The sequence below is a fragment of the Pseudomonas sp. FG98 genome (genome assembly GCF_057808595.1).
Genome location: NZ_JBMDIJ010000009.1, coordinates 1 through 54,524 on the forward strand (window position 1 = coordinate 1; position 54,524 = coordinate 54,524).

A 54,524-nucleotide genomic window follows, 5' to 3' on the forward strand; every position below is an offset into this window, starting at 1 on the left:
TCGCGACCCCGACCTTGGCAAGGTCGTGCTCTACCAACTGAGCTATTCCCGCATTGGCGTCCCCTAGGGGACTCGAACCCCTGTTACCGCCGTGAAAGGGCGGTGTCCTAGGCCACTAGACGAAGGGGACACGCTACAACTTTTCACTCCCTGCCGCGTTTCGCTGTGTGCTTTACGCTGCAAGTGGCGCGCATTCTAGGGATGCTTCGGAGGATCGTCAACCCCCAATTAGAAATTTATTTAAATCAATGACTTCGGGGCGTTTTAAGACCTACCCAGAGTCCCGCCCTCTTGTTTCCAACGGCACTGCCGACACAGAAAATACAGAGGAAAGAATTGTCCGACTGTGACCCAGGGCAAATTGCCATCAATCCCCTGCGGGCTTCTGCCAAACTGCTCTATCCGGGCAAATGGGAAGCCACTACACTCAATCGGTATACCTGACTGACGAGGCGTGAACGGTGACACCACTAATGATTACCCTGCTTATAGTGGCGGGTATCGCCTTACTGATCGTGATCGGCTACCTGAACAATGTAGTCGAGAACAACAAGCTGGAGCGCGCACGACTCAAAGTCGAGCTGGCCGACCGCTTGCGTCGCATAGGCGAAATCACCGAAACCTTCCCCGGCCAGTTGATGAGCCCGCCGCTCAAGCTGCTGCTGACCCGCCTCGAACTCAACCTCAACCAGCGCCAACTGGCCCTGGACAAGACCAGCGACGCCATTCGCGCGCGCATCGGCGAGCTGGATACGCTGATCGCCCAGGGTGAATCGCTGCCGGTGACCAACCCGCCCTCGCCAATCCAGACCGAGGCCAAGGCCAAGGACATCCGCTTCCTGCTGGAGGCACTGCACAGTCAGGTCGTGCGCGCCTGCCAGGAAGGCTTCCTGGCCACCAACGAAGCCAAGTACTGGGTCAAGGAAATCCGCCATATCCTGGTAGTGCTGCATATCGAGTTCTTCAACAACCTTGGCCAGGCCGCCCTGCAGCAGAACCAGCCAGGGCACGCCCGCCTCGCCTTCGAGCGCGGCGTCCAGTATCTGCGCAAGCAGCCGGAGCCCGCGCAGTACCGCGAGCAACTGGAGTACATGGAGAAAATGCTCAACCGGGCCAACGCCATGGTTCTGGACACCATCGAGCCGACCGCCGACGACGTCAACGCCCTGACCGAGGGCTTGAAGACCGACGAAGAAGAGAACTGGAAGAAGAAAGTCATCTACGACTGAGACGACCAGAAAAAGACAGAGGGGCCGCAAGGGCCCCTCTTTCATTCATGCCGATCAGCAATCGGTCGCCTGCAGGAAAATCGCCGCCAGGCGCTCCAGCCCCGCCTGGTCCTCGACAGCAAAACGCGCCAGTCGCGGACTGTCCAGGTCCAGCACGCCAATCAGCCGACCGTCCTTGACCAGCGGAATCACCAGTTCGCTGTTGGATGCACTGTCGCAGGCGATATGCCCGGGGAACGCATGCACATCCTCGACCCGCTGGGTTTCCAGGCTAGCGGCTGCCGCCCCGCATACACCACGACCAAAGGGGATTCGCACGCAGGCGACCTGCCCCTGAAACGGGCCCAGCACCAGTTCGCCATCGCGATTGAGGTAGAACCCCGCCCAGTTCAGGTCGTCGACCTGGCTATAAAGAAAGGCGGAAAACTGCGCGGCGTTGGCAATGAAATCCCGCTCGCCACTGAGCAGGGCCTCCAGTTGTGCAGCCAGCAGTGCATAACCACCCAGGCCGGCACCCGCCGCATTCAAATCGATCATCTGTGTTGCTCCAGCAGTTTGAGTCCGACCCAATAACGGGCGAACTGATAGGCACAACGGCCATTACGGTTACCGCGGCCGGTTGCCCAGCGAATCGCGGCCTTGTCCAGTTCTTCGTCACGCACCCAGACCAGGCCGGGCCCCTTGGCCAACTGGCCGATCCAGTGCTCGACGACATTGAGGAAATGCTCCTGGCTGAACGGGTAGAACGACAGCCACAGGCCGAAGCGGTCGGACAAGGCGATCTTGTCCTCCACCGCCTCATTGGGATGCAGCTCGCCGTCGACCATCTTCCAGTTCTCGTTGTCGCTCTGTTTTTCCGGTACCAGGTGACGGCGGTTCGAGGTGGCGTACAGCAGCACATTGTCCGGCGCCTGCTCCAGAGAACCGTCGAGCACGCTCTTCAGTACCCGGTAATCGCCCTCCCCGGCTTCGAACGACAGATCGTCGCAGAACAGCACGAAGCGTTGCGGCAACTTCTGCAGCTGCTCCACCACCCGCGGCAAGTCGGCAAGATGATCGCGCTCGATCTCGATCAGACGCAGGCCGGCGCCAGCGTACTCGGCCAGCAGCGCACGAACCAGCGAGGACTTGCCGGTCCCGCGCGAACCCCACAGCAGCGCGTGGTTGGCCGGCATGCCATCGAGGAACTGGCGGGTGTTGCGCCCCAGCTGGTCACGCTGCAAATCGACACCGATCAGGTCGGACAAGCGAATGTCCAGGCTCACTTCCAGCGGCAGGAGAAAACCGCTGCGTCCGTCACGCTGCCAGCGTGCCGCCAGGCAAGTGCTCCAATCGACATCCGGCCGGGGCATCGGCAACAGGGGTTCGAGACGCGCCAGCACGCTTTCGGCGCGATCGAGAAAAGCATTCAAACGAGAGTCCACGGGAAATTCCTCGGTCAGTTCCAGTCAATAACGAGCGAACTGAATGTGTGACAGTACATGCCAGTAGCCGGGGTTGATCGGCTATGCTTGCGCAGCGCATGGAATGTGGAACTGGCTCGGGACCATGGATATCAAGTTCACCAATCGCCTGTCGTACAAGCAAGCCCGGCTGACCGTCCTCGTCGGCTTCATCCTGGGAACCTTGCTCAGTCTCATCCAGATAGGGATCGATTATGCCAGCGAAGACGCGTCCATCAACCGCGAGATGCAGGCCCTGCTGGACATCAGTCACAACACCGCATCGCGCATCGCCTACAACATCGACGCCGAACTGGCCCAGGAACTGACCCTCGGCCTGCTGCAATCCCCCGCCATCGTCCGCGCCCGCCTGATCGACAACAACGACACCGTCCTCGCCGACATGCAACGTCCACGCGAGGAAAGCGCCTACCGGGTCATCAGCGATTTCCTGTTCGGCAACAACCGGGAATTCCGCAATCGCCTGTTTCTCAGCCACATGCCCGACGAGTACCTGGGCACCCTGTACCTCGACGTCGACACCTTTGCCTTCGGCAGCCGCTTCCTCAAGCGCGCCGAAGTCACCCTGCTCAACGGTTTCGTGCGCAGCCTGGTGCTGACCGGCATCCTCCTGGCGCTGTTCTACATGATGTTGACCAAGCCGCTGGTGCGGGTGATCAGCGCCTTGAGCAACCGCGACCCGCAGGACGGCGCGCAAGGCAAGCTGCCCTTCCCGGTCGGTCATGAACACGACGAAATCGGCGTCCTGGTAAAAGTCGCCAACCAGCAGTTCGTGACCATGGCCACCGAGATCCAGCAACGGCGCAATGCCGAAAATCGCCTGACCGATTACCTCAGCCAGCTTGAGAACATCGTTTCGGCGCGCACCAACGAGCTCAAGGCCAGCAACAACCGCCTCAGCCAGTCCAACCTGGAACTGGAAGATGCCCGCCGCCGCGCCCTCGACATGGCCCAGGCCCGTGCCGCGTTCCTGGCCAACATGAGCCACGAGATCCGCACCCCGCTCAACGGTCTGCTGGGCATGATCGCGCTGTCCCTGGACAGCCCGCTGAACACCGAACAGCGCCAGCAACTGTCGATCGCCCATGACTCGGGCAAGGTGCTGGTGGAACTGCTCAACGATATCCTCGACCTGTCCAAGTTCGATGCCGGCCAACTGGAGCTGGAGCGCATCCCGTTCGACCTCGGCACCCTGGTTGAAGACACGGCCAACCTGCTGTCGCAGAACACCGCGCCGAACGTGGAACTGACCTGCCTGATCGATCCGAAATTTCCCTCGCAGGTCCTCGGCGACCCGACCCGGGTCCGGCAGATCGTCAGCAACCTGCTGTCCAATGCCCTCAAGTTCACCCGCTTCGGTCGCGTCGATGTACGCCTGAGCGCCCAGGGTGGCGGCGTACGCATCGATGTCTGCGACACCGGCATCGGCATCGCCGCGGAAGCCCAGACCCGGATCTTCCAGCCCTTTACCCAGGCCGCTGCCGGAATTACCCGGCAATACGGCGGCACCGGCCTGGGCCTGACCCTGACCAACAACCTCTGCGAAGCCATGCAGGGACGCCTGAGCATCAGCTCGGAAACGGGCTTTGGCAGCCAGTTCAGCGCCGAACTGCCACTGCCCAGCCATACCGCAGCGATCTCGCTCGAACCGCTGCGCGGGCATGTGGTTGCCATCAGCAATGCCAAGAGCGGCCTGGCCGAACTCCTGCAAACCCTGCTGCCGCGCTGGGGCGTGCACTACGAGCGCCTCGACAGTCTCGCCGGCCTCGGTGACAAGACTCCCGACCTGCTGATCACCGACGACCTGGACTGCGTGCTGACCCTGCGTCCGGCGAGCAAGGCACCGATCCTGCTGATCACGGCCTACGGCAACTTCCTTCCCGGCGAACAGGCAGCGAGCCTTGCTCCCCTGCAACAACAGGCCCGCCCGCTGGCCCGCGGCGCGCTGTACCAGGCGTTGCGCCGGGTACTGATGCGGATCGACGAAGGCACTGCGGTACAGCAGACGGCAAAACCGGCCAGCACCCAACGCGGCCGCATCCTGCTGGTGGAGGACAACCCGGTCAATCAACTGGTTGCCAAAGGCATGCTGGCCAAGCTCGGTTGCGAGGTCGCTATCGCCGCCCATGGCGCCGAAGCGCTGGAGCAACTGGAGGAAGGCCATTTCGATCTGGTGCTGATGGACTGCAACATGCCGGTGATGGACGGCTATGAGGCCAGTCGGCGCATCCGCCAGAGCGGACGCTGGCCGAACCTGCCAATCGTCGCCCTGACGGCCAACGCCATGCCCGAGGAGCGAGAACGCTGCCGCGCCGCGGGTATGAACGATTACCTGGCCAAGCCGTTTCGTCGCGAAGAACTGGAGGCCCTGATCGACCACTGGGCCCCACCGCCGGTCACTTGAGCAATGCCTCGATGTCCGCGCCGAGGGCATCCGGCTTGGTGGTCGGAGCGTAGCGGCTGACCTTTCCGGTCGTCGGATCCAGCAGGAACTTGGTGAAGTTCCACTTGATGCCCTGGGAACCAAGCAGGCCGGGCGCGCGCTTTTTCAGCTCGACGAACAGCGGATGCGCCCCGGGACCGTTGACGTCGATCTTGCGGAACAGCGGAAAACTGACCCCGAAATTCAGCTCGCAGAACTGCGAAATCGCCGTTTCATCGCCTGGTTCCTGCTTGCCGAACTGGTTGCAGGGAAAGCCGAGGACCACCAGGCCACGCTCGCGATAGGTCTGCCAGAGCGCTTCGAGCCCCTTGTACTGAGGGGTGAAGCCGCACTGGCTGGCGGTGTTGACGATCAGTACGGCCTTGGCCGGAAAGTCCGCCAGGGTCTTCTGCTCGCCCTTGATCGTGGTGCAGGGAATATCCAGCAAAGCCATGAGCCACTCCTTTTGCTATCGAGAAAGCGCCGTTCAGCGCGGTTCGAGTTCCAGACACACGGAATTGATGCAATAACGCAGGCCGGTCGGTGGCGGCCCGTCGGGGAAAACGTGACCCAAGTGCGCATCGCAGCGCGAACAGGTGACTTCGGTACGGATCATGCCGTGGGAGGTGTCGCGGATCTCGATCATCGCGCTGTCCTCGATCGGCTCGTAGAAGCTCGGCCAGCCACAGCCGGAATCGAACTTGGCACGGGAATCGAACAGCGGCGCCTGGCAGCAGATGCAATGGTAGATGCCATCGGTCTTGGTCGAGTTGTACTTTCCGCTGAACGGGCGCTCGGTGCCTTTCAGGCGACACACCTGGTACTGCGCGGGATCGAGCATCGCGCGCCATTCTTCAAGGGTTTTCTCAATCTTTTCCATGGGCAGGCCTCGGCAAATAAAAAGCCCGTGCTGCTTCTTTTCGTCGGCACGGGCGAGACGTATTATTGCGCCTCAATTCAGACATCAGTCTGGCACCCGGATTACCCGCATTTCAAACCTTTTCACGGCGCGGTAGGGTTAGTACGAAGGCATTTTCCGTACAAAGCCCAGGCGGCGATCTTTTCTTATCGGGATCACATCATGCAGGTCAGCAAATCGAACAAGCTCGCCAATGTCTGCTATGACATTCGCGGCCCGGTGCTCAAGCACGCCAAGCGTCTGGAAGAGGAAGGCCATCGCATCCTCAAGCTGAACATCGGCAACCCGGCGCCCTTTGGTTTCGAAGCGCCGGAAGAAATTCTCCAGGACGTGATCCGCAACCTGCCGACCGCCCAGGGCTACAGCGACTCCAAGGGCCTGTTCAGCGCGCGCAAGGCAGTGATGCAGTACTGCCAGCAAAAGCAGATCGAAGGTGTCGGCATCGAAGACATCTACCTGGGTAACGGCGTCTCCGAGCTGATCGTGATGTCGATGCAGGCCCTGCTCAACAACGGCGACGAAGTGCTGATCCCGGCACCGGACTACCCGCTGTGGACCGCCGCGGTAAGCCTGGCCGGCGGCCGTCCGGTGCACTACCTGTGCGACGAGGGCGCCGACTGGTTCCCCGACCTGGAAGACATCAAGGCCAAGATCACCCCGAACACCAAGGCCCTGGTGATCATCAACCCGAACAACCCGACCGGTGCGGTGTATTCCCGCGAAGTCCTGCTGGGCATGCTCGAGTTGGCGCGCCAGCACAACCTGGTGGTGTTCTCCGACGAGATCTACGACAAGATCCTCTACGACGAAGCCGTCCACGTCAGCACCGCCTCGCTGGCCCCGGACCTGCTCTGCCTGACCTTCAACGGCCTGTCCAAGTCCTACCGGGTCGCCGGCTTCCGCTCCGGCTGGCTGATCATCTCCGGCCCCAAACAGCACGCCCAGAGCTACATCGAAGGCCTGGATATCCTGGCCAACATGCGCCTGTGCGCCAACGTGCCGTCGCAGCACGCGATCCAGACCGCGCTTGGCGGGTACCAGAGCATCAACGACCTGGTCCTGCCTCCTGGCCGCCTGCTGGAGCAGCGCAACCGTACCTGGGAACTGCTCAACGACATTCCCGGCGTCAGCTGCGTCAAGCCGATGGGCGCACTCTATGCCTTCCCGCGGATCGATCCGAAGGTCTGCCCGATCTTCAACGACGAGAAGTTCGTCCTTGACCTGCTGCTCTCGGAAAAACTGCTGGTGGTCCAGGGCACTGCCTTCAACTGGCCAAACCCGGACCACTTCCGCGTGGTGACCCTGCCACGGGTCGACGATCTCGAGCAGGCCATCGGACGTATCGGAAATTTCCTGAAGTCCTACCGCCAGTAACCTACAGTCATACCTGTGTAGGAAAAGACGCAGGTATCGACACTCCTCACGTCAGAATTTTCAACCTGCGGCTCTGGGCCGCGGGTTGGATTGACGCACCTGTCTGTCAGGCACGTACACAGTTTGAAATAGTCGATCGGTTGAATCGCCAGGACGCGCACCTTATATAGCCGCATACGCTACATATCTATCCGTCTGGAGAACGTAACAACCATGATGCGCATTTTGCTGTTCGTAGCCACCAACCTTGCGGTAGTGCTGGTCGCCAGCATCACCCTGAATCTGCTTGGCTTCAACGGGATCATGGCGGCTAACGGGTCCGACCTGAAACTCGACTCCCTGCTGATGTTCTGTGCCGTGTTCGGTTTCGCCGGCTCGCTGATCTCGCTGTTCATTTCCAAGTGGATGGCGAAGATGAGCACCGGTACCCAGATCATCACCCAGCCACGCACCCGCCATGAGCAGTGGCTGCTGCAGACCGTCGAGGAGCTGTCCCGCGAAGCCGGCATCAAGATGCCTGAGGTGGGCATCTTCCCCGCCTACGAGGCCAACGCCTTCGCCACCGGCTGGAACCGCAACGACGCGCTGGTCGCTGTCAGCCAGGGCCTGCTGGAGCGCTTCTCGCCCGATGAGGTGCGTGCGGTACTGGCCCACGAGATCGGCCACGTGGCCAACGGCGACATGGTGACCCTGGCCCTGGTCCAGGGCGTGGTGAACACCTTCGTGATGTTCTTCGCGCGGATCATCGGCAACTTCGTCGACAAGGTGATCTTCAAGAACGAAGAAGGCCAGGGCATGGCCTACTACATCGCGACCATCGTCGCCGAGCTGATCCTGGGCATCCTGGCCAGCATCATCGTCATGTGGTTCTCGCGCAAACGCGAATTCCGTGCCGACGACGCCGGTGCCCGCCTGGCCGGTACCGGGGCGATGATCAGCGCGCTGCAGCGCCTGCGCTCGGAACAGGGCGTGCCGGTACAGATGCCCAGCACCATGAGCGCTTTCGGCATCAATGGCGGCCTGAAGCAGGGCCTGGCTGGCCTGCTGATGAGCCACCCGCCGCTGGAAGACCGCATCGAAGCGCTGCGCCGCCGCGGCTAAGCGCCAATCGCTACGAAAAAGCCCGCTTCGGCGGGCTTTTTCATGGCTGATATCCCTGGGAGCGAACTCAGCTTCGGAGGGTGTAGGCTCGCTCAACCAGGCGATCGACACCCGCCTGCACAAACTTCCAGCTCTCGCCAAGAATGTCCTGCACCGCCTCCTCGCTGACTTGCCAGCGTCCGGCGAACAAGGCCTGGACTTCGTCATCCGCCACCGAGAACGGCGGCCCGTCCAACTTTGACTGGTCGTAATCCATGGTCACCAGCACACCGCGACAACCCTTGGGCAAGATCACATTCAGGTGCGCGGCATAGCGCTGACGCATCTCCGGCGGCAAGGCGATCAGCGCTGCGCGGTCATACAGGCCGGCGCAGTCAGCCACATCCCCGGCGGTCAACTGGAAGAAATCCCCGCACCAGATCTCCACGCCTTCGCTGCGATAACAGGTAAAGGCACCGTGCTCATAACGCTCGGGCTGCAACTGCTGTTCGGCGAAGAAATCCTCGACCGCCCGCTGCGACAGCTCCACACCCAGCACCCGCAGTCCCTGCCCCGCCAGCCAGGCCAGGTCGAGGCTCTTGCCGCACAGGGGCACCAGCACCCGACTGCCGGCCTCGATGCCCAGGCCTGGCCAATACCGGGCCAGGTAAGGATTGACCTGGTCCTGATGGAAACCGATCTGATTGCGCTCCCAGCGCTTGTGCCAAAAATCTGCCTGCATGCCAACCTCGAAGATTTCGATCAAATACTGCGAAAACTTATATTGGAATTAGATCAATGATCTGCCTGAAGATGGTGGCCATCATAACCTTCAGGACGTTCACGATGCTTCCCAGCCTGTTCATCTCCCACGGTTCGCCCATGCTCGCCCTGGAACCGGGTGAAAGCGGCCCGGCCCTGGCCCGCCTGGCGGCGAGCCTGCCACGGCCGAAAGCCATAGTCCTGGTCTCGGCGCACTGGGAAAGCCATGACCTGTGGGTCGCCAGCGCCCCGCGCCCGGCTACCTGGCATGACTTCGGTGGCTTTCCGCCGGCGCTGTTCGCCGTGCAGTATCCGGCGCCCGGCGAGCCGGCCCTCGCCGAGCGTGTCGCCGGATTGCTCAGCGCCGCCGGAATGCCCGCCGGGCTGGACCCGAAGCGGCCATTCGACCATGGCGCCTGGGTGCCTCTGTCACTGATGTATCCACAGGCGGATATCCCCGTGGTCCAGGTCTCCCTGCCCAGTCTGCTCGGCCCGGCGTTCCAGCAACAGGTAGGCGCTGCCCTCGCCGCACTGCGGACGGAAGGCATCCTGCTGATCGGCTCCGGCAGCATCACCCACAATCTCGGCGAACTGGACTGGCGCGCCACTGGTAATGGCTCGACACCCTGGGCCCTGGCCTTCCGCGACTGGATGGTCGAGAAGCTCGCGGCCGACGATAGCGAAGCACTGCTCGACTACCGTCGCCAGGCACCCTTCGCGGTGCGCAACCATCCCAGCGACGAACACCTGTTGCCGTTGTACTTCGCACGAGGTGCGGGCGAGCGGTTCGGGATCGAATACCAGGGCTTTACCCTCGGCGCGCTGGGCATGGATATCTACAGGTTCGACTGAGGTGTTGCCCTCAAGAACCTGATCGCTGGCAAGCCAGCTCCCACAGGTTTCTGTGTCGAGCCTGAGTCATGCAGCCAGCCCGAAACCCGTGGGAGCCGGCGTTGCCGGCGATGAGGCCTTCAGCCTCAACATCAATCTTGATGGTCTGGTTGCTCTTACGGGCCTCATTGCTGGCAATGCCAGCTTCCACAGGCACTGCATGCACCGCACCTGTGGGAGCTGCTTGCCAGCGATGGCGTCCGGACAGGCAAAAAAAATCCCCGAACCAGTCGGGGATTTTTCATTTCACTCGAGGATCAATCCTCGCGATAACGGCGCAGTTTCAGCTGCTTGCCGGCAACGCGGGTGTCCTTGAGCTTGGCCAGCAGACGGTCCAGACCCTCTTCCGGCAACTCGACCAGGCTGAAGCTGTCGCGCACCTGGATGCGGCCGATGGCTTCGCGGGCCAGGCCGCCTTCGTTGAGGATGGCACCCAGCAGGTTCTTCGCTGCGATACCGTCACGCGCACCCAGCGCGGTACGGCAACGGGCACGACCTTCGCCCAGCGGCATCGGCGCGCGACGCTCGCGCTCACCGCTGCGCTCGGAACGCTCGCCACCGGTACGCTCGCGCGGGGTGTAGGTCGGAACCAGCGGCTGCTCTTTCTCGACAGCTTCCAGGGTCAGGGCCTGACCATTGGTGGCCTTGCGCAGCAGCGCAGCGGCCAGGGCACGCGGGCTGCAACCGATGTCGGCGGTCAGGCGATCCAGCAGATCGCCATGGGTCGCTTCGGCATCGGCAACCAGCGGCGCCAGGCTATTGGTCAGCTTCTTGATGCGTGCATCGAGAACGGCCTGGGCGTTCGGCAGGCGAACTTCGGCAACCTTCTGCCCGGTCACGCGCTCGATCACCTGCAGCATGCGGCGTTCGCGCGGGGTCACCAGCAGCAGTGCACGACCTTCGCGACCAGCACGGCCGGTACGGCCGATACGGTGGACGTAGGACTCAGGGTCGTACGGCATGTCGACGTTGAACACGTGGGTGATGCGCGGTACGTCCAGACCACGGGCAGCGACGTCGGTAGCGACGACGATGTCCAGGCGACCGTCCTTGAGCGAGTCGATCACGCGCTCACGCTGGTTCTGGGCGATGTCGCCGTTCAGCGCGGCAGCCTTGTAGCCTTTGGCTTCCAGGGCACTGGCCAGGTCCAGGGTAGCCTGCTTGGTACGAACGAAGGCGATCAGGGCATCGAACTCTTCCACTTCCAGCAGACGCAGGACAGCGGAAACCTTCTGGTCGGCGTGGACCATCAGGTGCGCCTGCTCGATGGCGGTCACGGTCTGGGTCTTGCTCTGGATCTTGACGTGCTTCGGCTCGCGCAGGTGGCGCTCGGCGATGGCACGGATCGAAGCAGGCAAGGTAGCCGAGAACAGCACGGTCTGACGGCTTTCCGGCATGGCCTTGAAGATCACTTCGAGGTCATCCATGAAGCCCAGCTTGAGCATTTCGTCGGCTTCGTCGAGAACCAGGTGGTTCACGGTGGCCAGGACTTTTTCGTCGCGACGCAGGTGGTCGCACAGACGGCCAGGGGTCGCCACGACGATTTGCGCGCCGTTGCGGATGGCCTTCAGTTGTGGGCCCATCGGGGCACCACCGTATACAGCTACCACGGTTACGCCCGGCATCTGCTTGGCGTAGGTTTCGAATGCGGTAGCGACTTGCAGCGCCAACTCACGGGTTGGCGCCAGGATCAGGGCTTGCGGCTCGCGCTTGCTCGGGTCGATGCGGTTCAGGATGGGCAGGGCGAAGGCGGCGGTTTTGCCGGTACCGGTCTGCGCCTGACCGATCATGTCATGACCGGCGAGAATGATCGGGATGGATTGTTGCTGAATGGCGGACGGCTCTTCGTAGCCGGTAGCCAGTACGGCAGCAACAATACTTGGATGAAGATCGAGCGCGGCGAAGCCGCCAATTTCCTGGGTCATGGGTCTGCCTCTAAGTGCATCCGCAAAGACCCATGCTCCAAAGCTGCGCATGCCTTGTAAGACCCGAAGGTCACCCTGGCAGCTTTGTCGGCGGGGATTTGCGAAAACGATTGAAGATAAAAAAGAACGTCTAAAGAAGAGTCCGCGATGCGGACACGCAGCCGAAGCTGACTTCGGAGGGCACTACCTTAAACGAGGTCCGTTAAAAGACCGGCGCGCACTATACCTGAATTCGTTCGTTCGGTGAGAGGTTTTTTTCGGAAAACGACAGGCGCAAGCCTTGGAACGACACGCCTTGCCGATCTCCAAGGCCCCCTGGATGCCAGACACGGGGACTTGCTCGCTGAAACGATTTACTCAGGACGCCGGTCGGATCACCTCGATCAGGTATTGCAGCGAGTAGCCCAGGCGCGGTGCCAGGGCTTCGGCACGGGCGCGCAGGCCAGCCTCGTCGAGGGTCTGGTCGAGGTCGGCGGGCACCAGCAGGATCACGTTGCCCTCCTTCACCGGCAGTTCCCAGTAATGCCGCGAGTACAAGCCGCGCAGCAGTGCGGCGCCCAGTGGCCGACCATCGTCGCCGGCCCATTGGTTGATCACCAGCCAGCCGCCGGGGTTAAGGCGCTTCTGGCAGTTTTCCAGGAAGCCCCAGGCCAGGTGACCGACACCCGGACCGTGATCGGTATAGAGGTCGACGAAGATCAGGTCGGCGGGCTCGGCGGTCGGCAGCAGCTCCAGGGCATCACCGACGCGGATATACAGCCGCGGATCGTCGTCCAGGCCGAGGTACTCGATGGCCAGGCGCGGAACATCCGGGCGCAGCTCGATGGCCTCGACGTCCTCCAGCGGCAGGAACTTCAGGCAGGCCTGGGTCAGGGTCCCGGCACCAAGACCGAGGAACAGCGCGCTTTCAGGCTGCTCGTGGCACAGCGCCCCCACCAGCATCGCGCGAGTGTAGTCGTACTCCAGCCAGCTCGGATCGGCAGTGAACACGCAGCTCTGTTCGATGGCCTCGCCGAATTCGAGAAAGCGGTAGTCCTCGACTTCGTAGACGCTGATGGTGCCGAACTGGTCGTGCACCTGCGCCAGCAGCCGCTCTTCCCGCTCTGTCATGCTGTCTCCCGGCAACCCTGGGTGCCCAAGCAAAAGCCGGCATTGTCCGTCAATGCGTGCAGTGCAACAAGGCGTGTGGCTGGTGATAGCATGGCGCACAGACCTTTCCGCCATTTGCGATAACAAGACAGAGCCTGTGATGAGCCAACCCTGGAGTCCCGATAGCTGGCGCGCCTTGCCGATCCAGCAACAACCCGTCTACCCCGATGCCGCGCACCTGCTCAAGGTCGAACAGACCCTGGCCGGCTATCCTCCGCTGGTGTTCGCCGGGGAAGCCCGCGAGCTGCGCCGGCAGTTCGCCGAAGTGACCCAGGGCCGCGCCTTCCTCCTGCAGGGCGGTGACTGCGCGGAAAGCTTCGCCGAGTTCTCTGCGGCGAAGATCCGCGACACCTTCAAGGTCCTGCTGCAGATGGCCATTGTCATGACCTTCGCCGCCGGCTGCCCGGTGGTGAAGGTCGGACGCATGGCCGGGCAGTTCGCCAAGCCGCGCTCCTCCGGCGATGAAACCATCGATGGCGTGACTCTGCCGGCCTACCGCGGCGACATCGTCAACGGTATCGGTTTCGACGAGAAAAGCCGCGTGCCGGATCCGGAGCGCCTGCTGCAGTCCTACCACCAGGCCACCGCCACCCTGAACCTGCTGCGCGCCTTCGCCCAGGGCGGCTTCGCCGACCTGCACCAGGTGCACAAGTGGAACCTGGACTTCATCGCCAACTCCGCCCTGTCGGACAAATACAGCCAGCTGGCCGATCGTATCGACGAAACCCTGGCCTTCATGCGCGCCTGCGGTATGGACAGTTCGGCCCAGGTGCGCGAAACCAGTTTCTTCACCGCCCACGAAGCGCTGCTGCTCAACTACGAACAAGCTTTCGTCCGCCAGGACAGCCTGACCGGCGACTGGTTCGACTGCTCGGCGCACATGCTGTGGATCGGCGACCGTACCCGCCAGCTGGACGGCGCCCATGTCGAGTTCCTGCGCGGGGTGAACAACCCGATCGGGGTCAAGGTCGGCCCGAGCATGAACACCGAGGAGCTGATCCGCCTGATCGATATCCTCAACCCGGCCAACGATCCGGGCCGTCTCAACCTGATCGTGCGCATGGGCGCGGAGAAGGTCGGCGACCATCTGCCGGGGCTGATCCGCAGCGTCGAGCGCGAAGGACGGCAGGTGCTGTGGAGCTCGGACCCGATGCATGGCAACACGATCAAGGCCAGCAGCGGCTACAAGACCCGCGACTTCGCGCAGATCCTCAGCGAGGTGAAACAGTTCTTCCAGGTCCACCAGGCCGAGGGCACCCATGCTGGCGGCATCCATATCGAGATGACCGGACAGAACGTCACCGAATGCATCGGCGGCGCCCGGCCGATCACCGAGGACGCCCTGTCCGATCGCTACCACACTCATTGCGACCCGCGGATGAACGCCGATCAGTCACTGGAGTTGGCGTTCCTTATCGCCGAAACCCTCAAGCAGGTTCGCCGCTGAGGGCCAACCGGGCCAGGGCCTCGCGCAAGCGCGGGGTGCCGGCCCGGTTGCAATTGAGCTGTACCCGCTCCAGACCCAGCCAGGTCGCCAGTCGCAGAAGACTGGCGGCCAAGGCTGTGATTCCCGCCTCGTCCAGTCCCGTTTCCTCTTCATGCAAGGCATGCACGGCCAGACGGCCCTGCGCCCGCTCGGCACGCAGGTCGACCCGGGCGGCAATACGCTCATGGTGCAGGAATGGCAGCACGTAGTAGCCGTACACCCGTTTGGGCGCCGGGGTATAGATCTCCAGGCGGTAGCGGAAGTCGAACAGACGCTCGGTACGATCGCGCTCCCAGACCAGCGAATCGAAGGGTGAAAGCAAGGCGCTGGCGGCGACATTGCGTGGAATTCGTGGTGTATCGAGGCAGTAGGCCGGCTGTGCCCACCCCTGGACCTGGCAGCGCTGCAAACGACCGTCCTCGACCAGTTCGGCAAGGCGCTGACGGCTATCGACCGGGGTCAGGCGGAAGTAATCGCGCAGATCCTTTTCGGTGGCGATACCCAGGGCAGAGGCGGCCTGCAACAGCAGACCGCGCTGCGCCTCGGCCTCATCGGGAACCGGCTGGGCCAGCAGCGCGCCGGGCAAGACCCGCTCGGGCAGATCGTAGAGGCGCTCGAAACCACGGCGCCCGGCCACGGTGACTTCTCCGGCGGCAAACAGCCACTCCAGCGCGTGCTTTTCCGCGCTCCAGTCCCACCAGGGGCCGGCGCGCTCTTCGCGGGTCGACAGGCTGCCGGCGCCCAGGGCGCCCTGCTCGGTCACGGCGGCAAGCACCCGGGCGATGGTCGCCTGCTGCTCGCGACCGAACTCGGCCAGCTGTCGATAGATGCCCTGCCCCTGCCTGGCCCGGTCCATGCGCCAACGCAACAGCGGATACAGCTCCAGCGGCAGCAATGAGGCTTCATGCCCCCAGTACTCGAACAACTTGCGCTGCCGACCGCGGCCCCAGGCAAGCTGGTCGAGCAGTTCGACAGAGTAATCGCCGAGGCGGGAAAACAGCGGCAGGTAATGGGAACGAACCAGGGCGTTGACCGAATCGATCTGCACCACGCCAAGACGGCGCAGCATCCGCGTCAGTTGCGCGCTGCCCGCCGAAGCGGGCGGCGTGGCGGAGAAGCCCTGGGCGGCCAGGGCCAGGCGCCGGGCCTGAGAAAGGGAAATGGACTGCGAGGTGGGCATGCCGGACTCCTTGTGCACCAGCCCACTACAGTAGCCCCGGCGAACCGAGGCGGCGAGTCAGATCTTGAACGCCAGCATCAGCGCGCAGACCACCAGGAAACCGCAGAACAGCGAACGCAGCACCTTCTCCGGCATGGCATGAGCCAGTTTCACGCCCCAACTGATGCTCAGCAGGCCACCAACCGCCAGCGGGATACCCATCGACCACTGCACATGCTGGTGCAGACCGTAGGTGGCCAGGGTCACCGCCGTGCTCGGCAGGGCCAGGGCCAGGGACAGCCCCTGGGCAACCACCTGGGTGGTACCGAACACGCTGGTCAGCACCGGCGTCGCGACCACCGCACCGCCCACGCCGAACAGCCCACCCATCACCCCGGAGAAACTGCCGAGGACACCCAGCCAAGGCCATGGATGACGCAACTCGCTGGAGGGCGGCGAGGTGCGCATGAACATCCGGATAACGTTCCAGGCCGCCAGGGCCACGAGAAACGCGACGAAACCGATACGCATCGCCCGCGCATCCACGCCCACCGCCCACAGCGAACCGAGCCAGGCGAAGACAAAACCGGCGACTGCCAGCGGCACCGCATGGCGCGCCTCGATGCGGTTGCGCTGGTGATAACGCCACAGCGCCAGCATCACGTTGGGCACCACCATCACCAGGGCCGTACCCTGGGCCAGTTGCTGGTCCAGGCCAAACAGCACACCCAGCGCCGGAATCGCGATCAGGCCACCACCAATGCCGAACAAACCACCCACAGTACCCAGGGCCGCGCCCAGAACGATATACATCAACCACTCGATCATGCCGGCCTCACCCGCTGTTCAATGGCAAGCATGCTACCGATCCGCTGCTAGCGGGGAAACGCATAGCAACGCACAATGGCTTTGCCAAATTCGCACAAGCAAACGATCACCATGAACCCTGACGCCCTGACCGAACAGCTCAAGCTGTTTCTCGATGTGCTTGAAACCGGCAGCTTCTCCGCCGCCTCCCGGCGCCATCCGCTGACGCCCTCGGCGGTGGCACGACGCATCGACACCCTGGAAAACGCCGTGGGCAGCCGCCTGTTCGCGCGCAGTACCCATGCGGTACGCCCGACCCCGGCCGGCAATGCCTTTGCCGAGCGGGCCCGGCGCATCGTCGAAGAACTGCGCCTGGCGCGGGCCGAAGCGGTGTCCCTGAGCAATGCCCCGGAGGGCCTGATCCGCATCGACGCCCCGGCGGCCTTTGGTCGACGTCACCTGGCGCCAGCCATCGCCGATTTCCTGGTGGCCTATCCCGGCCTTGACGTGCAGTTGCGCCTGATCGACAGCTTCGTCGACATGCACGGTGCCCACCTTGGCGAGGTCGACCTGGTGCTGCGCGCCGGCCCCCTCGCCGATACCCGCCTGGTCGCCACACCCCTCGCCTACATGGTGCGCATCGCCTGCGCCAGCCCGGCCTACCTGCGTCAGCGCGGGGTACCGGCCAGCCCTGCCGAACTCACCGATCACGACGGACTGGACTGGGACGGCCTTGCTCCGCCCTTCGCCTGGCGCTTCGACGTGGATGGGCAGATGCGCCTGTTCCGTCCGTCACGCATGCGCATGACCGCCAACAACGCCGAGACCCTGCTGTTCGGTGCACTTGCCGGCCTGGGTATCGCCCACTTGCCGACCTGGCTGATCAGCGAGTACCTGCTGCGCGGCGAATTGCTCCCGCTGTTCTGCGAGAGCGGCCTGCCCGCCGCCGAGACCAGTGGCGTCTATGCATTGCGTCTCGAACATGAAACGAACTCTCGCAGCCGTTTGCTGCTCGAATTCCTCAAGAGCCGTTTTAGCCCCGTGCCGCCCTGGGATCTTGCCCTGCAGAGCGAACTGAGCTGGCAATCGCGCTAAAAACTTGCGTGCTAACATTCAAGGGTCTGACGAATACAAGGATCTGCATGAACGCCGATACCCAAGCCCCCGAACGTTGCGACGAGCTGCTCCTGGATAACCAGGTGTGCTTCGCCCTGCATTCCACCTCATTGCTGATGACCAAGGTCTACAAGCCCTTGCTGCAGGCCCTCGGCCTGACTTATCCACAGTACCTGGCGATGCTTGTCCTGTGGGAACAGGACGCCCTCACGGTCGGAGAAATCAGCCAGCGTCTGCTCACCGATCCCGGCTCATTGACCCCCCTGCTCAAGCGCCTGGAAGCCGAAGGCCTGCTCAAGCGCACCCGTAGCCGCGAGGATGAACGGGTGGTGATCGTCGAACTCACCGATGCCGGTCGTGAGTTGCAGCAGCAGGCGCGCACGATTCCGCATTGCATCCTCGGCGCCAGCGGTCAATCGCTGGAGCGCTTGCAGCAGTTGCAACAGCAATTGCTGGAACTGCGCGAGCAACTGCAAAAAAGCCTCTGACGGCTCTGTAACGGGGCTTTTGGCGACTCAGCCAGCCCCGATGCAGGGCTCGACGGAGAAAAATCCGAAAATTTATCTTGCGCACTAAATATTTGTGAACTAACTTTATCCCCGTACCCAGCAGGCGCCCCCGGTGCCCAACTCTTATCAAGGTTCGAGGACAACTCCATGAAAGCGCTCTACATCGCAACCGTAACTTCCACCGGTGGCCGCGACGGCCGTGCCATTTCCAACGACGGCATCCTTGACGTGAAGCTGGCCACCCCGAAAGAACTCGGTGGTGCCGGTGGCGCAGCGACCAACCCGGAACAACTGTTCGCCGCTGGCTACTCGGCCTGCTTTATCGGCGCCCTGAAATTCGTTGCCGCCCAGAGCAAGCGTCAACTGCCAGGCGAAACCGCGATCACCGCCGAAGTCGGTATCGGCCAGATCGAAGGTGGCTTCGGTCTCGATATCGATCTGCGCATCAGCCTGCCGGGTCTTGACCAGGCCGACGCCCAGGCCCTGGTGGACGCAGCGCACAAGGTCTGCCCGTACTCCAACGCCACCCGTGGCAACGTCGATGTCCGCCTGCACGTAAGCGTCTGAGTTTTCCACAGGCATAAAAAAACCCGGCCAAGGCCGGGTTTTTCATGTCATTCAAGAAGTCTTACTTCTTGGAACGACCTTTGAAGCTGTTGTCGCGAGTGTCGATATCGATCCACTCGTCGATCTGGATGAAGTCGGCAACCTGGATCTCGGTACCGTTCTTCAGCTTGGCAGGCTTCATGACCTTGCCGGAGGTGTCGCCACGAGCAGCGTTCTCGGTGTAGACGACCTGACGGCTGATGGTGGTCGGCAGCTCTACGGAAACCAGACGGCCTTCGAAGAAGACGGCTTCGCAGATGTCTTCCATGCCTTCTTCGATGTACGGCAGAACGGCGTCGATGTCTTCGGCGTTCAGTTCGTACATGGTGTAGTCGGAGGTGTCCATGAAGGTGTAGGAGTCACCGCTGATGAACGACAGGGTCGCTTCTTTGCGATCCAGGATCACGTCGTCCAGCTTGTCGTCCGCACCGTATACGGTTTCGGTCTTGTAGCCGGTCAGCAGGTTCTTCAGCTTGGTTTTCATGATCGCGCTGTTACGGCCCGATTTGGTGAACTCAGCTTTCTGAACCAGCCACGGGTCGTTGTCGATCCGCAGTACGGTACCGGGTTTCAGCTCTTTACCAGTTTTCATTACGAAGTATCCGAATCTGGATGGATTTATAAAAATCGAGGCCGCGTATCATATCCAATTTCGGTAAAACTGCACCAGCGCCGTGGCAAGGTCCGGCCGAGCGGCCTGTTGCGCACACCAGTACCGGGCGTGAGCGGCCAGTTCGTCCCAGTGCGGCAACAGCTGTTTCCACGCCTGGCCCATGTCGCGATCCATGTTCCAGGCTCGCCACAGCTCCACCAGCGCTGCGGCACCGGCCGCAGACAGGCCCTGGGTATAGCGCTCGAGAAAGGCTTCGAGTTTTTCCCAGTGGGCGTACTCCTCCTGCACGTAGATATGCCACAGCAGCGGCTGCCCGGCCCATTGCGCACGAACGAAGGAGTCTTCGCCGCGCACCGCGTTGAAATCGCAGCTCCACAACAGGCGGTCGTAATCGTCCTGGGACACGAAGGGCAGGACCTGCACGGTCAACGCACCACGCCTGTGGATATCTCCCACGGCAAGGTTATCCACAGCCAGCCAGGTTTTCACATCCGTGAGAATCCGCCCTTCCGGCACCAGCACATGGGTCGGCCGCACCTCTTCGGCCAGGGCATCGAACCAACTGCCCAGTCCGGGATTCTCGTAGGCAAACAGCGAAATCAGGCGGGCATCGGGCTGAGGAATAATGTGCAAACTACTCAGGAACGCCTCGCGATCGAACGCCTCGCGCCGCGCCAGCAGTCCGGCCTCGCGCAACAACCCGCCAGTGCGCTCGGTGAAGCCGGGGAAGAAAAACACCTTGCGCAGGCCATTGGCCTGGGGCGACGGCAGGCCGTGACAGCCTTCGACCCAGTCCTCGGCGCTGAGGTAGTCGAGGTTCAGCCACAGCGCCGGGGTCGGGCGGGCGGCCATCGCCTCGACATAGGACGGCGGCAACTGGCAAGCGAAGGCGCCGATGACCACGTCGGCCACTGCAACCGGTTGCCACTCGGCCTGCCAGCGATAGACCTCGACCCCTTCGCGCACCTGGCTCGACAGGTTGTGATCCGCCTCCGGACACAAGCGCTCGAAGGCCGTCAGGTCATCCACCCACAGCCGCACCGCCAGCCCGTGTTCGGCCACCAGTTGCCGGGCCAGGCGCCAGGTCACGCCGATATCCCCGTAGTTGTCGACGACGCAGCAGAAGATATCCCAGGTCGGTTTCATGGCAGGCCCTCTTGCGCCGCGAACAAATAATCGTCGATTGTCCGGGTTATCGGGCCCTGACAAAAGATCCGTCGTGCGACAATCCCGTCCCTGTCCTGGCCAGGAGGCTGTCATGTCCTACCGAACCCATCGTCGTCTACTCAAGGTTTCTCCGAAAATCCTGCCCTTGGTCCTGGGCGTGGCCCTTGGCCTGTGGTTGGGCTTCGTCGCCATCGGCCTGACGGTCTGGGGCGTCTGGCAGTTCGTGCCGGAGGTTCGTCAACCGGTCACGGCAGTGATCAGCCAGCCGCTGACACCCCCTGCTCCGCCACAAGCTCCAGCCGCCCGACGTCCGGGCGCCCAGGAACAGTCGCCGGAACAGAACCAGATGTTCGAGCAATACCAGCAGTCGTTGCAGACCCGCCAGGTCGAGGACGCCATCGACAGTGCCGAGCAGAATCTGCACAACCTGTCCAACCCCAAGTGCCAGTTCTGGCTGCAACAGAACCGCACTGCACCTACCGAGAAAAGCCGGGCCAATGTCCTTGAATTCTGCCGCTGAACCGAACAAGCACGACCTGCTGCAGGCCATCGTCGAACGCCTGGCCATCGACCTGGACATGATCCAGCGCGCCGCCCAGACCGCCTATGAAGCCGCGACTGCCGAAGAGAACATCGCCGAAAACAAGTACGACACCCTGAGCCTGGAAGCCTCCTACCTGGCGACCGGACAGGCCCGACGCATGGAGGAAATCCGTCAGGCACGGGCGGCCTACCTGCAACTGACACTGCGCGACTACGACAGCGAACGTGGCATCCAGGTCAGCAACCTGGTGTTGCTGGAGGATGAGAACGGGCGCCGCCAGCGGCTGTTTCTCGGGCCGGAAGCGGCGGGGCTGAAGATCGGTTCGGGAGATGGGCTGGTGACGGTGATCACGCCGCGGTCGCCCTTGGGGCAGCAGTTGCTCGGCAAGTTCGAAGGGGATGAGCTGGATCTGGTGGTGGGCAATGGGCGTCAGGTACTGGCGGTGATTGCTGTCAGCTAGTCGTTGCTTTCTCTGGCCTCATCGCTGGCAAGCCAGCTCCCACAGGTTTCAGCGTATGCAGTCCTTGTGGGAGCTGGCTTGCCAGCGATGAGGCCAGAAAAAACACAACAAATCCTAAATCAGCCCAGTGCATCGAACTGCCTGGCCAACCCCAGCACCTCGAACCGTTCCAGCACAAAATCCACGAACGCCCGGGTCTTCCCCGGCAACAAGCGGTGCTGCGCGTAATACAGCGAAATATTGCCGTCATCCACATACCAGTCCGGCAACACCCGCACCAGGCTGCCGCGCTGCAGATAAGGCACGGCGAACGGCATGCTCACCAATGCCACGCCCAGGCCCTGCTCCGCCGCCGCGCAGGCCGCTTCGGAATCGCTCATGGTCATGCGCTGACGCAGGCTCAACGGGCTTTGCTCCCGGGAGCGGCTGGTCAGCGGCCAGGAACGCACCCGCCCGGTCTGCGGCGAACGAATCAGGATGCCGTCGGCCTTGGCCAGGTCCTCCGGGCAGTGCACCTCGCCACACGCCTCCAGATAGCCGGCCGATGCCACCAGGATCCGGTGCGCCGGCGCCAGCTTGCGCGCCACCACGCCGGGCGGTAGTTCGAAGCCGCCACCGATCGCCGCGTCGAAGCCTTGGGCAATCAGATCCACCTGACGGTTATCGAAGTGCCAGTCCGGCATGATCGCCGGATAACGCCGCAGGAAATCGCCCAACAGCGGCAGGATGTACAACCGCCCGAACACCGTGCCCATGCTGACCTTCAGGGTGCCCGCCGGCTGCCCTTCGGCGCTGGCCAGGTTGGTCACCGCATGCTGGATGGTCTGGAAACTGTCGCGTACTTCGCCAAGAAAACGCTGCCCGGCCTCGGTCAAGGTCAGGCTGCGGGTACTACGCTGGAACAGGCGCACGCCCAGCCGCGCCTCCAGCCCGGCGACATTCTTGCCCACCGCCGCCGGCGTCAGGCTCAGGCGCCGCGCTGCTTCGGCGAAGCTGCCGACTTCGGCGCTGCGAATGAAGCATTCGATACTGCTGAAAGTTTCCATCCGGGATTCCATACCAAGAGTTTATTCAGACTATAGCGATTACCGGCTTATCGAGTGGTAATCACCGGCAGATACTCGACTCCATTCACAAGGCATCCAGCCTTGTTCATTCAGGAGCTATCGCAATGTCGATTCAACAGAACCTCAGCGGCAAAGTGGCACTGGTCCAGGGCGGCTCGCGCGGTATCGGCGCGGCCATCGTCAAGCGCCTTGCCGAACAGGGGGCCGCCGTGGCCTTCACCTACGTCAGTTCGCAAGCAACCGCCACCCAACTGCAGGACGAAATCCGCGGCAACGGCGGCCGGGCCCTGGCCATCCAGGCCGACAGCGCCGACGCGGCAGCCGTGCAGCAGGCAGTGGATCTGACGGCCGAGCAGTTCGGCGGCCTGGACATCCTGGTCAACAACGCCGGCGTGCTGGCCATCGGTGATGTCGCCGAGTTCAGCCTGGAAGATTTCGATCGCACCCTGGCCGTCAACGTGCGCAGCGTCTTCGTCGCCAGCCAGGCTGCGGTGCGCCATATGGGCCAGGGCGGGCGGATCATCAACATCGGCAGCACCAACGCCGAGCGCATGCCCTTTGCCGGTGGCGCCACCTATGCCATGAGCAAGTCGGCGCTGGTCGGCCTGACCCGTGGCCTGGCCCGCGACCTGGGCCCCCGCGGCATCACCATCAACAACGTGCAGCCCGGCCCGGTCGACACCGATATGAACCCGGCCGACAGCGAATTTGCCGACAGCCTGATGGGACTGATGGCGGTCGGACGCTATGGCCATGTCGAGGAGATCGCCAGCTTCGTCGCCTACCTGGCCGGCCCCGAGGCGGCCTACATCACCGGCGCCAGCCTGACCATCGATGGTGGCTTCGCCGCCTGACTCAACGCGCCGCCAGATGCCGCTCCAGCAACTGGATAAAGGCACTGGCGGCCGGCGTCGGGGTTTTCGACCAGATCGCGTACAAGTGACGCACCGGTGCATCACTCACCGGCACCACCCTGACCCGCTGGAAAGCAGCGGCGACCCGCTCCGCCACCAGGCCCACCGCCAGTCCGCGCTGGACGAACTTTTCGATCAGGTTGGTGGTGCCCACCTCGAACTGCACCCGATGCCGCAGGCCAGCGGTGGCGAAGGCTTCGTCGGTCTGCCGGCGGGCCCCGGTACCGGCCTGGAAATCCACCAGCGGCTGGTCCTCCAGTTGCGCCAGCGACAGGCGCCTGTGGATAACCAACGGATGCTCCCGGGGCAACACCGCCACCAGTTCCTCCTTGGCCAGCAGGCGATGCTCGACACCGTCCAGCGCCTCCCCCGGCCAGACGCCGATAAAGGCCACATCCAGGCGTCGTTCGCGAACATCGCCGATCATCAGCTCGCTCTTGCCCATCAGCCAGCGGATATCCACCTTGGGGTATTCACGGTGAAATCCGGCCAGCAGGTCGACCAGGTCCAGTTCGGTCAGCGAACTGATCTCGCCGATGGACAACCGCCCGCGCACCTCGCCGGTAGCCGCCGCCACCTCGTCGGCAATGCGCCGCGCCGCGTCCAGCGCGATCCGCGCATTGGGTACGAAGGCCTCGCCTGCCGTGGTCAGCCGGACCCAGCGCGAACTGCGCTCGAACAACGGCGTGCCAAGCTGCTCTTCCAGCCGGGCAATCTGATGGCTCAAGGCCGACTGCACGACATGGCAGCGCTGGGCGGCACGGGTGAAGCTGCCGGTCTCGGCAACGGCCAGGGCGTATTCGATCTGCTTCAGATTCATTTATCCATCTGCTTTCGAGATTGATCCGATGAAAACTATGCGTTGGCGTCATGCTAGCCCATTTCTTCATAATCACGGCTCTTGAAAGGAGACAACCATGACTGCCACGCCTGTCCTGAGCCGCGCCCTGATCCTGCTGATGGCCACCGCCACCGGCCTCGCGGTGGCCAGCAACTATTACGCGCAACCGCTGCTGCACAGCATCGCCGAGCACTTCGGCCTGAGCACCGCCAGCGCCGGCTGCATCGTCATCGCTGCACAGCTCAGCTACGGGGCGGGACTTTTCTTCCTCGCACCACTGGGCGATCTGTTCGAACAACGCCGCCTGATCGTCAGCATGATCGGAATCGCCACCCTTGGCCTGCTGATCAGCGCCTTTTCCCCCAGCCTGCCCTGGCTGTTGCTGGGCACCACCTTGACCGGCCTGTTCTCGGTGGTGGCCCAGGTCCTGGTGCCGATGGGCGCCGGACTCAGCGACCCGAGCGAACGCGGGCGAGTGGTCGGCACGCTGATGAGCGGGCTGCTGCTGGGTATCCTCCTGGCACGCACCGCGGCCGGCTTCATGGCCACCCTCGGCGACTGGCGCAGCATCTACCTGCTGGCGGCTGCGCTGATGGCCCTCAGCGCCATCGCCCTGTACCGCGCCCTGCCCCAGCGCCATCAACACGCCGGGCTGGCCTATCCGGCCCTGATCGGCTCGGTGTTCCGGCTATTTGCCGAAGAACCGGTGCTGCGTCTTCGCTCGTTGCTCGGGGCGATTTCCTTCTGCCTGTTCGCCTTGTTCTGGACGCCCCTGGCGTTTCTCCTGAAGGCCGAGCCCTACCACTATTCCGACGGCGTGATCGGACTCTTCGGATTGGCCGGCGCGGCCGGTGCCCTGGCCGCCAACTGGGGCGGACGCCTGGCCGACAAAGGCAAGGGCGCCCAAGGCACCACGGTCGGCCTGCTGGTGCAATTGCTGTCCTGGATACCTCTGGCCTTCGCCCCGACCTCACTGGCGGCTCTACTGGCCGGCGTACTGCTGCTTGACCTGGCGGTGCAACTGGTCCACGTCAGCAATCAGAACGCGGTGATCACCCTGCGTCCGGAAGCGCGCAACCGGCTGAATGCCGGCTATATCACCTGCTACTTCATCGGCGGCGCCAGTGGCTCCTTGCTCGGTACCCAGTTGTTCCAGGCCTGGGGCTGGAACGGCATCGTCATTGCCGGGCTCGGCATCGGCACACTCAGCCTGCTGATCTGGTGGCTGGCGGGTCGCAAGGTAATGCAGATCAGAACTGTCTGACAGACGTCCTACCCTCCGTCGCCTGGCGATTGACTTGGGGGTATCCGGAGGGCTGAGTAGGCGCTGGTCAATAGCCCTCTCAACCTGGATTACCCCTATGACAAGACTCACGGTTCAGTCCGGCGATTTCTTGCAAGGTGAAGGCGAGTACCGCAATGGATCGCTCACACTCAAGACCGCCGCGAGCCCCTCACCGGGCGAAAAAATCGCACTCTCGCGCATCAAGGACATGAAGGTCGCCAACCAGGAAACCAGCCGCAACCTGGGCAGCGCCCTCGGCTGGGGCGTTGCCGGCTGCCTGATGGCCGGCCCGCTGGGCCTGCTCGCCGGGCTCTGGCTCGGCAGCAAGGACGAGGAAATCACCTTCCTCGCCACCTTCAAGGATGGCCGCAAGCTGCTGGCGGTTACCGACGGCAAGACCTGGTCGAAGCTGGACGGCACCTGGCGCCGCCGCACCCAGCCGCAACAAGCAAAGAAATCCTGAATCTGCGCCATCCACGTTCGTTATTCCTGTAGGCAAGATCACGGCAAATCGGGGCACCGCAGCGCGGTCGCCCCTGCTAAGATGGCGCCCGCGCTCCGGCGCCCTCTGGCGCAATGCCAGTACCCCTTCGCCCGTGCCTTTCTCTCGCCGTACCGGGTCTTCAGCCAATGGCAGCTCCGAACACTAACGGTGCGCCCGCTGCGGGCCCCCAAGGAGTTTTGCCGCATGTCCTTGCAACGCCCCCGCCTGCCGCTCAGCCTGCTCACCGTCGGTCTGGCCCTGAGCTCCCCGTACGCCCTTGCCGAAGACAGCGTCGTCCTCGATCCGGTGAAAGTGTCCGACACCTGGAGCGATGGCTATCAGCCGCGCCAGGCACAGGTCGCCGGTTTCTCCTCGGCGCCGCTGCTGGATACGCCGGCCTCGGTGTCGGTGTTCACCGAACAGCTGCTGCAGGATCGCCAGGTGCGACTGCTCAGCGAGGTACTGCAAAGCGATGCCTCGGTGGGCGAGTCCTACGCGCCGATCGGTTACTACGAGAACTTCAATGTGCGCGGCTTCAGCCTGGACGCGGCGCATAGCTACAAGATCAACGGCCAGACCATCACCGGCGAGCAGAACGTGGCGCTGGAGAACAAGCAGCAAGTGGAACTGCTCAAGGGCCTGTCCGGCTTGCAGAGCGGCGTGTCCGAGCCAGGCGGGGTGATCAACTACGTCACCAAGCGCCCGGAAGACGTGCGCTCGGTGACGGTGTCCAGCAACGAACAGGGCGAGCGCTATATCGCCACCGATCTCGGCGGCTGGTTCGGCAGCGAGCGTCAGTTCGGCCTGCGTGCCAACCTGGCGCACGAGGATATCCGCAGCTATGTCGACCACGCCGATGGCAAGCGTGATTTCGCGTCCCTGGCCTTCGATTGGCAGATGAGCCCGAATGCGCTGCTGCAACTGGACGTCGAGTACCAGACCCGCGAGCAGTATTCGGTGCCGGGCTATCAACTGCTGGGCAATGCCAGCCTGCCCCACGGCATCGATCCGAAGGACCGTCTGGCCTGGCAGGACTGGGCCAAACCGGTGAAAAGCGACTCCCTAAATCTTGGCGGGCGCTTCGAATACCGCTTCAACGATGCCTGGACCGGTGCGCTGAGTGCTTCGCGCAGCCGGGTGGTGATCGATGACTACAGTTCGTTTGCCTGGGGGTGCTATGGCGCGGCCAGTTGCCCCGGGCTGGGCAACAGCTTCAGTCCCGACGGCGACTACGACATCTATGACTACCGCAGCCCGGATGACACCCGTCGCACCGACGAGGCCCAGGCCAGCCTGACCGGGCGCTTCGATGCCCTGGGCGTAAACCATGAGCTGACCCTCGGCACCAGCGCACAGCGGCGCACCGTCGATCAGCGACCGACCTTCAACGAGTGGGTCGGCACCGGCAACATCTATCAGCCGACCCCGGCATTCGATCCGGCACCCGGCACGCCGGGCCATACCGAGCGCCGCCTGGACAGCCGCCAGTACGGCCTGTTCTTCAGCGACCGCATCAGCTTCAACGAGCAATGGCAGACGGTGCTCGGCGCCCGCGAAGTGCGCCTGGACGAGGAAGCATTCGGCGAAGACGGCGCCTCCCGCCGGCATACCCGGCAGTACGAGCTGCTGCCCAATGCGGCGCTGATCTACAAGCCGCGTCCGGACACTTCGATCTACGCCAGCTACAGCAAGGGCCTGTCCTCCGGCGGTGCCGCACCGTGGTTCGCCCTGAACAACCAGGACATCCTCGCCCCGACCACCTCGCACCAGATCGAGCTGGGCATCAAGCGCGACTGGCAGCGCATGAGCTTCAGCGCCGCGCTGTTCCAGCTGCGTCAGGCCTACCAGTACGCCCAGCCTGATGGCGCCGGCAATTTCACCTACGTGCAGCAGGGCCAGCAGAAGAACATCGGCCTGGAACTGGGCGCCAGCGGCTGGGTCACCTCGGACCTGCAGATCAACGCCAGTGTCGCGGCCACTCGCGCCCGGGTCGAAGACAGCGGTACCGACGCCTACGACGATCACCAGGCGCTCAACGTCCCGCGCCTGCGCGCGGCATTGCAGGCCGACTACAGCATTCCCGGCGTACCGGGCCTGGCCCTGCTCGGCGGCATGCGCTACAGCGCCAGCAAGTACGCCAACCAGGAAGGTACGGTGGAGGTCGGCGGCTATACCGTGTTCGACCTGGGCAGCCGCTATCGGACGCGGATCGCCGGGTATGAGACGGTGCTGCGCCTGACGGTGGATAACGTCTTCGACAAGCGCTACTGGCGCGATGTGGGGGATTACCTGGGAGACAACTACCTGTTCCAGGGTGCACCGCGCACGGCCCGGGTTTCGGCTTCGGTCAGTTTCTGAGGTTTGTGGGGCTCTTTCGGGCCCCATCGCCGGCAACGCCGGCTCCCACATGTTTCGCGGCGCACGCAGATCTTTGTGGGAGCCGGCGTTGCCGGCGATGAGGCCGGGATGAGCAATGCAATGCTCAGGAATGCAAAAAGCCCCCGGAAACTCATCGTTTCCAGGGGCTTTTCGGTACATCGAAAGTGGCGGTGAAGAAGGGATTCGAACCCTTGATACAGTTTCCTGTATACACACTTTCCAGGCGTGCTCCTTCAACCGCTCGGACACTTCACCGGATCTCTTCAAGCAGTTCAGCCTGTCGAGGCGCGCTAATTTAGTCGAAACCTTTTCACTTGGCAAAGGTTTTTTTCAGAATTTTCAAATATTTATGCCGAGCCCCGGAAAACCATGGAGCGGCATGGCAATTTGGCCAATCCGTGGACTGCTTTGTCGGGCTTTTCCTACCCCATCCCGCCGGACAAGGACTGCGGGCAACACGGTGACCGGGTGGTCAGTCATCGTGCTTTACCTGACCGCAACGGCTGGGTAACGTCTTGCCACTTCTCCTGCCCTTCGCCCGAACCCCCTTCGCCAAAACAAGGAACCCCGTCATGAGTGAGCTGATTACCTACCACCTCGACGATGGCATCGCGACCCTGACCCTGAACAACGGCAAGGTCAACGCCATCTCGCCCGATGTGATCGCCGCCTTCAACGCTGCGCTGGACCGCGCCCGGGAAGACCGCGCAGTGGTCATCATCACCGGCCAGCCGGGGATTCTGTCCGGCGGCTACGACCTCAAGGTCATGACCTCCAGCCCGCAGGCGGCAATGGCATTGGTGACCGCCGGCTCGACCCTGGCCCGGCGCCTGCTGTCCCATCCGTTCCCGGTGATCGTCGCCTGCCCCGGCCACGCCGTGGCCAAAGGTGCTTTCCTGTTGCTGTCGGCCGATTACCGCATCGGCGTCGAAGGTCCGTTCAGCATCGGTCTTAACGAAGTGCAGATCGGCATGACCATGCACCACGCCGGCATCGAACTGGCCCGCGACCGCCTGAGCCGCGCCGCCTTCCCCCGCTCGGTGATCAATGGCGAGATGTTCGACCCGGCCAGCGCCATCGATGCCGGTTTCCTCGACAAGGTGGTGCCCGCCGAGCAACTGGCCGCAACCGCCCTGGCAGCGGCGCAACAACTGAAGAAGATCAATATGCTCGCGCACAAGAACACCAAGCTGAAGGTGCGCAAGGCCCTGCTGGAAACCCTCGACGACGCGATCATCCGCGATCAGGAACACTTCGCCTGACCCCTCGGCCGGACACCGCGGTGTCCGGCCTTTCGCAATACTTCTCCAAACAGTCCGTTTGCCGCCGTCGGTGCACACCCGTACACTGCCTCGCGTTTTGTCGAGTGAGTCGTACGATGCTCTTTCTTCCGCGCATGCTCCTGCTGGCTATCCACTTCATCCTGGTCGGCCTGATCGGCCTGGTCATCGGCCTGTGTCGTCCGTTCAACCCGGACAACAGCCGCCTCTATGCCCGCCTCTATGCCTGGCCGTCGAGCTGGCTGCTACGTCTCGATATCAAGGCCGAAGTCGGTCCGCTGTTCGACCAGCCACCCGGCTGCGTGATCATCGCCAACCACCAGTCCAACTTCGACCTGTTCGTCCTCGGCCATGTGGTGCCGCCGCGCACCGTGTGCATCGGCAAGAAGAGCCTCGGCTGGATTCCGCTGTTCGGCCAGCTGTTCTGGCTGGGCGGCAACGTGCTGGTCGACCGCGGCAATGCCTGGCAGGCCCGCCGCGCCCTGCAGACCACCACCCGGACCCTGCAGGAAAAGGACACCTCGATCTGGATCTTCCCGGAAGGCACGCGCAATCCCGACGATCAACTGAAGACATTCAAGAAAGGCGCCTTCCATATGGCCATCGATGCCGGCGTGCCCATCGTCCCGGTATGCGCCAGCCGCTACACCAGCGGCCTGAACCTGAACGGCTGGCGTCGTACCCGGGTTGTGATCCGCTCGCTGCCGCCGATCCCCACCGCCGGCCTGACCCAGCAGGACATCCCGGCCCTGATGGAACAATGCCGCCAGCAGATGCAGGCGTGCATCGACCTGCTCGATCGCGAAGCCGGACGCCGTTGAGCAGTTGCCGTTTCGCCGAGGTCAGACCAAGCTGTCTGACACGTCGAACGGAGGATTCACACAAACATGGGTCGAGTCGTAGCAGCAGCGGTGTACAGCGCCGGTCGCAAGGTCACCAATATCAGCATCGATGAAGGGGCCGAATGGGCGAACAAGCCCGGACACTTCGTCTGGATCGGCCTGGAGGAACCCAACGCCCAGGAACTGGCCAACCTGCAATGCCAGTTCCACCTGCACGAACTGGCCATCGAGGATGCCCTGGAGAAGCACAGCCGGCCGAAGCTGGAAACCTTCGGCGATGCGCTGTTCATCGTCACCTATTCGCCGGTGCGCCAGGACGGCAAGCTGGAGTTCATCGAGACCCACATCTTTGCCGGCAAGGGCTACATCATCACCTGCCGCAACGGCCATTCGAAATCCTATGCCCTGGTGCGCCAACGCTGCGAAGCACGCCCGCTGCTGCTGGAGCACGGCGAGGACTTCGTGCTCTACGCCCTCCTCGATTTCGTCACCGAGAACTACCAGCCGGTCAGCGAAGCCATTCATGGCGAGATCGAAGAGCTGGAACAGAGCGTGCTGGCCGGCTCGCTGGTGGAAGAAGACATCCGCCGCATCCATAACCTGCGCCGCGACATCCTGCGTCTGCGCCGCTATGTGGCGCCGATGGTGGAAGTCAGCGAGGAGCTGCAGCGCCTGACCTTCCCCTTCATCGACAAGAACATGCGCCCGTACTTCCGCGATGTGCAGATCCACGTCACCCGGCAGATGGAAGACCTCGCGGGGATCCGCGATCTGGCCAGCCAGACCATCGAGATCGGCATGCTGCTGGAGTCATCGCGGCAAAGCATCGTGCAACGCAAGTTCGCCGCCTGGGCGGCGATCCTCGCGTTCCCCACCGCGGTGGCGGGGATCTACGGCATGAACTTCCAGAACATGCCGGAGCTGAGCTGGCACTACGGCTACTTCGCCGTATTGGGAGGGATCGCGGTGGGTTGCGCCGCGCTGTATGGCAGCTTCAAACGTTCTGGCTGGCTTTAGGCTGGGCCACGAAGCGCATCATCCACTCGGCAACCGTCTGGCCCTGGTGGTCCACGCCCAGGCTGTCGATGCCCTTGCGATAGACCTCGGCGCCCAGGCTTTCCTGGCGCAGGTCGAGCAGCGCGCGGGAATAGTCGTGGATGAACTCCGGGTGACCCTGGAAACAGAGCACCTGGTCGCCGATGTGGTACGCCGCGTACTGGCAGAAATCGCTGGAGGCAATCACCGTGGCGTTTTCCGGTAGCGCGGTGACCTGGTCCTGGTGGCTGATCAGCAGGGTCAGCTCCTCGACCTGCGGACTCATCCACGGCGCGCGGGCCGCCATCACATAACGGTGGGTGCCGACGCCCCAGCCCTGGCTGGCGCGCTCGGCCTTGCCGCCAAGCAGCAGCGCCAGCAACTGGTGGCCGAAACACACGCCCAGCAGCTTGTCGCCGCGCTGGTAGCGGTCCAGCAGGAATGCCTTGAGCTTGCCGATCCAAGGATCGTCACCGAACGAGTCGGCCTTGCTGCCTGTCACAAGATAGGCATCGAAGACTTCATCCTCCGGCGGGTAGTGGCCGTTCATCACGTTGTAGACGCTGAATTCGGCGGCGATCGGCTGGCGGGTAAACAGTTGCTCGAACATCCGTCCATAGCCCTGATACTGCTCGACCAACTCGGGTCGCAGGACGTCGGTTTCCAGGATGCAGATGCGTAACGACATAGACTTGGCCCTGAACGACAGTGGTGAAAAAACACCGGTGAAGCCTGCCGCGAATATCGGCAGCAGGCAAGCATTCCCTCGGACGAACGGTCATTTCCTTGTGATCCGCGCGTGTACCCGGCGCATGTGTCTAGTCGGGCATGTCGTACCCAGATGGCATAAAGCCTCATAAACGAATGGTCTTTCACGACCAAAGTACAGACGAAAGCGTTCTAAATCGGCGGTAACGTAGGAGCTTTCCAGGTTGTATACCCATTAACAGCAGGTCCGCAAAAGCGTCCACAAGAGACCCATCGGACCGGAAGACAAGGACGCCATCCGGCTACCAGGAATAACAACAAGAAGGCAGACAGCCATGTTCAAACAACACAAGGTACGTCAGGCGGGACTTATTCTGTTCGCCACCACACTGCTGCTGATCCTGCCCAACCTGACGCGCCTGTTCGGTTGAGCGATCGGCTTTCAGTGTCATTTCGCCTCTGGTGTATGCTGCCGACCCTCACTGGTTGGAGACTCGCCCATGCGCCGTTGCCTTGCCTTGCTGCTCGCCCTGTTGAGCCTGCCGTTGCAGGCCGCGCAATTGACCCTGGAGCTGGGCGCCAGCAGCCGGACCTGGACTAGCGAGGCGCTGCTCAAGCATCCGCAGGCCCGGGATATCCGCATCGACCAGGACGTTTCCTACAAGAAGACCATGCACTACCGTGCCGTGCCCCTGGCTGCGCTGCTGGAGGGCATCAAGCCGGACGATCATCTGCAGGCGGTGGCCCTCGATGGCTTTGCCGCGGAAATGCCGGCGGCACCCCTGCTGAAGAGCGCGCCGGCGCAAGCCTGGGTGGCCGTGGAAGACCCGGCAAAACCCTGGCCAGGGCTTGGCCAGGACAAGCCGAGCGCCGGCCCCTTCTACCTGGTCTGGACCAACCCCAAGGCCGGCAATATCAGCCCCGAGCAATGGCCCTACCAGGTCGCGACCATCCGCCGCCTCGAACCTGTCGCTGCACGCTTCCCTGCCCTGCTTCCGGCCAAGGATGCCAGCGCCACGGTGAACCACGGCTTCGCCCTGTTCCAGAAGAACTGCCTGGCCTGTCACCGCCTCAATGGCGCCGGCGATGCCCAGTTCGGCCCGGACCTGAACCGGCCGTACAACCCCACCGAATACTTCCGCCCGGAGTTCCTGCGGCGCTATATCCGCAACCCGCAGAGCCTGCGCCAGTGGCCCCAGGCGCGCATGCCCGAGTTCACCAGCGAGGTGCTGCCGGACGCCGATCTCGACGCCCTGCTCGCCTACCTTGCGCACATGGCCAAGCGCAAATCCTGACGCCTACTGCTGGTTGAACCCGGAAGTCACCAGCACGTTGGCGTGCATCTGCTCGTAGCCCCCGCCGCGGCGCATGCCGCGCACCGGGCAGGCATCCAGGTAGTCCAGGCCCACCGCCAGCTTCAGGTGCCGCTCCGGCACGGCAAGCTGGTTGGTCACGTCGAAGCTGTACCAGGCATCGTCCAGCCAGGCTTCGGCCCAGGCATGGCTGGCCATGTGCTGGTTGTCGTTGTCGAACAGATAGCCCGACACATAACGCGCCGGCACCTGCAGGCTGCGGGCGCAGGCAATGAAGGCGTGGGCGTGGTCCTGGCAGACACCGGCGGCGCCGGCGAAAGCCTGGGCGGCACTGGTTTCCACCGCAGTGGCGCCGGGGCGATAGGCCATATGGTCGTGCAAGGCGCCCATCAGGCCGATCAGCGCACCACGGTCGCGGTACTCGCCACAGTGCTGGCTGGCGAAGGCACGCAGGGCCTCGTCGGCTTCGGTCAGGCGGGTGAAGCGCAGGAATGGCAGGGGCGACTGGCTGTCCTGCTCGGCCTCCAGGTCCGGGTCGATCTCCACTTCGCCACGGGCGGCGATCAGCAGATCGGCATGGGGCTCCTCAAGGCTCAGCACATGCAGGATATTGCCGAACGGGTCGCGTCGGGCCTGCACCGGGCGCGGCAGATCCAGCTCCCATTGCAGCACCTGCTGGCGCTGGTTATCCGGCGGGGTCAGGCGCAGGTACTGGATGCTGGTACGCACCTGGTCTTCGTAGTGGTAAGCGGTTTCGTGGCTGATTGTCAGTCTCATACGACCTCCAGATAAGCGCTGTGAATGGCATTGCCCAGTTCGCGCACCAGCGGAATGTAATGGTTCAACCAGGGGTGCAGCCCTTGCGAGAGGACTTCGTCGATGCCGGTGTAGCGCAGGCGGGCATCCACTTCCGCCGCCAGGCGCTGGGCCGGACGGCCGTTGCTGCCGTGCAGGCTGGCGAGGATCTGGTCGATTTCTTCGGTACAGGCGCGCAGCGAACGGGGCACATCGGCACGCAGGAGCAGCAGTTCGGCTACATGGCGCGCCGTGGGGGCGTCGCGGTAGATCTCGGTATAGGCCTCGAACGAGGACAGGGCACGGAGCAAGGCGCTCCATTGGTAGTAACCACGGGCGGAACTGTCGCTGACCGCCTCGGCATCCTCGCCGAACATCTCGTAGCGGGCGTCGAGCAGGCGCAGGGTGTTGTCGGCGCGCTCGATGAAGGTGCCGAGGCGGATGAAGCGGAAGGCGTCGTTGCGCATGATGGTGCCGTAGGTGGCACCGCGAAACAGGTGCGAGCGCTCCTTGATCCACTCGCTGAAGCGACTCATGCCATAGCGGCCCAGGCCCTGCTCGGCGATGCCGCGGATCTCCAGCCAGGTGGCGTTGATGTTCTCCCACATGTCGGCGGTGATCTTGCCGCGCACCGCATGGGCACAGGCCCGCGCCGCGCCGAGGCAACTGTAGATGCTCGCCGGGTTTTCCGGGTCGAGGGCGAAGAAGTGCAGCAGGCGCTCGGCATGCAACTCGCCGTGGCGCTCCAGGTAATCATCGAGGGTGCCGGTGATGCGCAGGGCCAGGGTCATTTCATCGAGACCGTCGCCGCGGCCATCCTGTGGCATCAGCGACAGCGAATAGCTGACATCGAGCATGCGCGCGAGGTTTTCCGCGCGCTCAAGGTAGCGCGACATCCAGTACAGATCGGAAGCGGTTCTGCTGAGCATGGTTCAGTCCTCCACCACCCAGGTATCCTTGGTGCCGCCGCCCTGGGACGAGTTCACCACCAGCGAGCCTTCGCGCAATGCCACCCGGGTCAAGCCGCCGGGCACCACACGAGTCTCGCGCCCGGAGAGCACGAATGGCCGCAGATCGATATGCCGCGGCGCGATGCCGTTCTCGACGAAGGTCGGGCAGGTCGACAGCGACAGGGTCGGCTGGGCGATGTAGGCCGCCGGCCGGGCCTTGATGCGCTCGGCGAAGGCGGCGATCTCGGCCTTGGTCGAAGCCGGCCCGACCAGCATGCCGTAGCCGCCGGAACCCTGGGTTTCCTTGACCACCAGCTCCGGCAGATTGGCCAGCACATGGGACAGCTCGGCCGGGTTGCGGCATTGCCAGGTAGGCACGTTCTTCAGGATCGGCTCCTCGTCCAGGTAGAAACGGATCATCTCGGTGACATAGGGGTAGACCGACTTGTCGTCGGCCACGCCGGTACCGATGGCGTTGGCCAGCACCACGTTGCCGCAGCGGTAGGCCGAGAGCAGGCCGGGCACGCCGAGCATGGACTCGGGGTTGAAGGCCAGCGGGTCGAGGTAGGCGTCGTCGATGCGGCGGTAGATCACGTCCACCGGTTTCGGGCCGCCGGTGGTGCGCATGAACACCCGCTCGTCGCGGACGAACAGGTCGGCACCCTCCACCAGTTCCACCCCCATTTCCCGCGCCAGGAAGGCGTGCTCGAAGAACGCGCTGTTGAAACGCCCCGGGGTCAGCACCACGACGCTGGGGTTATCCAGCGGACTGGAGCTCTTCAGGGTTTCCAGAAGCAGATTGGGGTAATGGTCGATGGGCGCGATGCGCTGGGCGGCGAACAGCTCGGGGAACAGCCGCATCATCATCTTGCGGTCTTCGAGCATGTAGCTCACGCCGCTGGGGGTACGCAGGTTGTCTTCGAGCACGTAGTAGCTGCCATCGCCGTCGCGCACCAGGTCGACCCCGGAAACATGCGCGTAGAGATCGCGGTGCAGGCTCAGGCCCTGCATCGCCAGCTGATATTGGTCGTTGGCCAGGATCTGCTCGGCGGGGATGATCCCGGCGCGAATGATGCGCTGCTCGTGATACAGGTCGGCGAGGAACAGGTTGAGGGCCTTCACCCGCTGGATGCAGCCACGTTCCACCACGCGCCATTCGCTGGCCGGAATGGCCCGGGGAATGGTGTCGAAGGGAATCAGGCGCTCGGTGCCCTGATCGTCGCCGTACAGCGTGAAGGTAATGCCCGCGCGGTGAAACAGCAGGTCCGCCTCGCGGCGCCGTTGCGCCAGCAGTTCTGGCGGGGTTTCCCCCAGCCAGCGGGCGAACTCCCGGTAATGCGGACGGAGCTGACCGTCGGCGGCGTACATCTCATCATAGAAACTGCGAATCATGCCGAACTCCTTGTCACCCGTGCCCAGGCACCGTCGCAAAGCCCGTGCCAGCGGCAACAAGCCTTTGTAATCAAGGGGTTGGAAAGATCGGAAAATGATGCCGCACCAGAGTTGTGCAGCCATGACCATCGTCATGGGGCACGCGCTTCATTGCGAAGCGTGGGTGGGCCCGGGGTCGCGTCAGCCACGGCCCCGGGACGGGTTTCAGGTCAACACGCGCTCCTGCTTGACGCCCCAGCCCTGGGCTTCCCCGCCCAGGGGCCTGATCACTGCTTCGAAGTCATGCTCGAACTCACCGATGCCACCATGGGTGGCGTACATGATCTTCTGCAGTTCCAATTGCCAGCCTTCGTCGCTTTCGTGCACCTGGGCACATAACGACTCGCCACGAAACTTGCCTGCAGCCCTGCGCGCCCGCTCCTCGTCCGGGAATACCGCGTAAAACTCGATGGGATGGATCTGGGTGAAGTCGAAGCCGCCTTCTTTCATGCGGCGCAGCACGGTGCTGCTGATGTCTTCGTACAGGTTGCTCATTGAATCGTCCTCCTCAATCACGATGGATAGACTTTCGGCGCCTGCGCACCACCCCATGCACCCGTGTCGGGCGAGGGGTCTCGAGCGGATGTAACGACGGCAAAGGCCGTCAGGGAAAAAACGACGGCCTTGCATGCAGCGTAGCGTCAGGCTGGGCACATCGCCAGCCGTCACGCGTCAGGACTTCTCGGCGATGTCGGTGATTTCCACGCCACTCTGCTCCTTCAGCCACTTGGCGGTCGGGCAGTCGGCGCGGTCCTGGAAGTCGTTGAGGTCGAGTTCATCCATGATCGGGAAGAGGTGGCCCCTGACCCGCCGCGCCGCATCTTCGATGCTCGGGCGGTTTTCCGCAACGAACAGCAGCGAGGTGCGTTCGCCTTTCTGGTCCACGAAGGTGATTTCCCACTCTTTCATCTGGCGTTGTCCTCGAATGAGTAAGTCCAGCCTACCTTCCGTTGACCTTGGCCCGGGGGCATCGTTCCAGTCCCGTGCGCTTTGCCACGGGTAAAAAAAGACCCCGGCAAGCCGGGGTCCGAATCAGTGGCAACGTGCCGTTGTGGCAATCAGTCCGGGACGCCGTGGACAACCCCTGCGGTGTTGTCCAACAGACTCTTGGTCGCGATCTGGATGAAGGATTCGAGCTTCTTCACCATCTGCGCCTTGTCGGCATCCTCGATGCGCTCGGCAGAGAACTGACTGCCCAGCGTGTAGCGGTACATGATCGGCTCGCGCTCCTTCGACTCGATGAGGATGCGATCACCCTGGATGAGGAACACGTTCTGGTCGCTACCCGATGGTTTGACCATGCCGATGCCCTGGTCGCCTTCCGGCAGATTGAGCAGGTCGCGGCCCCAGCATTGGTGACGGGTTTCACCACCGAGGCGGCCCATGATGGTCGGCACGATGTCGATCTGGGTACCGACGATATGGCTGCGCTTGCCGAACTTCTCCTGGATGCCTGGCGCAATCATCAGCATCGGCACGTTGAAGCGTCCCAGGTCCATCTCGGTGACCTGCTGGGAGTTGCCGAAGCCATGGTCGCCGACGATGACGAACAGGGTTTCCTTGAAGTACGGCTCCTTGCGCGCCTTCTCGAAGAACTGGCCGAGGGCCCAATCGGAATAGCGCATTGCGGTCAGGTGCTCGTCGAGGCGACCGAAGCCGGTCACAGGCTCCACCGGCAGGTTTTTCGGCAGCGCGTACGGCGTGTGGTTGGACAGGGTCTGGAGCAGTGCATAGAACGGTTTCTTGCCGTAGTTATGGGCCAGCTCCTGGGCGCCGCGGTCAAACATGTCCTGGTCGGAGACACCCCAGGTCGGGTCGGAGAACACCGGATTGACGAAGTCATTACGGCCAATGAAGGTGGTCATGCCCTGGTTGCCGAAGAAACCGGACTGGTTGTCCCAGGCGAAATCACCGTTGTACACGTAGACGTCGTCGTAGTCGCGGGCGCTGAGCAAGGCCGGCAGGCCAGACAGCTTGTGGCCGCCTTCCGGGGTCTGCATCAGGTATTCGAAGCCCGGCAGGTTGGGGAAGCAGGCCATGGTGGCGAACATGCCCTGGTGGGTATGGGTGCCGTTGGAGAAGAAGCGGTCGAACAGCAGGCCTTCCTCGGCCAGCTTGTCGAAGTACGGGGTGATGTTGCCCTTGGCGCCCAACGCACCTACCGAGTGACCGGCGAAGCTCTCCATTAGGATCACCACCACGTTCTTGATCGGCAGGGTGTTTTCCACCGGCGGGGTGAAGTCACGACGGATCGCCGCCTCGTCGGCGTCGACCAGCTTGTCGTTGGCGGTCAGCAGCATGTCGCGCACGGTCTGCTGGGCGACCTGCGGATCGAGGGTGGCCTTCCAGATATTGTCGCGATCTTCGGAGAAGCGGCTCTTGGCGGCGTCGATCAGGGTCAGGGTACCGTTCAGGCCGAGCTGGTTGACGAAGTTGGAATCGGTGGTGAAGGCATCGCCCCAGCGCATCGGCGGGCCCTGGCGCAGGGTGCCGCGAGCGGCGACCACCGCCACCAGCAGGATCATGAAGAACACCACGCCACGCACGTACCACGGGGCCACGCTACGCACGCCGGCCAGGCTGCTCTGGTACTGGCCACGGGGACGGGTCAGGCGGTCGATGCCCTTGAACGCCAGGCTCATGATCACCGTGCCGGCCACCCAGGCCAGCAGGTAGCGGACCACCGGGAAGCCATACCAGATCATGCTGGAGACGGTCTTCGGGTCTTCCTTGATGTACTGGAATACCAGGCCGTTGAGGCGCTGGTGGAACTCGCGGTAGAAGTCCATCTCCACCAGGCCGAGGAACAGCGTGATGCTGCCGGCGACGGTCAGCCACAGGCGGAACAGCCCCCGCTGCGCCATGGCCCGGGCACTGAGGATGGCCAGCAGCAGCGGAATGCTCAGGTACACCACCACACGCAGGTCGAAACGCAGGCCGTTGAAGAAGCCTTCGGCAACGGTCGAATAGGGCGTATCGCCGATCATGTCGCTGTTGTAGACCAGCAGCGCGAACCGCACGGCGCTCAGCATCAGCATGATCACCAGGCCGCACAGGAGGGTGTAGAGCAGGTGTGATTTGACCGTCGGTTGCAGGCGCGAGGCGTCCGTTTTAGCCATGAAGTGGAGGGTCCCTGGAATTCTGGTTATGGAGAGCACATTGACGCGAAACGGCGCCACTCCGGGAAGTTACCCGGCTGGTGAGCCGTCAGGCGAATGGGTAAAGGCGCGCGCGATTGTCTTCAATCGATTGTGAAAATTTCGTTGATGCAGCGCGAAACGCGGATCAGGCTAGCCGGGTTGCCCAGCCAGCACAATCCGCATCCAGTAAACAGATGTTGGCGCTAGATCCGCACATCCCCGCGCGGTCCGGCGATCGCCCAGATGATCAGGCCGAGCACCGGCAGCAGGATGATCAGCAGGATCCACAGAACCTTGGCGCCGCCACCGGCGCTGCTCTTGACCACGTTGAGGATCGCCCAGATATCCAGGGCGAGAATGACCAGGCCGGCGAGGCCATTGAACGTCGAACCCATCTCGAAACTCCTAATCCAGACATTGCCCAAAGAATAGATGGCTATCGGCCTTATAGACGCACTTGCATCGATGGCGTTCCGATGGCTTGGGTAGACTTGCCTGCATTGCCTTGCCGGAGAAGCGTTCATGCCACCGTCCCACAGCCATAGCCCTGCCGCCCCCATTCCGCTCTACAGCGCCTGGCTGCAACAGGCACAAACCACGCCCTGGCTGAGCGCCGGCCTGGGCCTGAGCCTGCTGGTGGTGCTGTGGCTGATGGGCGCCAGCGCCTGGAACGCGATCCACGGCGATCACCAGGAAAACCTGCGACTGGCCATGCTCGGCGGCCTGGCCGGGTTTTCCGCCACCGCATTGGGGGCGATCCTCGCCGTAGTGCTGCGCGAGGTCAGCTCGCGGACCCAGGATGTGATGCTCGGCTTCGCCGCCGGGATGATGCTCGCCGCCAGTTCCTTCTCGCTGATCCTGCCGGGGCTGGACGCCGCCCGCGAGATCACCGGCAACGGCCCGCTGGCCGCGTTGACCGTGGTGGTCGGCATGGGCCTGGGTGTGCTGCTGATGCTCGGCCTCGACCGCTTTACCCCGCACGAACACGAAAGCACCGGTCCCTGCGGCCCGCAGGCGGAACGGATCAACCGGGTCTGGCTGTTCGTCCTGGCGATCACCCTGCACAACCTGCCGGAAGGCATGGCCATCGGCGTAAGCTTTACCAATGGCGACCTCAACGTCGGCCTGCCGCTGACCAGTGCCATCGCCATCCAGGACATTCCCGAAGGCCTGGCAGTCGCCCTGGCCCTGCGCGCCACCGGGCTGTCCAGTCTGAAAGCGGCGCTGGTGGCGATCGGCTCGGGCTTGATGGAGCCCATCGGCGCGGTGATCGGCCTGGGCATTTCCAGCGGTTTCGCCCTCGCCTACCCGATCAGCATGGGCCTGGCGGCGGGGGCGATGCTGTTCGTGGTGTCCCACGAGGTGATCCCGGAAACCCACCGCAACGGCCACCAGACCTCGGCAACCCTCGGCCTGATGGGTGGCTTTGCGGTGATGATGTTCCTCGACACCGCTCTCGGTTAAACGTGAACGGCGACCCGCAGCGCTTCCAGGGCCGGCGCTGCGGCGATGTTCAGCTCGGCGCACAGCTCCAGTACCCGTGGCAGATCATTGCCGCAGACCAGGACCATTTGCAGTTCATCGTCGAGCAACTGGCTGAGATTCATCAGCACGTAGCCACCGGCTTCCTTGTTCATGCTGCCCATCTGGATCTGGATGCGGTTGAGAGCGGTCAGCGCCTCGACCTTGGCCAGTTGCTTGGGCTTGATATTGAACGGCACGCTCTTGTCGAAGGAGGCGACGATGCTGGCGAACAGGTCTTCGTAGGTATCGGCCTGGAACAGCACGGTATCCGGCAGGCTGCCGACCACCACCCATTCGCCCAGGGGGATCGGGAAGCTGTCGTCGTAGTTGATGTCCGGGTTGGCGGCGAGGAAGGCCTCGGGATCGGCGTAGGCCTGGGCCGCCTCGTCGGCGATCCGCTCGATGTCCTGCGCGGTCATGCAGCCGGAGCTGATTTTGCCGATGAGTTCGACCAGTTGTTCTTTCATGGGGAGGCCCTGGGACGCTGGAAAAAAGGCGCCAAGGATAGCCGCCCCGGGGTCAGCCGGCCAGCGCTTGCAGGCGCGCGGTAGTCTCGCGGGCGCCCATGGTCCGGGCAGCGTCCAGGGCATCGGCGCCACGGGCGTCGCGACGGGTGGGGTCGGCGCCCTGTTCCAGCAGGTAGTCGAGGATGGCGAGGCGATTGAACATGGCCGCCATCATCAGGGCCGTGCGTCCGTCGCCAGCGGCGGCATCCGGGTCGCCGCCGTGCTCTACCAGCAGACGGACCATCTCCAGATTGCCCTTGAATGCCGCGCCGGCCACCGGCAACTGGCCGTTGTCGTTGGCGATCCGCGGATCGGCGCCATGGGCCAGCAGCACCTGCGCGGCGTCAAGATGGCCATGATAGCTGGCCAGCATCAGCAGGGTGTCGCCCTTGTGATTGCGCAGATTGGCCGGCAGGCCGGTTTGCAGAAGGCGCCGCAGCATCTCGGCGTCGCCCTGGCGGGCACGCTCGAAGACCTGCTCGGCAAAGGCTTGCTGCTCGTCGGCGCTCATGGTGGCGGGTTGCTGGTCGTGCATCGGGAACCTCCGGAACGGAACAGGGCCAAATCCCTTGTCAGGGGTTGATCCATGGTTCGCGGGAATAATTCCATCGGATACAGCGCAACCAGCCGACCTTGCAAAATGCACTGTGCAAATTGCACGACCTTGCACGATGCACGACGCACGCTTCGCCGCAACTTAATAAGTAATTGATTTACAAGGATTTTTTATTTCCTGAAAGCTGGCACGTCGACTGCACCAGTCATTCCATGTCTGCCACCCACAGCCAGGAGCTGATATGGACCTCATTCAGGAAAAATTCGCCTCGGTGTTCTCCGCTTACCAGGTCACCACTCAAGCCCGCCCTGACGGCGGCATCCTGCTGACCCTGCGCGCTGCCGACGGCAAGCAGACCCGTCGCTGCCTTTCCTACGCGCAATTGCACAACGCCGAGCAACTGTCCTGGGCGATCAGCGCGATCCGCCGCGACCTGGCCGAGCAGGCCAGCGAACTGCCAGTGATCTCGATGCTGCAAAGCCAGCAGCGTTTTGCCTTGCCGACCTACCGTTAAAGAAAAAGCAACGCGGAAACTTGTGGGAGCGGGTTCACCCGCGATTACGTCGGTGAGATCACTACCGTAATCGCGGGTGAACCCGCTCCCACAAGGCCCCTGTTAAATGATTTAGAACGTGTCATCCAGCCTTGGATACGCCCGGAAACTCTCATCTCCGGTCAACTGAGCCTTCTGATCTTCCTTGCTCAGGAACCGCACCAGCACCAGGTTCGGTTGTTCGCCAATGTCGAACCACTGGGCGACACCCGCCGGCACCTCGATCAGATCACCCCGCTCGCCAATCAGCGCGTAGACGTACTCGCCAATTCGGATATTCAGCAAGCCACGCCCGCTGACGAACAACCGCACATCCTGCCCGGAGTGCCGACGCTCATCGATCAACCCGGCGCGCAGTTCATCCTTCTGCGAATGTTCCGGATTGATGCTCAGCACCTCGACCACCGCCGCCGAAAACTCGCCACGCAAAGCCTCCACCTGACCGCCCAGGCTGGCAACCACCTCGTCTTCCGCCGTTCCCGGACGAATCCGCGCTGCCACCTCGCGCTGTTCGAAGCGCACGCCCTGCTCAGCCAGGGTCGCGGCGATATCGTCGGCGTGGGTCAGGACCTTGTTGGGGGTATCGGGGGTGGATTGGTGATAAACGCTGAGGATGCTCAAGGGGCAACTCCTGATAGATCGAAAACCTCGGAAAGAGCGCTACTGCGCGTCCTCTTTCAACCGGGTCGCAATGATAACGGCTGCGGCCAGCGCCGCGACGCTGGCAATACTAAAGGTGAGGGTCGGCCCCAAGGTCTTCCAGCTATAGCCCGCATACAGCGCACCCAGGGCGCCACCGGTGCCGGACAGGGTCGCATAGAAGGCCTGGCCCTGGCCTTGCTGGCGGGCGCCGAAACTGCGCTGGACAAAGGCGATGCATGAGGCATGGAAGGCGCCGAAGGTCGCCGCGTGCATCAGTTGAGCCAGCAACAGCACCATCAGGTGTTCGGCCAAGGCGCCCAGCAACAACCAGCGCAACGCCGCCAGCAGGAAGCTCGCCAGCAGCACCCGGCGCAGGGAAAAGCGCGCAAGAATCCGGCTCATCACCACGAACAGCAGCACCTCCGCCAACACGCCAAGGGCCCAGAGCATGCCGATGATGCCGCGGCTGTAACCGAGGCTTTCCAGGTGCAGGGTCAGGAAGGTGTAGTACGGGCCGTGGCTCAGTTGCATCAGCGCCACGCACAGATAGAACGCCAGCACACCGGGCCGGGTCAGTTGCTTGAGAAAACCGCCGCTGGCCGCTCGCTCGGATTGCTCCGCCGGCTGGGCATTGGGCACCCACAGGCTGGCACAGACGATACCGGCCATGATGCACACCAGCGCCACGGGATAGACATCCAGGCTCAGCCATTCGAACAGCCGCCCCAGGCCGACCACGGTGAGGATGAAACCGATCGAACCCCACAGGCGGATCTGGCTGTAGCGTCCGGTCTGCTCTTGCAGGTGGGCCAGGGTGATCACTTCGAACTGCGGCAGCACGGCGTGCCAGAAGAAGGCATGCAAGGCCATTACCAAGGCCAGCCAGGCATAGCTTTTGTCGACGAAGATCAGGGCGAAACTGGCCAGCGTGCATAACGCCCCCAGGCGCACGATCAGCAGGCGCTGGCCCGTGCGATCGCCGAGCCAGCCCCACAGGTTGGGGGCGACACAGCGCATCAGCATGGGAATCGCCACCAGTTCGCCGATCCGCGCGCTGGAAAAACCGAGGTGGTCGAAATACAGGGCCAGGAACGGCGCAGTGGCCCCCAGCAGGGCGAAGTAGAACAGGTAGAAACTGGACAGGCGCCAGTAAGGAAGCGCCACGGCTAGCAGGCCGTGGCGCGAGGGGTGGTGCGGGGCATCAGAGTTGGCCCAGTACCGGAGTGCTCACCCGTACATCGGCGTTCTGCCCGCGATGGCGCAGCAGGTGGTCCATCAGCACGATGGCCATCATGGCCTCGGCGATCGGCGTGGCGCGGATGCCAACGCAAGGGTCGTGACGGCCCTTGGTGATGACGTCCACCGGGTTGCCGTCCTTGTCGATGGAGCGACCCGGCGTGGTGATGCTGGAGGTCGGTTTCAGCGCCAGGTGAGCGACGATCGGCTGGCCGGACGAGATACCACCGAGGATGCCGCCGGCATTGTTGCTGAGGAAACCTTGCGGGGTCAGCTCGTCGCGGTGCTCGGTGCCGCGCTGGGCAACGCAGGCGAAACCGGCGCCGATTTCCACGCCCTTGACCGCGTTGATACTCATCAGCGCATGGGCCAGCTCGGCGTCGAGGCGATCGAAGATCGGCTCGCCCAGGCCTGGCATCACGCCTTCGGCGACCACGGTGATCTTGGCGCCGACCGAGTCCTGGTCACGGCGCAGCTGGTCCATGTACGCCTCCAGTTCCGGGACCTTGTCCGGGTCGGGGCTGAAGAAGGCGTTCTGCTCTACCGAGTCCCAGGTCTTGAACGGGATTTCGATCGGGCCGAGCTGGCTCATGTAGCCGCGAATGACGATGCCCTGGCTGGCCAGGTACTTCTTGGCGATGGCACCGGCAGCCACGCGCATGGCGGTTTCCCGCGCCGAGCTGCGGCCACCGCCGCGGTAGTCGCGCTCACCGTACTTGTGGTGGTAGGTGTAGTCGGCGTGGGCCGGGCGGAACAGGTCCTTGATCGCCGAGTAGTCCTTGGACTTCTGGTCGGTGTTGCGGATCAGCAGGCCGATGGCGCAACCGGTGGTGCGGCCTTCGAACACGCCGGAGAGGATCTCGACCTCGTCGGCCTCCTGGCGCTGGGTGGTGTGGCGGCTGGTACCGGGCTTGCGCCGGTCCAGGTCGCGCTGCAGGTCCTCGAGGGAAATCTCCAGGCCCGGCGGGCAGCCATCGACAATGGCGACCAACGCCGGACCATGGCTTTCGCCAGCGGTGGTGACAGTGAACAGCTTGCCGTAGGTATTGCCGGACATGCAGACGCTCCGCGAAATCAGCCTGATTTGAACAAGGCCGCCAGTATACGCAGGCTAACCAATCAGTTCATCCCTGATGGAGAACCTTCCTGCCGCGCCCGGGTCATAACGGCATCCCTCCATGTGTGTTCGATGATGCCGCGTCTTGCCGCCCTGCTCCTGCTGTTCGTCTCCTGCTTCGCCCAGGCCGCACCCGTGGTGTTCCAGCGTCCGCTCAGCCTCGACACCGGCCAGGGTGTCCTGCATGGCAGCCTGCTGCTGCCGCGCACCGAAAGCCCGCCGCCGGTGGTGCTGATCATCGCCGGCTCCGGGCCCACTGACCGTGATGGCAATAACCCGGCAGTGGGCCGAATCGATATCCTCCGGCAACTGGCCCTGCAGCTGTCGCGCAACGGCATCGCCAGCGTGCGCTACGACAAGCGCGGCGTCGCCGAAAGCCTGGCGGCGACCCCGGACGAGCGCAATCTCAGCGTCGAACGCTATGTCGCCGATGCCGTGGCCTGGAGCCACAGGATCAAGGCCGATCCACGCTTCGGCCCGCTGATCCTGCTGGGCCATAGTGAAGGCGCGCTGATCGCCAGCCTGGCCGCCGAAGCCGCAGGTGCCGATGGCGTGATCGCCCTGGCCGGCAGCGGTCGCCCGCTGGACCAGGTGCTGCGCGAACAGCTCGCCGAACGCCTGCCGCCGGCACAACTCCCTGCCAGCTTCGCCCTGATCGATCAACTCAAGGCCGGCCGCCAAAGCGCGCGGATTCCCGCCCCGCTGCAGGACAGCTTCCGCCCGAGCGTACAACCCTACCTGATCTCGCTGTTTCGCCAGGATCCGGCTGCGGCCTTCGGCGCGCTGAAGATACCGGCGCTGATCATCCAGGGGCGTAACGATATCCAGGTCGGCCCCGCCGATGCCCGCGCCCTGCAGGCGGCCAAACCCGACGCGCAACTGGCACTGATCGACGGCATGAACCATATGCTGCGCATCAGCCCGCCGGGCATCGCCGAGCAACGCGACGCCTACACTAATCCGCAATTGCCATTGGCCAGTGCCCTGGGCGAGCGGATCGTCGCTTTTGTGCGCCAGTTGACACCCGGTTGAGCAAATAGCCCTCCAGTCCTCGCCGCCATGGCCGATACATCCTTGGCAGGCAACGCCATTGCAGGCTGCCTGGCGCGCACAATGAGGACACCCGTGATGACTGATGCACCCACCCAGAACGCTGCCGAAGCGACCGAAGAACCGGCTGCGCCGGAGGCCGCCCCGCTGCCCTGGGCGGACCTGGCTGCCGAGCATTTCCAGTTGCTGCGCCTGGCGCCGCTGCCCACCGACCGCAACAGCGGCCCGCGTCCGCTGCGTTTCGTCCAGTACGGCTACGCCGAGCGGCACAGCAAGGAACACAGCCTGCTGCGCATGGAGATCCGCCTGCCCGGGCAGAAGACGCGCAAGGAACAGAACGTCCTCGACATCCGCGTCGACCACCAGCAGCGCCAGGTGACCATCGGCCCCGAAAGCGGCTTGCAGATCGAGCCGCTGAACCGCGGTATCGGCCGCTTCCTGCTGGCCCAGGGCGTGGCCTGGGCGCAACGGCGCTGGTCGGGCTATCGCCTCGAAGGCGGGCTGCTGGCGAACAAGGATGCGCTCAACGAGGACACTCGTCTGCGCCGCGACCATGTGCTGCGCAGCACCGGGGTGGAGGTGGAATACGCCGATGCCCAGCACCTGAAGGGACGTTACGTGGAAACCCAGGTGGGCCAGCTCAAGGGTGGCTGGAACACCGACAAGCTGCAGCGGGTGGAGATCATCGATGCCGCCAACATGCTTCAGGCGGCCGAGCAGAAGCTGCACGAGAAGGAAGCGCAACTGCGCGAGCGGGATGAGCGGGTCGCCAAGTTCAAGCGCGAGGACAGCGGCCTGCGTTTCACCATCACCTGCCTGGTGGCGTTTGCCGTGTTCCAGGCGGGGTTGCTGATCTGGATCGCTACGCACCGCTGAAAATAAGACGCGGACCCTGTGGGAGCGGGTTTACCGGGACGCCGGACCGCCGCGATGGCGTCGGTGATGCCACCATCGTAATCGCGGGTAAACCCGCTCCCACAGGGTCCGCGCCGCCCTTAGACCTGTTCTCTGCGCAACAGAGCAGCCTGAAAGGCTGGGCGGACTCCCATAGGGCTCACAAAGATCAGACCCGCGAAGCGAACAGCGCCTGATGCTGGCGGCACTGCTCGGCGGTGAGCATGAACACGCCGTGGCCGCCACGCTCGAATTCCAGCCAGGCGAAATCCACTTCCGGGTACAGCTGCTCGACATGCACCTGGCTGTTGCCCACCTCGACGATCAGCAGGCCTTTCTCGGTCAGGTGATCCGCCGCTTCGGCCAGCATGCGCCGTACCAGGTCCAGACCATCATTGCCACAGGCCAGGCCCAGCTCGGGCTCATGGTGATATTCCGCCGGCATGTCGGCGAAGTCCTCGGCATCGACGTAGGGCGGGTTGGACAGGATCAGGTCGAAACGCTGGCCCGGCAGGCCGGCAAAGCCATCCCCCTGGACGGTGTAGACGCGCTCTTCGAGACCATGGCGCTCGATATTCTGGTTGGCCACTTCGAGGGCTTCGAAGGACAGGTCGGCCAGCACCACTTCCGCTTCGGGGAACACCTCGGCGCTGACGATGCCGATGCAGCCGGAGCCGGTGCACAGGTCGAGGATGCGCGCGGGCTCGGTGCCCAACCAGGGTTCGAAGCGCTTTTCGATCAGCTCGCCGATCGGCGAACGCGGCACCAGCACGCGCTCATCGACGATGAACGACATGCCGCAGAACCACGCCTCGCCCAGCAGGTAGGCGGTGGGCACGCGGTCGTCGATACGGCGCTTGAGCAGGCGCTGCAGCTTGACCAGCTCGTCGTCTTCCAGACGGCAATCGAGGTAGCTGTCGGCCACTTCCCACGGCAGGTGCACCGCGCCCAGCACCAGCAGGCGGGCCTCGTCCCAGGCGTTGTCGGCACCATGCCCGAAGAACAGCTCGTGCTCATGGAAACGGCTGACAGCCCAGCGAATATGGTCGCGCAACGTGCGCAGGCGGGAAGTGATCACGGCAGACTCCTTGGAAGACGACCGGCGATTCTACCAGCCCCGCGCCAGGATTGGCCGTCGCGAGGCAAATGAGCCAATCGCTGACGTAGCTGAAAGCCACTAACTACGCCGCTTGTACGCTAAGCGATTCACATCGGCGGCCAAGCAAGGGAGAATAGCCAAAAAGCCCTAGCCAAAGGAGCCCTTAATGTCTGTTCCAACGACGATGTTCCATCTCAGTGGACGCGGCTATCCGCCAGCGAAGCTGAGCAACGCCAGCCTGATCATTATCGATGCGCAAAAGGAGTACCTCAGCGGTCCCCTGGCGCTGTCGGGCATGGACGAAGCCGTGGCGAACATCGGCAAACTGCTCGAAGCGGCACGCAAGGCCGGTCGCCCGATCATCCATGTACGCCACCTCGGCACCGTCGGTGGCCTGTTCGATCCGCAAGGTCCGCGTGGCGAGTTCATCCCGGGCCTGGAACCCCAGGGCGACGAAATCATCATCGAAAAGCGCATGCCCAATGCGTTCAAGAACACCAAGCTGCATGAAACCCTGCAAGAGCTCGGTCATCTCGACATCATCGTCTGCGGTTTCATGAGCCATTCCAGCGTCAGCACCACCGTGCGCCGGGCCAAGGACTATGGCTACCGCTGCACCCTGGTCGAAGATGGCTGCGCCACCCGCGACCTGCCGTTCAAGGGTGGTGTGATTCCTGCCGCACAGATCCAGCAGAGCGAAATGGCGATCATGGCCGACAATTTCGCCTGCGTGGCGCCGGTCGACAGCCTGGTCTGACCCTGCTGGCGAACGGAACCACCTCGACGATTTCCGGTCCAAGTCCGGATCTTTACTGAGGAAATCGGCATGAAAATATCCGACGGTTTCGACGCCAAACGCCTGCGCCCGCGCCAGCCGGGCGCCTGGGGTTCGCGCCTGGCCGCGATGTTCGCCATGCTGCTGACCTGCCTCGGCGTACTGCTGGCCATGGCCGGTGCCGCCAGCCTGCTGGGCCGTCCGGCAGCCTTGGGCGAACTCAACGACAACCCCGCCGCCGCCAGCCTGATCCTGGTTGGCGGTTTGTTCGTCCTGTACCTCGGTATCTGGATCTGGCGTCGCCGCCGCTTGCGCCTGCGCCGTGGCCGCGAACTCAATCTGTCCCCGCATCTGATGAAAAAACACGACTGACTGCGTAGACTCTGCGCGGTTCTGGCGGAGGCTTTACATGCAAGACGATGATTTTTCCCTGTTCAAAAGCGAGATGCGCGGCGTCAAGCCGATCAAGCATGACCGCGCCGACACCGGCAAGGCCAAGACCGATCGCAAGCAACTGGCCAGCCTGAGGCAGAACGCCACGGTGCGCAGCGACCAGACCGTGGTCGACGGCCTGTCCGACCAGTTCGTCATCGATGTCGGCCCGGAAGACGATCTGCACTGGAGCCGCGATGGCGTCCAGGAAAGCCAGATGCGCAAGCTGAAGATCGGCCAGATTCCTTTCGAGGGCAGCCTCGACCTGCACGGTATGTCGGTGGAGAAGGCCCGGGAAATCCTCTGGGAGTTCCTTGCCGAGGCCACCCGCTTCGAAATCCGCTGCGTGCGCGTCACCCACGGCAAGGCCGTGCGCCTGGACGGCAAGCGGCCGATGATCAAGAGCCACGTCAATACCTGGCTGCGCCAGCACCCCCAGGTGCTTGGTTTCACCTCATGCCAGGCCCGTCACGGCGGCACCGGCGCGGTGTATGTAATGCTGCGCCGGACCATGCTCGAAGGACGCGACGAATAACGCCGCACTTGCGATGCTGTCACAGCCGCCGTACCCTTCGCGTTTGCGAAATACACCACAGGTAGATCCATGTCCCTGGAACAGCATTACACCGCGATCCTTGGCCAACTCGGCGAGGATGTCTCCCGCGAAGGCCTGCTCGACACGCCGAAGCGGGCCGCGAAGGCCATGCAGTACCTTTGCCGCGGTTACAACCAAACCCTGGAAGAAGTCACCAACGGCGCATTGTTCAGCTCCGACAACAGCGAAATGGTCCTGGTCAAGGACATCGAGCTGTACTCGCTGTGCGAACACCACCTGCTGCCGTTCATCGGCAAGGCTCACGTTGCCTATATCCCGAGTGGCAAGGTCCTGGGCCTGTCCAAGGTGGCGCGGATCGTCGACATGTATGCCCGTCGCCTGCAGATCCAGGAAAACCTCAGCCGCGAAATCGCCGAGGCGATCCAGCAGGTCACCGGCGCCGTTGGCGTGGCGGTGGTCATCGAAGCCAAGCACATGTGCATGATGATGCGTGGTGTGGAGAAGCAGAACTCGTCCATGATCACCTCGGTGATGCTGGGTGAATTCCGCGAAAATGCGGCGACCCGCAGCGAGTTTCTCAGCCTGATCAAGTGATCGGGTGCGTTATCCGGGCCGACCTTTTCAGGTCGGCTTTTTATTGCGAGGAATCATCATGATCGTCAAAGCCCTGCGGGTCGGCCTCGGCCAGCTGATCGTCCTTCTTGACTGGGTCAGCCGCCCGGCGAAGCTCAAGCGCGATCCGGCTGCGCAAGCCAGGGTCGAAGAGCAAGCCCGTGGCCTGAGCCTGTACCAGTTCCATGCCTGCCCGTTCTGCGTGAAAACCCGCCGCACCCTGCACCGCCTGAACGTGCCGGTGGCCCTGCGCGACGCGAAGAACAACGAACAGGACCGCCAGGCCCTGCTCGAAGGCGGTGGCCGGATCAAGGTGCCGTGCCTGCACATCGAAGAAGATGGCAAGACCACCTGGATGTATGAGTCCAAGGCGATCATCGATTATCTGAACAAGCGGTTTTCTGCGGTGTAACTGCTGACGTCATCGCTGGCAAGCCAGCTCCCACGAAATCGCGTGCACCACTGAACCCGTGGGAGCCGGCTTGCCGGCGATGAAGCCAGCAGCGGCATCAATCCACCATCGGCACATGCCGCGGATGCTCGGCCACCCGCGCCAGCCACTCCCTGACCTTCGGGTAGGCCGCCAGGTCGAAGCCGCCCTCATGGGCGACATGGGTGTAGGCATACAGCGCCACGTCGGCGATCGAGAACTGCTCACCCACCAGGTACGGCGTTACCTCCAACTGCCGCTCCATCACCTTCAGCGCCTTGTGCCCGCCTTTGTGCAGCTTGCGGTATTCCTCCAGGCGCTCGTCCGGCAGCCCCAGGTAGAACTGGATGAAGCGCGCCACGGCAATGTACGGCTCATGGCTGTACTGCTCGAAGAACTGCCATTGCAGGACCTGGGTGCGCAAACGTGGCTCGCTCGGCAGGTACTCGCTGCCGTCGGCGAGGAAGTTGAGAATCGCGTTGGACTCCCACAGGCAGGTGCCGTCTTCCAGTTGCAGCACAGGCACCTTGCCGTTGGGGTTCATTGCCAGGAACTCCGCGGTCTGCGTCTCCCCCTTGAGAATATCCACCGGCTGCCAGGTATAAGGCAGATCGAGCAGATGCAGCATCAGCTTGACCTTGTAGCAGTTGCCCGATTGGTAATCCCCGTAGACCTTGTACATCGTGCCCCTCCCCTTTTCTTGCGCAAAAAACCGACCGCTGACTGTACGGCTAAATGCAACGCTCGCTGTACCGCACTGGCGTGCACTGCCCACGGTAGTCTGAAAAATCTGCTTACACCGAAGAACAAGGACTATGCCATGCCCAACGCCACTTCCGCACAACTGCGGCCGCTGGCCGATTCGTCTCCCTCGGCGGTGGTCGCCGGCTTTATCGCCATGCTCACCGGCTACACCAGCTCGCTGGTCCTGATGTTCCAGGCCGGCCAGGCCGCGGGACTCACCAGCGCGCAGATTTCCTCGTGGATCTGGGCCCTGTCCATCGGCATGGCAGTGTGCAGCATCGGCCTGTCGTTGCGCTACCGCACGCCGGTGACCGTGGCCTGGTCGACCCCCGGTGCGGCGCTGCTGATCACCAGCCTGGGCGGCGTGACCTACGGCGAAGCCATTGGCGCCTACATCACCTGCGCCGTACTGGTGGTGATCTGCGGCCTGACCGGAAGCTTCGAGCGCCTGGTACGGCGGATCCCGGCTTCGCTGGCCTCGGCCTTGCTGGCAGGGATCCTGTTCAAGATCGGCAGCGAAATCTTCGTCGCCGCCCAGCACCGCACCACCCTGGTCCTGGGCATGTTCTTCAGCTACCTGCTGGTCAAGCGCGTGTCGCCGCGCTATTCGGTGCTGGCGGCGCTGCTGGTGGGCACCGGGCTGTCGGCAGTCCTCGGCCTTCTGGATTTCAGCGGTTTCAAGCTGGAGGTGGCGACGCCGGTATGGACCACACCAAGCTTCTCCCTCGCCGCGACCATCAGCATCGGCATCCCGCTGTTCGTGGTAGCGATGACCTCGCAGAACATGCCCGGCGTCGCCGTGCTGCGTGCCGATGGCTACCAGGTGCCGGCCTCGCCGTTGATCTCGGTGACCGGCATCGCCTCGCTGCTGCTGGCGCCGTTCGGCTCCCACGGGGTCAACCTGGCCGCCATCAGCGCCGCCATCTGCACCGGTCCGCACGCCCATGAAGACCCGAACAAGCGCTACACCGCCGCGGTCTGGTGCGGGATTTTCTACGGTATCGCCGGGACCTTCGGCGCCACCCTCGCCGCGCTGTTCGCCGCCCTGCCCAAGGAACTGGTACTGTCCATCGCCGCCCTGGCCCTGTTCGGCTCGATCATGAACGGCCTGAGCGTGGCGATGAACGAGCCCAAGGAGCGCGAGGCGGCGCTGATCACCTTCATGGTCACCGCCTCCGGCTTCACTCTGTTCTCGATCGGTTCGGCGTTCTGGGGCATCGTTGCCGGGGTGCTGACCTTGCTCATCCTCAACTGGCGCAAAGCCGCCTGACAGCCGCTTCCGGACTCAGATCCGGAAGTGCCCGACCATCCCCTTCAGTTCCGCCCCCAGCTGCGCCAGCTCGATACTCGAGCTGGCGTTGCCGCGCATGGCCATCGCCGATTGATCGGCACTGCTGCGGATCTGGGTGACGCTGCGGCTGATCTCCTCGGCCACCGAGCTCTGCTGCTCCGCCGCTGCGGCGATCTGCTGGTTCATCTGCTGGATCAGCGACACCGCGCTGGCGATGCTGCCCAGGGCGCTCTCGGTTTGTAGGGCATCAGCCACCGCCAGCTTGACCAGCTCGCCGCTGTCCTGGATCTGCGCCACCGACGCCTGGGCGTTGCTGCGCAGACTGCTGACCAGACGCTCGATCTCGCCGGTGGATTGCTGGG

58 protein-coding genes and 2 tRNA genes (1 of these 60 running past the window's edge) are annotated in these 54,524 nt (G+C 63.4%); 29 read left to right on the forward strand and 31 right to left on the reverse strand.

Going from position 1 to position 54,524, the window contains the following annotated elements:
• Positions 1-54: 54 nt before the first annotated feature.
• Positions 55-130, reverse strand: a tRNA-Glu gene (locus ACODSK_RS08845).
• A 331-nt stretch (positions 131-461) separates the two neighbouring features.
• Between ACODSK_RS08845 and ACODSK_RS08850 the strand changes: the two genes are divergently transcribed.
• Entirely contained in the window at positions 462-1,229 is a 768-nt protein-coding gene (locus tag ACODSK_RS08850; RefSeq protein ID WP_489015421.1) for a hypothetical protein, read from the forward strand.
• Positions 1,230-1,283: 54 nt separating this feature from the next.
• On the opposite strand, the gene ACODSK_RS08855 is transcribed toward ACODSK_RS08850, so the two are convergent.
• The gene (locus tag ACODSK_RS08855) at positions 1,284-1,766 is read right to left on the reverse strand and encodes a GAF domain-containing protein (protein WP_489015423.1); all 483 of its coding nucleotides are present in this window, start codon (positions 1,764-1,766) and stop codon (positions 1,284-1,286) included.
• Positions 1,763-2,653, reverse strand: coding sequence for an ATP-binding protein (locus tag ACODSK_RS08860; RefSeq protein ID WP_489015424.1), 891 nt, complete (start codon positions 2,651-2,653; stop codon positions 1,763-1,765). The genes ACODSK_RS08855 and ACODSK_RS08860 overlap by 4 nt, the downstream gene beginning before the upstream one ends.
• A gap of 124 nt (positions 2,654-2,777) precedes the next feature.
• Between ACODSK_RS08860 and ACODSK_RS08865 the strand changes: the two genes are divergently transcribed.
• Entirely contained in the window at positions 2,778-5,096 is a 2,319-nt protein-coding gene (locus tag ACODSK_RS08865; RefSeq protein WP_489015425.1) for a hybrid sensor histidine kinase/response regulator, read from the forward strand.
• On the opposite strand, the gene ACODSK_RS08870 is transcribed toward ACODSK_RS08865, so the two are convergent.
• Together ACODSK_RS08870 and msrB are read right to left on the reverse strand one after the other, a co-directional pair.
• A complete protein-coding gene (locus ACODSK_RS08870) occupies positions 5,089-5,568 on the reverse strand; it encodes a glutathione peroxidase (RefSeq protein WP_489015426.1) in 480 nt (159 codons plus the stop codon). The two genes, ACODSK_RS08865 and ACODSK_RS08870, sit on opposite strands and share 8 nt — an antisense overlap.
• Before the next feature lie 33 nt (positions 5,569-5,601).
• Positions 5,602-5,994: a peptide-methionine (R)-S-oxide reductase MsrB gene (gene msrB, locus ACODSK_RS08875; RefSeq protein WP_489015427.1), complete on the reverse strand. Its 393-nt coding sequence runs from the start codon at positions 5,992-5,994 to the stop codon at positions 5,602-5,604.
• Positions 5,995-6,195: 201 nt separating this feature from the next.
• On the opposite strand from msrB, the gene ACODSK_RS08880 reads away from it, so the two are divergent.
• The gene (locus ACODSK_RS08880; protein WP_489015428.1) at positions 6,196-7,407 is read left to right on the forward strand and encodes a pyridoxal phosphate-dependent aminotransferase; all 1,212 of its coding nucleotides are present in this window, start codon (positions 6,196-6,198) and stop codon (positions 7,405-7,407) included.
• A 213-nt stretch (positions 7,408-7,620) separates the two neighbouring features.
• Positions 7,621-8,508, forward strand: a complete 888-nt coding sequence (gene htpX, locus ACODSK_RS08885) for a protease HtpX (protein ID WP_489015429.1) — start codon at positions 7,621-7,623, stop codon at positions 8,506-8,508.
• A 67-nt stretch (positions 8,509-8,575) separates the two neighbouring features.
• On the opposite strand, the gene ACODSK_RS08890 is transcribed toward htpX, so the two are convergent.
• Positions 8,576-9,229 carry a thiopurine S-methyltransferase gene (locus tag ACODSK_RS08890; protein ID WP_489015430.1) on the reverse strand — a complete coding sequence of 218 codons (654 nt, stop codon included), beginning with the start codon at positions 9,227-9,229 and terminating at the stop codon, positions 8,576-8,578.
• 104 nt (positions 9,230-9,333) lie between these two features.
• Between ACODSK_RS08890 and ACODSK_RS08895 the strand changes: the two genes are divergently transcribed.
• Positions 9,334-10,101 (forward strand): DODA-type extradiol aromatic ring-opening family dioxygenase, encoded by a 768-nt coding sequence (locus ACODSK_RS08895; RefSeq protein ID WP_489015431.1) that lies wholly within the window; start codon positions 9,334-9,336, stop codon positions 10,099-10,101.
• 296 nt (positions 10,102-10,397) lie between these two features.
• Here the strand turns inward: ACODSK_RS08895 and ACODSK_RS08900 are convergent, their stop codons facing one another.
• Both ACODSK_RS08900 and ACODSK_RS08905 read right to left on the reverse strand, forming a co-directional pair.
• Positions 10,398-12,065 carry a DEAD/DEAH box helicase gene (locus ACODSK_RS08900; protein ID WP_489015433.1) on the reverse strand — a complete coding sequence of 556 codons (1,668 nt, stop codon included), beginning with the start codon at positions 12,063-12,065 and terminating at the stop codon, positions 10,398-10,400.
• 357 nt (positions 12,066-12,422) lie between these two features.
• Positions 12,423-13,175 carry a spermidine synthase gene (locus tag ACODSK_RS08905; RefSeq protein ID WP_489015434.1) on the reverse strand — a complete coding sequence of 251 codons (753 nt, stop codon included), beginning with the start codon at positions 13,173-13,175 and terminating at the stop codon, positions 12,423-12,425.
• Between the two features lie 139 nt (positions 13,176-13,314).
• On the opposite strand from ACODSK_RS08905, the gene ACODSK_RS08910 reads away from it, so the two are divergent.
• A complete protein-coding gene (locus ACODSK_RS08910) occupies positions 13,315-14,661 on the forward strand; it encodes a class II 3-deoxy-7-phosphoheptulonate synthase (RefSeq protein ID WP_489015435.1) in 1,347 nt (448 codons plus the stop codon).
• Here the strand turns inward: ACODSK_RS08910 and ACODSK_RS08915 are convergent.
• Entirely contained in the window at positions 14,642-15,880 is a 1,239-nt protein-coding gene (locus ACODSK_RS08915; protein WP_489015436.1) for a winged helix-turn-helix domain-containing protein, read from the reverse strand. The two genes, ACODSK_RS08910 and ACODSK_RS08915, sit on opposite strands and share 20 nt — an antisense overlap.
• Before the next feature lie 57 nt (positions 15,881-15,937).
• Positions 15,938-16,687: a sulfite exporter TauE/SafE family protein gene (locus tag ACODSK_RS08920; RefSeq protein WP_489015437.1), complete on the reverse strand. Its 750-nt coding sequence runs from the start codon at positions 16,685-16,687 to the stop codon at positions 15,938-15,940.
• Between the two features lie 111 nt (positions 16,688-16,798).
• Here ACODSK_RS08920 and ACODSK_RS08925 point away from each other — a divergent pair, with 111 nt between their 5' ends.
• The 3 genes from ACODSK_RS08925 (at position 16,799) to ACODSK_RS08935 (ending at position 18,858) form a co-directional block, all read left to right on the forward strand.
• Positions 16,799-17,761, forward strand: a complete 963-nt coding sequence (locus tag ACODSK_RS08925) for a LysR family transcriptional regulator (protein ID WP_489015438.1) — start codon at positions 16,799-16,801, stop codon at positions 17,759-17,761.
• A 47-nt stretch (positions 17,762-17,808) separates the two neighbouring features.
• Positions 17,809-18,270: a MarR family winged helix-turn-helix transcriptional regulator gene (locus ACODSK_RS08930; RefSeq protein WP_489015439.1), complete on the forward strand. Its 462-nt coding sequence runs from the start codon at positions 17,809-17,811 to the stop codon at positions 18,268-18,270.
• Positions 18,271-18,438: 168 nt separating this feature from the next.
• On the forward strand, positions 18,439-18,858 hold the full coding sequence (locus ACODSK_RS08935) for an organic hydroperoxide resistance protein (protein ID WP_489015441.1): 420 nt from the start codon (positions 18,439-18,441) through the stop codon (positions 18,856-18,858).
• A 61-nt stretch (positions 18,859-18,919) separates the two neighbouring features.
• Here ACODSK_RS08935 and efp read toward each other — a convergent pair whose 3' ends face one another.
• Both efp and earP read right to left on the reverse strand, forming a co-directional pair.
• Positions 18,920-19,489: an elongation factor P gene (gene efp, locus ACODSK_RS08940; protein WP_008092676.1), complete on the reverse strand. Its 570-nt coding sequence runs from the start codon at positions 19,487-19,489 to the stop codon at positions 18,920-18,922.
• A gap of 48 nt (positions 19,490-19,537) precedes the next feature.
• A complete protein-coding gene (gene earP, locus ACODSK_RS08945; protein ID WP_489015442.1) occupies positions 19,538-20,656 on the reverse strand; it encodes an elongation factor P maturation arginine rhamnosyltransferase EarP in 1,119 nt (372 codons plus the stop codon).
• Positions 20,657-20,768: 112 nt separating this feature from the next.
• On the opposite strand from earP, the gene ACODSK_RS08950 reads away from it, so the two are divergent.
• Together ACODSK_RS08950 and ACODSK_RS08955 are read left to right on the forward strand one after the other, a co-directional pair.
• Positions 20,769-21,197, forward strand: a complete 429-nt coding sequence (locus ACODSK_RS08950) for a hypothetical protein (protein ID WP_489015443.1) — start codon at positions 20,769-20,771, stop codon at positions 21,195-21,197.
• Positions 21,175-21,681 (forward strand): GreA/GreB family elongation factor, encoded by a 507-nt coding sequence (locus tag ACODSK_RS08955; RefSeq protein WP_489015444.1) that lies wholly within the window; start codon positions 21,175-21,177, stop codon positions 21,679-21,681. Before ACODSK_RS08950 ends, ACODSK_RS08955 begins: the two co-directional genes overlap by 23 nt.
• A 119-nt stretch (positions 21,682-21,800) precedes the next feature.
• On the opposite strand, the gene ACODSK_RS08960 is transcribed toward ACODSK_RS08955, so the two are convergent.
• Positions 21,801-22,727 carry a LysR family transcriptional regulator gene (locus ACODSK_RS08960; RefSeq protein ID WP_489015445.1) on the reverse strand — a complete coding sequence of 309 codons (927 nt, stop codon included), beginning with the start codon at positions 22,725-22,727 and terminating at the stop codon, positions 21,801-21,803.
• A 125-nt stretch (positions 22,728-22,852) separates the two neighbouring features.
• Here ACODSK_RS08960 and ACODSK_RS08965 point away from each other — a divergent pair, with 125 nt between their 5' ends.
• Positions 22,853-23,602, forward strand: coding sequence for a 3-oxoacyl-ACP reductase family protein (locus ACODSK_RS08965; protein ID WP_489015446.1), 750 nt, complete (start codon positions 22,853-22,855; stop codon positions 23,600-23,602).
• 1 nt (position 23,603) lies between these two features.
• Here the strand turns inward: ACODSK_RS08965 and ACODSK_RS08970 are convergent, their stop codons facing one another.
• A complete protein-coding gene (locus ACODSK_RS08970) occupies positions 23,604-24,482 on the reverse strand; it encodes a LysR family transcriptional regulator (protein ID WP_489015447.1) in 879 nt (292 codons plus the stop codon).
• A 97-nt stretch (positions 24,483-24,579) separates the two neighbouring features.
• Here ACODSK_RS08970 and ACODSK_RS08975 point away from each other — a divergent pair, with 97 nt between their 5' ends.
• The 3 genes from ACODSK_RS08975 to ACODSK_RS08985 all read left to right on the forward strand — a co-directional run bounded on the left by ACODSK_RS08975 (position 24,580) and on the right by ACODSK_RS08985 (position 28,630).
• Positions 24,580-25,767 (forward strand): MFS transporter, encoded by a 1,188-nt coding sequence (locus tag ACODSK_RS08975; protein ID WP_489015448.1) that lies wholly within the window; start codon positions 24,580-24,582, stop codon positions 25,765-25,767.
• A 97-nt stretch (positions 25,768-25,864) separates the two neighbouring features.
• Positions 25,865-26,251, forward strand: a complete 387-nt coding sequence (locus tag ACODSK_RS08980; RefSeq protein WP_489015449.1) for a hypothetical protein — start codon at positions 25,865-25,867, stop codon at positions 26,249-26,251.
• A 225-nt stretch (positions 26,252-26,476) separates the two neighbouring features.
• Positions 26,477-28,630, forward strand: a complete 2,154-nt coding sequence (locus tag ACODSK_RS08985) for a TonB-dependent siderophore receptor (protein ID WP_489015450.1) — start codon at positions 26,477-26,479, stop codon at positions 28,628-28,630.
• A 186-nt stretch (positions 28,631-28,816) separates the two neighbouring features.
• Here the strand turns inward: ACODSK_RS08985 and ACODSK_RS08990 are convergent.
• Positions 28,817-28,906: transfer RNA gene (locus tag ACODSK_RS08990), tRNA-Ser, on the reverse strand.
• 317 nt (positions 28,907-29,223) lie between these two features.
• Here ACODSK_RS08990 and ACODSK_RS08995 point away from each other — a divergent pair.
• The 3 genes from ACODSK_RS08995 (at position 29,224) to ACODSK_RS09005 (ending at position 31,790) form a co-directional block, all read left to right on the forward strand.
• Positions 29,224-29,913, forward strand: a complete 690-nt coding sequence (locus ACODSK_RS08995; protein ID WP_489015451.1) for a crotonase/enoyl-CoA hydratase family protein — start codon at positions 29,224-29,226, stop codon at positions 29,911-29,913.
• 116 nt (positions 29,914-30,029) lie between these two features.
• On the forward strand, positions 30,030-30,752 hold the full coding sequence (locus tag ACODSK_RS09000) for a lysophospholipid acyltransferase family protein (RefSeq protein ID WP_489015452.1): 723 nt from the start codon (positions 30,030-30,032) through the stop codon (positions 30,750-30,752).
• Positions 30,753-30,818: 66 nt separating this feature from the next.
• Positions 30,819-31,790, forward strand: coding sequence for a magnesium and cobalt transport protein CorA (locus tag ACODSK_RS09005; RefSeq protein ID WP_489015453.1), 972 nt, complete (start codon positions 30,819-30,821; stop codon positions 31,788-31,790).
• On the opposite strand, the gene ACODSK_RS09010 is transcribed toward ACODSK_RS09005, so the two are convergent.
• Positions 31,768-32,496: an amidotransferase gene (locus ACODSK_RS09010; RefSeq protein WP_489015454.1), complete on the reverse strand. Its 729-nt coding sequence runs from the start codon at positions 32,494-32,496 to the stop codon at positions 31,768-31,770. The genes ACODSK_RS09005 and ACODSK_RS09010 overlap by 23 nt on opposite strands.
• Positions 32,497-33,016: 520 nt before the next feature.
• On the opposite strand from ACODSK_RS09010, the gene ACODSK_RS09015 reads away from it, so the two are divergent.
• Positions 33,017-33,811, forward strand: coding sequence for a c-type cytochrome (locus tag ACODSK_RS09015; RefSeq protein WP_489015456.1), 795 nt, complete (start codon positions 33,017-33,019; stop codon positions 33,809-33,811).
• A gap of 3 nt (positions 33,812-33,814) precedes the next feature.
• On the opposite strand, the gene ACODSK_RS09020 is transcribed toward ACODSK_RS09015, so the two are convergent.
• The 7 genes from ACODSK_RS09020 to ACODSK_RS09050 form a co-directional block, all read right to left on the reverse strand.
• On the reverse strand, positions 33,815-34,606 hold the full coding sequence (locus tag ACODSK_RS09020) for a transglutaminase family protein (protein WP_489015458.1): 792 nt from the start codon (positions 34,604-34,606) through the stop codon (positions 33,815-33,817).
• A complete protein-coding gene (locus ACODSK_RS09025; RefSeq protein WP_489015459.1) occupies positions 34,603-35,553 on the reverse strand; it encodes an alpha-E domain-containing protein in 951 nt (316 codons plus the stop codon). The genes ACODSK_RS09020 and ACODSK_RS09025 overlap by 4 nt, the downstream gene beginning before the upstream one ends.
• Positions 35,554-35,556: 3 nt before the next feature.
• On the reverse strand, positions 35,557-36,966 hold the full coding sequence (locus ACODSK_RS09030; protein ID WP_489015461.1) for a circularly permuted type 2 ATP-grasp protein: 1,410 nt from the start codon (positions 36,964-36,966) through the stop codon (positions 35,557-35,559).
• A 204-nt stretch (positions 36,967-37,170) separates the two neighbouring features.
• On the reverse strand, positions 37,171-37,500 hold the full coding sequence (locus tag ACODSK_RS09035) for a ribonuclease E inhibitor RraB (RefSeq protein WP_489015462.1): 330 nt from the start codon (positions 37,498-37,500) through the stop codon (positions 37,171-37,173).
• 177 nt (positions 37,501-37,677) lie between these two features.
• Positions 37,678-37,914 carry a hypothetical protein gene (locus ACODSK_RS09040; protein WP_489015463.1) on the reverse strand — a complete coding sequence of 79 codons (237 nt, stop codon included), beginning with the start codon at positions 37,912-37,914 and terminating at the stop codon, positions 37,678-37,680.
• 149 nt (positions 37,915-38,063) lie between these two features.
• Positions 38,064-40,124 (reverse strand): LTA synthase family protein, encoded by a 2,061-nt coding sequence (locus ACODSK_RS09045; protein WP_489015465.1) that lies wholly within the window; start codon positions 40,122-40,124, stop codon positions 38,064-38,066.
• Between the two features lie 224 nt (positions 40,125-40,348).
• Positions 40,349-40,540, reverse strand: coding sequence for a PLDc N-terminal domain-containing protein (locus ACODSK_RS09050; protein WP_009394166.1), 192 nt, complete (start codon positions 40,538-40,540; stop codon positions 40,349-40,351).
• 127 nt (positions 40,541-40,667) lie between these two features.
• On the opposite strand from ACODSK_RS09050, the gene ACODSK_RS09055 reads away from it, so the two are divergent.
• Positions 40,668-41,609, forward strand: coding sequence for a ZIP family metal transporter (locus tag ACODSK_RS09055; RefSeq protein WP_489015467.1), 942 nt, complete (start codon positions 40,668-40,670; stop codon positions 41,607-41,609).
• Here ACODSK_RS09055 and ACODSK_RS09060 read toward each other — a convergent pair.
• Positions 41,606-42,136 (reverse strand): hypothetical protein, encoded by a 531-nt coding sequence (locus ACODSK_RS09060; protein ID WP_489015468.1) that lies wholly within the window; start codon positions 42,134-42,136, stop codon positions 41,606-41,608. The genes ACODSK_RS09055 and ACODSK_RS09060 overlap by 4 nt on opposite strands.
• A gap of 52 nt (positions 42,137-42,188) precedes the next feature.
• Entirely contained in the window at positions 42,189-42,710 is a 522-nt protein-coding gene (locus ACODSK_RS09065) for an ankyrin repeat domain-containing protein (protein WP_489015469.1), read from the reverse strand.
• Positions 42,711-42,972: 262 nt separating this feature from the next.
• Here ACODSK_RS09065 and ACODSK_RS09070 point away from each other — a divergent pair, with 262 nt between their 5' ends.
• Positions 42,973-43,245: a DUF3509 domain-containing protein gene (locus ACODSK_RS09070; protein WP_484580346.1), complete on the forward strand. Its 273-nt coding sequence runs from the start codon at positions 42,973-42,975 to the stop codon at positions 43,243-43,245.
• A 111-nt stretch (positions 43,246-43,356) separates the two neighbouring features.
• Here ACODSK_RS09070 and ACODSK_RS09075 read toward each other — a convergent pair whose 3' ends face one another.
• From ACODSK_RS09075 to aroC, 3 genes are read right to left on the reverse strand one after another with little or no spacing between them, the layout of a single operon-like run.
• Entirely contained in the window at positions 43,357-43,905 is a 549-nt protein-coding gene (locus ACODSK_RS09075) for an acireductone dioxygenase (RefSeq protein WP_489015471.1), read from the reverse strand.
• 39 nt (positions 43,906-43,944) lie between these two features.
• Positions 43,945-45,090 carry an MFS transporter gene (locus ACODSK_RS09080; RefSeq protein ID WP_489015473.1) on the reverse strand — a complete coding sequence of 382 codons (1,146 nt, stop codon included), beginning with the start codon at positions 45,088-45,090 and terminating at the stop codon, positions 43,945-43,947.
• 37 nt (positions 45,091-45,127) lie between these two features.
• The gene (gene aroC / locus ACODSK_RS09085; protein WP_489015475.1) at positions 45,128-46,219 is read right to left on the reverse strand and encodes a chorismate synthase; all 1,092 of its coding nucleotides are present in this window, start codon (positions 46,217-46,219) and stop codon (positions 45,128-45,130) included.
• 132 nt (positions 46,220-46,351) lie between these two features.
• Here aroC and ACODSK_RS09090 point away from each other — a divergent pair, with 132 nt between their 5' ends.
• Together ACODSK_RS09090 and ACODSK_RS09095 are read left to right on the forward strand one after the other, a co-directional pair.
• Positions 46,352-47,311, forward strand: a complete 960-nt coding sequence (locus tag ACODSK_RS09090) for an alpha/beta hydrolase (protein ID WP_489015477.1) — start codon at positions 46,352-46,354, stop codon at positions 47,309-47,311.
• A gap of 96 nt (positions 47,312-47,407) precedes the next feature.
• Positions 47,408-48,205, forward strand: coding sequence for a hypothetical protein (locus tag ACODSK_RS09095; protein WP_489015479.1), 798 nt, complete (start codon positions 47,408-47,410; stop codon positions 48,203-48,205).
• A 187-nt stretch (positions 48,206-48,392) separates the two neighbouring features.
• Here the strand turns inward: ACODSK_RS09095 and prmB are convergent, their stop codons facing one another.
• A complete protein-coding gene (gene prmB / locus ACODSK_RS09100; RefSeq protein WP_489015481.1) occupies positions 48,393-49,301 on the reverse strand; it encodes a 50S ribosomal protein L3 N(5)-glutamine methyltransferase in 909 nt (302 codons plus the stop codon).
• A gap of 187 nt (positions 49,302-49,488) precedes the next feature.
• On the opposite strand from prmB, the gene ACODSK_RS09105 reads away from it, so the two are divergent.
• The 5 genes from ACODSK_RS09105 to ACODSK_RS09125 all read left to right on the forward strand — a co-directional run bounded on the left by ACODSK_RS09105 (position 49,489) and on the right by ACODSK_RS09125 (position 52,109).
• Positions 49,489-50,079 (forward strand): cysteine hydrolase family protein, encoded by a 591-nt coding sequence (locus ACODSK_RS09105; RefSeq protein ID WP_489015482.1) that lies wholly within the window; start codon positions 49,489-49,491, stop codon positions 50,077-50,079.
• 69 nt (positions 50,080-50,148) lie between these two features.
• The gene (locus tag ACODSK_RS09110) at positions 50,149-50,469 is read left to right on the forward strand and encodes a hypothetical protein (protein ID WP_489015484.1); all 321 of its coding nucleotides are present in this window, start codon (positions 50,149-50,151) and stop codon (positions 50,467-50,469) included.
• 37 nt (positions 50,470-50,506) lie between these two features.
• Positions 50,507-51,064 (forward strand): Smr/MutS family protein, encoded by a 558-nt coding sequence (locus ACODSK_RS09115; RefSeq protein WP_489015486.1) that lies wholly within the window; start codon positions 50,507-50,509, stop codon positions 51,062-51,064.
• 69 nt (positions 51,065-51,133) lie between these two features.
• Complete coding sequence (folE, locus tag ACODSK_RS09120; protein WP_489015487.1) at positions 51,134-51,679, forward strand: GTP cyclohydrolase I FolE; 546 nt, start codon at positions 51,134-51,136, stop codon at positions 51,677-51,679.
• A gap of 58 nt (positions 51,680-51,737) precedes the next feature.
• A complete protein-coding gene (locus ACODSK_RS09125; protein WP_489015489.1) occupies positions 51,738-52,109 on the forward strand; it encodes a glutathione S-transferase N-terminal domain-containing protein in 372 nt (123 codons plus the stop codon).
• A gap of 97 nt (positions 52,110-52,206) precedes the next feature.
• Here the strand turns inward: ACODSK_RS09125 and ACODSK_RS09130 are convergent, their stop codons facing one another.
• The gene (locus tag ACODSK_RS09130; protein WP_489015491.1) at positions 52,207-52,809 is read right to left on the reverse strand and encodes a glutathione S-transferase family protein; all 603 of its coding nucleotides are present in this window, start codon (positions 52,807-52,809) and stop codon (positions 52,207-52,209) included.
• 138 nt (positions 52,810-52,947) lie between these two features.
• On the opposite strand from ACODSK_RS09130, the gene ACODSK_RS09135 reads away from it, so the two are divergent.
• Positions 52,948-54,141, forward strand: coding sequence for a benzoate/H(+) symporter BenE family transporter (locus ACODSK_RS09135; protein WP_489015493.1), 1,194 nt, complete (start codon positions 52,948-52,950; stop codon positions 54,139-54,141).
• A 15-nt stretch (positions 54,142-54,156) separates the two neighbouring features.
• Here the strand turns inward: ACODSK_RS09135 and ACODSK_RS09140 are convergent, their stop codons facing one another.
• Positions 54,157-54,524 carry the 3' end of a methyl-accepting chemotaxis protein gene (locus tag ACODSK_RS09140; RefSeq protein WP_489015621.1) on the reverse strand. 505 nt of this gene lie beyond the right edge of the window, so only the last 368 of its 873 coding nucleotides appear in the window; the start codon falls outside the window, past its right edge — the gene reads right to left on this strand; the stop codon is at positions 54,157-54,159.

Bases quoted from the DNA above. Each gene is read 5' to 3' on its own strand.
- ACODSK_RS09040 (WP_489015463.1), bottom strand. From the start codon at position 37,914: ATGAAAGAGTGGGAAATCACCTTCGTGGACCAGAAAGGCGAACGCACC.
- ACODSK_RS09130 (WP_489015491.1), bottom strand. From the start codon at position 52,809: ATGTACAAGGTCTACGGGGATTACCAATCGGGCAACTGCTACAAGGTC.
- ACODSK_RS08890 (WP_489015430.1), bottom strand. From the start codon at position 9,229: ATGCAGGCAGATTTTTGGCACAAGCGCTGGGAGCGCAATCAGATCGGT.
- ACODSK_RS08855 (WP_489015423.1), bottom strand. From the start codon at position 1,766: ATGATCGATTTGAATGCGGCGGGTGCCGGCCTGGGTGGTTATGCACTG.
- aroC (WP_489015475.1), bottom strand. From the start codon at position 46,219: ATGTCCGGCAATACCTACGGCAAGCTGTTCACTGTCACCACCGCTGGC.
- ACODSK_RS09115 (WP_489015486.1), top strand. From the start codon at position 50,507: ATGCAAGACGATGATTTTTCCCTGTTCAAAAGCGAGATGCGCGGCGTC.
- ACODSK_RS08915 (WP_489015436.1), bottom strand. From the start codon at position 15,880: ATGCCCACCTCGCAGTCCATTTCCCTTTCTCAGGCCCGGCGCCTGGCC.
- ACODSK_RS08960 (WP_489015445.1), bottom strand. From the start codon at position 22,727: ATGGAAACTTTCAGCAGTATCGAATGCTTCATTCGCAGCGCCGAAGTC.
- ACODSK_RS08995 (WP_489015451.1), top strand. From the start codon at position 29,224: ATGAGTGAGCTGATTACCTACCACCTCGACGATGGCATCGCGACCCTG.
- ACODSK_RS08910 (WP_489015435.1), top strand. From the start codon at position 13,315: ATGAGCCAACCCTGGAGTCCCGATAGCTGGCGCGCCTTGCCGATCCAG.
- ACODSK_RS09050 (WP_009394166.1), bottom strand. From the start codon at position 40,540: ATGGGTTCGACGTTCAATGGCCTCGCCGGCCTGGTCATTCTCGCCCTG.
- ACODSK_RS08975 (WP_489015448.1), top strand. From the start codon at position 24,580: ATGACTGCCACGCCTGTCCTGAGCCGCGCCCTGATCCTGCTGATGGCC.
- ACODSK_RS08980 (WP_489015449.1), top strand. From the start codon at position 25,865: ATGACAAGACTCACGGTTCAGTCCGGCGATTTCTTGCAAGGTGAAGGC.
- efp (WP_008092676.1), bottom strand. From the start codon at position 19,489: ATGAAAACTGGTAAAGAGCTGAAACCCGGTACCGTACTGCGGATCGAC.
- ACODSK_RS09105 (WP_489015482.1), top strand. From the start codon at position 49,489: ATGTCTGTTCCAACGACGATGTTCCATCTCAGTGGACGCGGCTATCCG.
- ACODSK_RS08895 (WP_489015431.1), top strand. From the start codon at position 9,334: ATGCTTCCCAGCCTGTTCATCTCCCACGGTTCGCCCATGCTCGCCCTG.
- ACODSK_RS08880 (WP_489015428.1), top strand. From the start codon at position 6,196: ATGCAGGTCAGCAAATCGAACAAGCTCGCCAATGTCTGCTATGACATT.
- ACODSK_RS08925 (WP_489015438.1), top strand. From the start codon at position 16,799: ATGAACCCTGACGCCCTGACCGAACAGCTCAAGCTGTTTCTCGATGTG.
- ACODSK_RS09015 (WP_489015456.1), top strand. From the start codon at position 33,017: ATGCGCCGTTGCCTTGCCTTGCTGCTCGCCCTGTTGAGCCTGCCGTTG.
- ACODSK_RS09060 (WP_489015468.1), bottom strand. From the start codon at position 42,136: ATGAAAGAACAACTGGTCGAACTCATCGGCAAAATCAGCTCCGGCTGC.
- ACODSK_RS09030 (WP_489015461.1), bottom strand. From the start codon at position 36,966: ATGATTCGCAGTTTCTATGATGAGATGTACGCCGCCGACGGTCAGCTC.
- ACODSK_RS08865 (WP_489015425.1), top strand. From the start codon at position 2,778: ATGGATATCAAGTTCACCAATCGCCTGTCGTACAAGCAAGCCCGGCTG.
- ACODSK_RS08930 (WP_489015439.1), top strand. From the start codon at position 17,809: ATGAACGCCGATACCCAAGCCCCCGAACGTTGCGACGAGCTGCTCCTG.
- ACODSK_RS09065 (WP_489015469.1), bottom strand. From the start codon at position 42,710: ATGCACGACCAGCAACCCGCCACCATGAGCGCCGACGAGCAGCAAGCC.
- ACODSK_RS09070 (WP_484580346.1), top strand. From the start codon at position 42,973: ATGGACCTCATTCAGGAAAAATTCGCCTCGGTGTTCTCCGCTTACCAG.
- ACODSK_RS09035 (WP_489015462.1), bottom strand. From the start codon at position 37,500: ATGAGCAACCTGTACGAAGACATCAGCAGCACCGTGCTGCGCCGCATG.
- ACODSK_RS09135 (WP_489015493.1), top strand. From the start codon at position 52,948: ATGCCCAACGCCACTTCCGCACAACTGCGGCCGCTGGCCGATTCGTCT.
- ACODSK_RS09095 (WP_489015479.1), top strand. From the start codon at position 47,408: ATGACTGATGCACCCACCCAGAACGCTGCCGAAGCGACCGAAGAACCG.
- ACODSK_RS09110 (WP_489015484.1), top strand. From the start codon at position 50,149: ATGAAAATATCCGACGGTTTCGACGCCAAACGCCTGCGCCCGCGCCAG.
- ACODSK_RS09055 (WP_489015467.1), top strand. From the start codon at position 40,668: ATGCCACCGTCCCACAGCCATAGCCCTGCCGCCCCCATTCCGCTCTAC.
- ACODSK_RS08950 (WP_489015443.1), top strand. From the start codon at position 20,769: ATGTCCTACCGAACCCATCGTCGTCTACTCAAGGTTTCTCCGAAAATC.
- ACODSK_RS08935 (WP_489015441.1), top strand. From the start codon at position 18,439: ATGAAAGCGCTCTACATCGCAACCGTAACTTCCACCGGTGGCCGCGAC.
- ACODSK_RS08970 (WP_489015447.1), bottom strand. From the start codon at position 24,482: ATGAATCTGAAGCAGATCGAATACGCCCTGGCCGTTGCCGAGACCGGC.
- ACODSK_RS09125 (WP_489015489.1), top strand. From the start codon at position 51,738: ATGATCGTCAAAGCCCTGCGGGTCGGCCTCGGCCAGCTGATCGTCCTT.
- ACODSK_RS09010 (WP_489015454.1), bottom strand. From the start codon at position 32,496: ATGTCGTTACGCATCTGCATCCTGGAAACCGACGTCCTGCGACCCGAG.
- ACODSK_RS09000 (WP_489015452.1), top strand. From the start codon at position 30,030: ATGCTCTTTCTTCCGCGCATGCTCCTGCTGGCTATCCACTTCATCCTG.
- ACODSK_RS09020 (WP_489015458.1), bottom strand. From the start codon at position 34,606: ATGAGACTGACAATCAGCCACGAAACCGCTTACCACTACGAAGACCAG.
- htpX (WP_489015429.1), top strand. From the start codon at position 7,621: ATGATGCGCATTTTGCTGTTCGTAGCCACCAACCTTGCGGTAGTGCTG.
- ACODSK_RS08955 (WP_489015444.1), top strand. From the start codon at position 21,175: ATGTCCTTGAATTCTGCCGCTGAACCGAACAAGCACGACCTGCTGCAG.
- ACODSK_RS09090 (WP_489015477.1), top strand. From the start codon at position 46,352: ATGATGCCGCGTCTTGCCGCCCTGCTCCTGCTGTTCGTCTCCTGCTTC.
- ACODSK_RS09025 (WP_489015459.1), bottom strand. From the start codon at position 35,553: ATGCTCAGCAGAACCGCTTCCGATCTGTACTGGATGTCGCGCTACCTT.
- folE (WP_489015487.1), top strand. From the start codon at position 51,134: ATGTCCCTGGAACAGCATTACACCGCGATCCTTGGCCAACTCGGCGAG.
- ACODSK_RS08870 (WP_489015426.1), bottom strand. From the start codon at position 5,568: ATGGCTTTGCTGGATATTCCCTGCACCACGATCAAGGGCGAGCAGAAG.
- msrB (WP_489015427.1), bottom strand. From the start codon at position 5,994: ATGGAAAAGATTGAGAAAACCCTTGAAGAATGGCGCGCGATGCTCGAT.
- earP (WP_489015442.1), bottom strand. From the start codon at position 20,656: ATGAAACCGACCTGGGATATCTTCTGCTGCGTCGTCGACAACTACGGG.
- ACODSK_RS08920 (WP_489015437.1), bottom strand. From the start codon at position 16,687: ATGATCGAGTGGTTGATGTATATCGTTCTGGGCGCGGCCCTGGGTACT.
- ACODSK_RS08965 (WP_489015446.1), top strand. From the start codon at position 22,853: ATGTCGATTCAACAGAACCTCAGCGGCAAAGTGGCACTGGTCCAGGGC.
- ACODSK_RS08900 (WP_489015433.1), bottom strand. From the start codon at position 12,065: ATGACCCAGGAAATTGGCGGCTTCGCCGCGCTCGATCTTCATCCAAGT.
- ACODSK_RS09045 (WP_489015465.1), bottom strand. From the start codon at position 40,124: ATGGCTAAAACGGACGCCTCGCGCCTGCAACCGACGGTCAAATCACAC.
- ACODSK_RS08905 (WP_489015434.1), bottom strand. From the start codon at position 13,175: ATGACAGAGCGGGAAGAGCGGCTGCTGGCGCAGGTGCACGACCAGTTC.
- ACODSK_RS09005 (WP_489015453.1), top strand. From the start codon at position 30,819: ATGGGTCGAGTCGTAGCAGCAGCGGTGTACAGCGCCGGTCGCAAGGTC.
- ACODSK_RS08985 (WP_489015450.1), top strand. From the start codon at position 26,477: ATGTCCTTGCAACGCCCCCGCCTGCCGCTCAGCCTGCTCACCGTCGGT.